Source organism: Parabacteroides bouchesdurhonensis (assembly GCF_900186615.1).
Classification (GTDB): domain Bacteria; phylum Bacteroidota; class Bacteroidia; order Bacteroidales; family Tannerellaceae; genus Parabacteroides; species Parabacteroides bouchesdurhonensis.
Map to the genome: position 1 here is coordinate 454,375 of NZ_LT896588.1, position 57,671 is coordinate 512,045.

At 40.8% G+C, this 57,671-nt stretch carries 53 protein-coding genes and 1 tRNA gene (2 of these 54 only partly in view); 9 read left to right on the forward strand and 45 right to left on the reverse strand.

Annotated elements, in window-relative coordinates; genetic code table 11:
- The 11 genes from C1721_RS02010 to ilvD form a co-directional block, all read right to left on the reverse strand.
- Positions 1-1,117, reverse strand: the 5' portion of a protein-coding gene (locus C1721_RS02010) for an ADP-ribosylglycohydrolase family protein (RefSeq protein ID WP_102406697.1). It extends 428 nt beyond the left edge of the window; only the first 1,117 of its 1,545 coding nucleotides appear in the window; its start codon is at positions 1,115-1,117; its stop codon lies off the left edge, out of view.
- A 221-nt stretch (positions 1,118-1,338) separates the two neighbouring features.
- Positions 1,339-2,697, reverse strand: a complete 1,359-nt coding sequence (locus tag C1721_RS02015) for a DUF5018 domain-containing protein (protein WP_159063522.1) — start codon at positions 2,695-2,697, stop codon at positions 1,339-1,341.
- A 13-nt stretch (positions 2,698-2,710) separates the two neighbouring features.
- Positions 2,711-4,300 (reverse strand): RagB/SusD family nutrient uptake outer membrane protein, encoded by a 1,590-nt coding sequence (locus C1721_RS02020; protein WP_102406702.1) that lies wholly within the window; start codon positions 4,298-4,300, stop codon positions 2,711-2,713.
- A 12-nt stretch (positions 4,301-4,312) separates the two neighbouring features.
- Positions 4,313-7,753 (reverse strand): TonB-dependent receptor, encoded by a 3,441-nt coding sequence (locus C1721_RS02025; protein WP_102406704.1) that lies wholly within the window; start codon positions 7,751-7,753, stop codon positions 4,313-4,315.
- Positions 7,754-7,899: 146 nt separating this feature from the next.
- Positions 7,900-8,862, reverse strand: coding sequence for a FecR family protein (locus C1721_RS02030; RefSeq protein WP_102406706.1), 963 nt, complete (start codon positions 8,860-8,862; stop codon positions 7,900-7,902).
- Between the two features lie 78 nt (positions 8,863-8,940).
- The gene (locus C1721_RS02035; RefSeq protein WP_102406709.1) at positions 8,941-9,492 is read right to left on the reverse strand and encodes an RNA polymerase sigma-70 factor; all 552 of its coding nucleotides are present in this window, start codon (positions 9,490-9,492) and stop codon (positions 8,941-8,943) included.
- Positions 9,493-9,755: 263 nt separating this feature from the next.
- Complete coding sequence (ilvC, locus tag C1721_RS02040) at positions 9,756-10,802, reverse strand: ketol-acid reductoisomerase (RefSeq protein ID WP_102406712.1); 1,047 nt, start codon at positions 10,800-10,802, stop codon at positions 9,756-9,758.
- A 66-nt stretch (positions 10,803-10,868) separates the two neighbouring features.
- Positions 10,869-11,594: an acyl-[acyl-carrier-protein] thioesterase gene (locus C1721_RS02045; protein ID WP_102406714.1), complete on the reverse strand. Its 726-nt coding sequence runs from the start codon at positions 11,592-11,594 to the stop codon at positions 10,869-10,871.
- 9 nt (positions 11,595-11,603) lie between these two features.
- Positions 11,604-12,161, reverse strand: coding sequence for an acetolactate synthase small subunit (gene ilvN, locus C1721_RS02050; protein WP_102406716.1), 558 nt, complete (start codon positions 12,159-12,161; stop codon positions 11,604-11,606).
- 12 nt (positions 12,162-12,173) lie between these two features.
- Complete coding sequence (gene ilvB / locus C1721_RS02055) at positions 12,174-13,874, reverse strand: biosynthetic-type acetolactate synthase large subunit (protein ID WP_102406718.1); 1,701 nt, start codon at positions 13,872-13,874, stop codon at positions 12,174-12,176.
- Between the two features lie 82 nt (positions 13,875-13,956).
- Entirely contained in the window at positions 13,957-15,792 is a 1,836-nt protein-coding gene (ilvD, locus tag C1721_RS02060; RefSeq protein ID WP_102409195.1) for a dihydroxy-acid dehydratase, read from the reverse strand.
- Between the two features lie 502 nt (positions 15,793-16,294).
- Between ilvD and C1721_RS02065 the strand changes: the two genes are divergently transcribed.
- From C1721_RS02065 to aroC, 3 genes are all read left to right on the forward strand, one after another.
- Complete coding sequence (locus tag C1721_RS02065; protein WP_102406720.1) at positions 16,295-17,470, forward strand: MalY/PatB family protein; 1,176 nt, start codon at positions 16,295-16,297, stop codon at positions 17,468-17,470.
- Positions 17,471-17,650: 180 nt separating this feature from the next.
- Positions 17,651-18,214: an FKBP-type peptidyl-prolyl cis-trans isomerase gene (locus C1721_RS02070; RefSeq protein ID WP_102406722.1), complete on the forward strand. Its 564-nt coding sequence runs from the start codon at positions 17,651-17,653 to the stop codon at positions 18,212-18,214.
- 97 nt (positions 18,215-18,311) lie between these two features.
- Positions 18,312-19,388: a chorismate synthase gene (gene aroC, locus C1721_RS02075; protein ID WP_102406725.1), complete on the forward strand. Its 1,077-nt coding sequence runs from the start codon at positions 18,312-18,314 to the stop codon at positions 19,386-19,388.
- 173 nt (positions 19,389-19,561) lie between these two features.
- On the opposite strand, the gene rlmH is transcribed toward aroC, so the two are convergent.
- A complete protein-coding gene (gene rlmH / locus C1721_RS02080; protein WP_102406727.1) occupies positions 19,562-20,035 on the reverse strand; it encodes a 23S rRNA (pseudouridine(1915)-N(3))-methyltransferase RlmH in 474 nt (157 codons plus the stop codon).
- An 88-nt stretch (positions 20,036-20,123) separates the two neighbouring features.
- On the opposite strand from rlmH, the gene C1721_RS02085 reads away from it, so the two are divergent.
- Positions 20,124-20,495: a DUF4783 domain-containing protein gene (locus C1721_RS02085; protein ID WP_102406729.1), complete on the forward strand. Its 372-nt coding sequence runs from the start codon at positions 20,124-20,126 to the stop codon at positions 20,493-20,495.
- Between the two features lies 1 nt (position 20,496).
- On the forward strand, positions 20,497-21,336 hold the full coding sequence (gene nadC / locus C1721_RS02090; protein WP_102406732.1) for a carboxylating nicotinate-nucleotide diphosphorylase: 840 nt from the start codon (positions 20,497-20,499) through the stop codon (positions 21,334-21,336).
- 154 nt (positions 21,337-21,490) lie between these two features.
- Here the strand turns inward: nadC and C1721_RS02095 are convergent, their stop codons facing one another.
- Both C1721_RS02095 and C1721_RS02100 read right to left on the reverse strand, forming a co-directional pair.
- Entirely contained in the window at positions 21,491-22,066 is a 576-nt protein-coding gene (locus C1721_RS02095) for an acyltransferase (protein WP_102406734.1), read from the reverse strand.
- A gap of 10 nt (positions 22,067-22,076) precedes the next feature.
- Positions 22,077-22,781: an SAM-dependent methyltransferase gene (locus C1721_RS02100; RefSeq protein WP_102406736.1), complete on the reverse strand. Its 705-nt coding sequence runs from the start codon at positions 22,779-22,781 to the stop codon at positions 22,077-22,079.
- A 52-nt stretch (positions 22,782-22,833) separates the two neighbouring features.
- Here C1721_RS02100 and C1721_RS02105 point away from each other — a divergent pair, with 52 nt between their 5' ends.
- Complete coding sequence (locus C1721_RS02105) at positions 22,834-24,222, forward strand: methyltransferase RsmF C-terminal domain-like protein (RefSeq protein ID WP_102406739.1); 1,389 nt, start codon at positions 22,834-22,836, stop codon at positions 24,220-24,222.
- A gap of 58 nt (positions 24,223-24,280) precedes the next feature.
- Here C1721_RS02105 and C1721_RS02110 read toward each other — a convergent pair whose 3' ends face one another.
- On the reverse strand, positions 24,281-26,353 hold the full coding sequence (locus C1721_RS02110; RefSeq protein ID WP_102406741.1) for an RNA degradosome polyphosphate kinase: 2,073 nt from the start codon (positions 26,351-26,353) through the stop codon (positions 24,281-24,283).
- A gap of 58 nt (positions 26,354-26,411) precedes the next feature.
- Between C1721_RS02110 and C1721_RS02115 the strand changes: the two genes are divergently transcribed.
- Entirely contained in the window at positions 26,412-26,906 is a 495-nt protein-coding gene (locus C1721_RS02115; protein WP_102406743.1) for a metallophosphoesterase family protein, read from the forward strand.
- A 15-nt stretch (positions 26,907-26,921) separates the two neighbouring features.
- On the opposite strand, the gene C1721_RS02120 is transcribed toward C1721_RS02115, so the two are convergent.
- Genes C1721_RS02120 through C1721_RS02130 form a run of 3 tightly spaced genes read right to left on the reverse strand, consistent with a single transcriptional unit; the run spans position 26,922 to position 31,126 of the window.
- Positions 26,922-28,049 (reverse strand): NUDIX hydrolase, encoded by a 1,128-nt coding sequence (locus C1721_RS02120; protein WP_102406746.1) that lies wholly within the window; start codon positions 28,047-28,049, stop codon positions 26,922-26,924.
- Between the two features lie 57 nt (positions 28,050-28,106).
- Entirely contained in the window at positions 28,107-28,952 is an 846-nt protein-coding gene (gene lipA, locus C1721_RS02125) for a lipoyl synthase (protein WP_102406748.1), read from the reverse strand.
- On the reverse strand, positions 28,952-31,126 hold the full coding sequence (locus tag C1721_RS02130; RefSeq protein WP_102406750.1) for a S9 family peptidase: 2,175 nt from the start codon (positions 31,124-31,126) through the stop codon (positions 28,952-28,954). Before C1721_RS02130 ends, lipA begins: the two co-directional genes overlap by 1 nt.
- A gap of 81 nt (positions 31,127-31,207) precedes the next feature.
- On the opposite strand from C1721_RS02130, the gene mnmL reads away from it, so the two are divergent.
- Positions 31,208-32,143 (forward strand): tRNA modification radical SAM protein MnmL/YtqA, encoded by a 936-nt coding sequence (gene mnmL, locus C1721_RS02135; RefSeq protein WP_102406752.1) that lies wholly within the window; start codon positions 31,208-31,210, stop codon positions 32,141-32,143.
- On the opposite strand, the gene C1721_RS02140 is transcribed toward mnmL, so the two are convergent.
- A complete protein-coding gene (locus C1721_RS02140; RefSeq protein WP_102406754.1) occupies positions 32,124-32,621 on the reverse strand; it encodes a DUF4251 domain-containing protein in 498 nt (165 codons plus the stop codon). The genes mnmL and C1721_RS02140 overlap by 20 nt on opposite strands.
- 467 nt (positions 32,622-33,088) lie before the next feature.
- On the opposite strand from C1721_RS02140, the gene C1721_RS02145 reads away from it, so the two are divergent.
- The gene (locus C1721_RS02145; protein ID WP_102406755.1) at positions 33,089-35,779 is read left to right on the forward strand and encodes a calcium-translocating P-type ATPase, PMCA-type; all 2,691 of its coding nucleotides are present in this window, start codon (positions 33,089-33,091) and stop codon (positions 35,777-35,779) included.
- A 44-nt stretch (positions 35,780-35,823) separates the two neighbouring features.
- Here C1721_RS02145 and C1721_RS02150 read toward each other — a convergent pair whose 3' ends face one another.
- From C1721_RS02150 to C1721_RS02275, 26 genes are all read right to left on the reverse strand, one after another.
- On the reverse strand, positions 35,824-36,678 hold the full coding sequence (locus tag C1721_RS02150) for a F0F1 ATP synthase subunit gamma (RefSeq protein WP_102406757.1): 855 nt from the start codon (positions 36,676-36,678) through the stop codon (positions 35,824-35,826).
- A gap of 2 nt (positions 36,679-36,680) precedes the next feature.
- The gene (gene atpA / locus C1721_RS02155; RefSeq protein ID WP_102406759.1) at positions 36,681-38,270 is read right to left on the reverse strand and encodes a F0F1 ATP synthase subunit alpha; all 1,590 of its coding nucleotides are present in this window, start codon (positions 38,268-38,270) and stop codon (positions 36,681-36,683) included.
- A 4-nt stretch (positions 38,271-38,274) separates the two neighbouring features.
- The gene (locus tag C1721_RS02160; protein WP_102406761.1) at positions 38,275-38,832 is read right to left on the reverse strand and encodes a F0F1 ATP synthase subunit delta; all 558 of its coding nucleotides are present in this window, start codon (positions 38,830-38,832) and stop codon (positions 38,275-38,277) included.
- A 1-nt stretch (position 38,833) separates the two neighbouring features.
- On the reverse strand, positions 38,834-39,334 hold the full coding sequence (gene atpF, locus C1721_RS02165; RefSeq protein ID WP_102406763.1) for a F0F1 ATP synthase subunit B: 501 nt from the start codon (positions 39,332-39,334) through the stop codon (positions 38,834-38,836).
- Between the two features lie 19 nt (positions 39,335-39,353).
- Complete coding sequence (gene atpE / locus C1721_RS02170; protein ID WP_102409196.1) at positions 39,354-39,608, reverse strand: ATP synthase F0 subunit C; 255 nt, start codon at positions 39,606-39,608, stop codon at positions 39,354-39,356.
- Positions 39,609-39,655: 47 nt separating this feature from the next.
- Positions 39,656-40,693, reverse strand: a complete 1,038-nt coding sequence (gene atpB / locus C1721_RS02175) for a F0F1 ATP synthase subunit A (RefSeq protein WP_102406765.1) — start codon at positions 40,691-40,693, stop codon at positions 39,656-39,658.
- A complete protein-coding gene (locus tag C1721_RS02180; RefSeq protein ID WP_102406767.1) occupies positions 40,677-41,090 on the reverse strand; it encodes a hypothetical protein in 414 nt (137 codons plus the stop codon). Before C1721_RS02180 ends, atpB begins: the two co-directional genes overlap by 17 nt.
- Positions 41,091-41,097: 7 nt before the next feature.
- The gene (locus C1721_RS02185; protein WP_102406769.1) at positions 41,098-41,331 is read right to left on the reverse strand and encodes a F0F1 ATP synthase subunit delta/epsilon; all 234 of its coding nucleotides are present in this window, start codon (positions 41,329-41,331) and stop codon (positions 41,098-41,100) included.
- A gap of 1 nt (position 41,332) precedes the next feature.
- Positions 41,333-42,853 carry a F0F1 ATP synthase subunit beta gene (atpD, locus tag C1721_RS02190; protein WP_102406771.1) on the reverse strand — a complete coding sequence of 507 codons (1,521 nt, stop codon included), beginning with the start codon at positions 42,851-42,853 and terminating at the stop codon, positions 41,333-41,335.
- A 130-nt stretch (positions 42,854-42,983) separates the two neighbouring features.
- Positions 42,984-45,542 carry a DUF5686 and carboxypeptidase-like regulatory domain-containing protein gene (locus C1721_RS02195; RefSeq protein WP_102406773.1) on the reverse strand — a complete coding sequence of 853 codons (2,559 nt, stop codon included), beginning with the start codon at positions 45,540-45,542 and terminating at the stop codon, positions 42,984-42,986.
- Positions 45,543-45,568: 26 nt separating this feature from the next.
- Positions 45,569-46,555, reverse strand: coding sequence for a CDP-alcohol phosphatidyltransferase family protein (locus C1721_RS02200; RefSeq protein WP_102406775.1), 987 nt, complete (start codon positions 46,553-46,555; stop codon positions 45,569-45,571).
- Between the two features lie 12 nt (positions 46,556-46,567).
- Positions 46,568-46,984 carry an acyl-CoA thioesterase gene (locus C1721_RS02205; RefSeq protein ID WP_102406777.1) on the reverse strand — a complete coding sequence of 139 codons (417 nt, stop codon included), beginning with the start codon at positions 46,982-46,984 and terminating at the stop codon, positions 46,568-46,570.
- Complete coding sequence (locus C1721_RS02210) at positions 46,981-47,613, reverse strand: LolA family protein (RefSeq protein WP_102406779.1); 633 nt, start codon at positions 47,611-47,613, stop codon at positions 46,981-46,983. The genes C1721_RS02205 and C1721_RS02210 overlap by 4 nt, the downstream gene beginning before the upstream one ends.
- Before the next feature lie 12 nt (positions 47,614-47,625).
- Positions 47,626-48,360, reverse strand: a complete 735-nt coding sequence (gene flxB / locus C1721_RS02215; protein ID WP_102406781.1) for a flexirubin biosynthesis SDR family reductase FlxB — start codon at positions 48,358-48,360, stop codon at positions 47,626-47,628.
- Between the two features lie 7 nt (positions 48,361-48,367).
- Positions 48,368-49,849, reverse strand: a complete 1,482-nt coding sequence (locus C1721_RS02220; protein ID WP_102406783.1) for a phytoene desaturase family protein — start codon at positions 49,847-49,849, stop codon at positions 48,368-48,370.
- Positions 49,850-49,852: 3 nt separating this feature from the next.
- Entirely contained in the window at positions 49,853-50,686 is an 834-nt protein-coding gene (locus tag C1721_RS02225) for an MMPL family transporter (protein WP_102406785.1), read from the reverse strand.
- The gene (locus tag C1721_RS02230; protein WP_102406787.1) at positions 50,683-51,048 is read right to left on the reverse strand and encodes an ApeI family dehydratase; all 366 of its coding nucleotides are present in this window, start codon (positions 51,046-51,048) and stop codon (positions 50,683-50,685) included. Before C1721_RS02230 ends, C1721_RS02225 begins: the two co-directional genes overlap by 4 nt.
- A 44-nt stretch (positions 51,049-51,092) precedes the next feature.
- Positions 51,093-51,512, reverse strand: a complete 420-nt coding sequence (locus C1721_RS02235) for a hotdog family protein (RefSeq protein WP_102406789.1) — start codon at positions 51,510-51,512, stop codon at positions 51,093-51,095.
- Complete coding sequence (locus C1721_RS02240) at positions 51,509-51,757, reverse strand: acyl carrier protein (protein ID WP_102406791.1); 249 nt, start codon at positions 51,755-51,757, stop codon at positions 51,509-51,511. Before C1721_RS02240 ends, C1721_RS02235 begins: the two co-directional genes overlap by 4 nt.
- A 29-nt stretch (positions 51,758-51,786) precedes the next feature.
- Positions 51,787-53,007 carry a beta-ketoacyl-[acyl-carrier-protein] synthase family protein gene (locus C1721_RS02245; RefSeq protein ID WP_102409197.1) on the reverse strand — a complete coding sequence of 407 codons (1,221 nt, stop codon included), beginning with the start codon at positions 53,005-53,007 and terminating at the stop codon, positions 51,787-51,789.
- A gap of 13 nt (positions 53,008-53,020) precedes the next feature.
- The gene (locus C1721_RS02250; RefSeq protein WP_102406793.1) at positions 53,021-54,154 is read right to left on the reverse strand and encodes an N-acetyltransferase; all 1,134 of its coding nucleotides are present in this window, start codon (positions 54,152-54,154) and stop codon (positions 53,021-53,023) included.
- A gap of 27 nt (positions 54,155-54,181) precedes the next feature.
- Positions 54,182-55,051 (reverse strand): helix-turn-helix domain-containing protein, encoded by an 870-nt coding sequence (locus C1721_RS02255; RefSeq protein WP_234347255.1) that lies wholly within the window; start codon positions 55,049-55,051, stop codon positions 54,182-54,184.
- Positions 55,052-55,366: 315 nt separating this feature from the next.
- A tRNA-Thr gene (locus tag C1721_RS02260) sits at positions 55,367-55,439 on the reverse strand.
- 38 nt (positions 55,440-55,477) lie between these two features.
- Positions 55,478-55,939 carry a hypothetical protein gene (locus tag C1721_RS02265; RefSeq protein ID WP_102406798.1) on the reverse strand — a complete coding sequence of 154 codons (462 nt, stop codon included), beginning with the start codon at positions 55,937-55,939 and terminating at the stop codon, positions 55,478-55,480.
- Between the two features lie 59 nt (positions 55,940-55,998).
- A complete protein-coding gene (locus C1721_RS02270) occupies positions 55,999-56,970 on the reverse strand; it encodes a DUF6340 family protein (RefSeq protein WP_234347258.1) in 972 nt (323 codons plus the stop codon).
- 77 nt (positions 56,971-57,047) lie between these two features.
- Positions 57,048-57,671 carry the 3' portion of a sugar phosphate isomerase/epimerase family protein gene (locus C1721_RS02275; protein ID WP_102409198.1) on the reverse strand. It continues 228 nt past the right edge of the window, so only the last 624 of its 852 coding nucleotides appear in the window; its start codon lies off the right edge, out of view — the gene reads right to left on this strand; it ends in the stop codon at positions 57,048-57,050.

Genomic DNA, 57,671 nt, shown 5'->3' on the forward strand with positions numbered 1-57,671 from the left:
CGTTCTTCTCTATCTCGGCAAGGGCATGCTTCATGCTCAGTTCATAAGCTTTGTTCAATGAAATTGTGGTATGCGAGAAAGGCGTATCGGCAACAGGGTCTAATGCCTCTGTCCAGCAGGCCGGAATATTACTGTAGCCCAACATTGTCCCCAAGATACCGGCTGCCGTAGAAGGGTTGCAGTCCGAATCCTGACCGGCACGAGTTGATATATCCATCGTCTTAAAGAAGTCGCCTTCGCCATACAATAAACCTAATGCAACATAGGCCGAGTTCATTTTTGCCTCTATATCAAAAGGAACTTGAATGCCGTCCGGGCAGGAGATCTCTTCGCTCCACTTCTTCTCTATCTCAAACCAGGTTTGCTTCCAGTCATCCGGATATTGCTTGTGCCAATTAATGACATCACTCACGCATTTATAGAAGTCGCTTTCGGCAGGAATCGTCTTCAAGGCTTCGCTCACAATATAGTTAACATCGTTACTCACGTAGGCCAACGAATACATGGCAGCCACGTAAACACCGCCATACCAGCCATTGCCGTATGACATGATATGTCCGGCACGGTCGCAAATGTCGGATGCGGTATTTGGCATACCGGGCGTCATTACGCCGGCAAAGTCCGCTTCAATCTGGAAGTCTATACAGTCGGCATGTGGATTATTCTTCCAATATCCACAGGCCGGAGGCATCAGTCCGTTCAATAAGTTATACCTTGCGATTTGATTAGCATGATCCAGTGGGTAGCCGGCACGAAGAAAGGCCATGGCAAACGAGTCGGCCGGAGCGTCCGAGCCGTATTTATCAATCACATCTACAAACGTAAGGTCTACATAAACATCGTCATAAAGGCCGGGAGCGGTATCGTACCACTTTTTCACCTCGCCCTTACTCCATGGGATAGGAATATAATCCTGGATAATAGTTCCCACATAACGGAACTCGGTAGGGCCGCCATACGTGCAACCAATCGTCTTCCCGGCCCAGCTTCCCTTCACCTTGTCCAGCAATTGTTCTTTGGAAAGGGTCAAGTTCAACTCCGTTTGTTTCTCCGCGTCCCCGCATCCAAGCAGTGTGAGCGCCAGGCATCCGGCAACAGTAAGCAATTGTGTCTTCATAATTATATTGATTTAAAATAGAATGAGCTAAATACGCCATTTTTTACCAATACTCCGAATATCTTCTCTGCGAAATTCACTGATTATTCCCGATAAAAGATAAACCCAAATTGGTTGTAACCTCATCTATTTTTTATTCTACAATAAAAGTTGTTTTACTGATTCTTTATCCGATCATATCATGAAATAATAAATTATACTCAAATATAAACACAAAGAATTTATTGTGCTGTGTATTTCAACTGATAAGCCAAAACACCGCCGCCAGATGTGCCATTTGCTGCCGTTGTAAATAAATACAAATAGGCCAAATTTCCATCAACCTGTACAGCAACATCAGCATTACGGGTATATCCCCCGGAGAGAATTTGTTCTGAAGTGAAACACATTAAATTACTATATTCGGAGTCACCTGGGACTAACTCCATATATTCATCTTTAGTAATATTATAAACTCGCATTTCCACAGGAGTTCCATTTCCACTCTGAACAGCCATAGCAACAAACTCCTCCTCTCCCATTTTAAAATAATCATAATCGAGAATGGAAGATGGAAAGTTTAGAGGATCCATCTCTTTAAACTCAAACTGATTCTTAATAACGACAAAACGAGAATGCTCTCCGTCAAGAGTGTGCAAAGTACTAATCAATAACTCCGATTCGTCATCTGTCGTCTTTCGTTTTACAGTAGCCCGTTCCCAGTTCTCACTAATTGGAGTAGAATATTTTATAGCACTCCCTGATACTTTTTGTCCATCTTTCAATTCTAACATATAGTATCCATTATCCCCACGACCGGTAGCATAAATAAATGCAGTTCCTTTGTCTATATTTCCAGTTAAAGTCACACGATCTCCGACAAAATCAGGAACTTCATCAGAAGTATAATACCCCAACAACGTTTCAGAACCCGCATCAATATCAATTTTTTTGCACTCGAAATAAGATCCGTAAATACGCCAACTAGTAGCTAAAACATTTCCTGTATCATCTGTATTAATTTGAGAAATCCAAGGATGACTTAAAGGAATATCTTTAATAAAATCACCAGTTGCCTTATCCAAGACTTTCAGTATGGTCGGATTATACGCACAAACAACTAATTCATCTCTAGAAACCGCAATGGAATTCACATTATCAAAATTAACAAACCCCATATCCAATAAATTCTTATACCACAACTTTTTCAATACCATTTTAGGTGGTATGGGAACGACTTTAATAACGTAGTGAGTAGAGACATTCGCTCCATCTGTTACATAAATATCTACCGGCTCAGAAAAATCCATCATCCCCGCCAGAGCCGGTGTAAGTACAGCATTATGTCCAAGACTTGCACGGGCAAATAAAGCTGAAATATCAACCGGGGCTTCTTCAGAAGAAGGAACTTTAATTAATAAAGTATCTCCATCTTCATATGGTCCTTGATTTGAAATACCATATTCCGTCGCAAAACCAGGAACCGTTATATACAAACCATTTAAGCCCTCTATCCGCAATAAAGATTTATCAATTTCCGGTTCCATGCAGCTGATGCACAACAGGCAGAATATTAATGGATAAATATGTATTTTTCTCATAACTCTAAATGTTTTACTTCCATTCATCAAATTGTTCACATTTCAAATTCCTATCCAATTCTAATTTAGGAATCGGAAAACGATTATACTTAGGATCATAATATCGCTTAGCACCTTCATCACAATCGACCAACTCATAAATAAAATCACCATTTTCAGTCTTCACGATTCTGCATCCATGAAAGTTCACCCCGTTCAACACACTTTTAGCTAAATCCCAACGACGCAAATCCCAGTATCTATGTCCTTCAAATGCCAATTCTACAACCCTTTCATGGCGTAGCAATTTCATAAATTCATTCAAATTAGTAGCAGTTACATTCTTCATTTTAGCTCTTTCACGCACTTTATTTAATGAAAACAATGCACCTTGTATATCTCCCTGCCTTGCCAATGCTTCCGCATGAATTAACAGAACTTCAGCATAACGCATGTAATAATATGTTTGCTCACCGGTATTTGCATATCCCGTCAGGCTCTCATCCAATAGTTTTCTGATATAATAACCTGTAACCGTACCCAAATTTCCACTGGCGGTAAATCCATCTTTCCCCCCTACAAACGTTTCTATAGTCGGATTATTCGGCTTTTGCGAAGCTTTCCACGTTGCACCATTGTACAATATCGAAGCATAAAAGCGAGGTTCGCGGTTCTCATATGGAGCAGCAGCCATTTCCGGATCATTCCAATCAAAATCCCGCCCATCAGCCATTTGAAATTCAGAAACACATTCTTCTGTAGGATTAGCTTCTCCCCGACTATTATCAGGATCACTAGGAGGAGCGTAAACTTTATCAAAACTATGCGTCAACTCCGGCGCATGATAGGCATATTCTATAATCGCTTCGTCATTTCTCTTTTCTTTAAAAACATCTTCATAATTGGGTAACAAACGATAAATACCTTTATCTGCCAAAGCAATAACTTTTGCAGCAGCATCCGAAGCCTCTTTCCATCGCTGAGCATATAACATCGCTTTTGCCTTTAAGCCATAGGCTCCACCTTTAGTTATACGGCCACGTTTTGAATCGATCCATTTCTCCGGCAAATTTTCTCCGGCAAAATCAAGATCTTCTGCGATAAAATCCCAGCATTCCTGAGGTTCGCAAATCGGTAGACTTTCCGATGTGATTTCTTTTATTAAAACTACACTACCTTGATGATTTCTTGCCAAATCAAAATACATCATTGCACGAAAGAAACGGACTTCTGCTTCTCCTCTTTTTCGTATCTCATCAGGTAGTTTATCCCCATATTTTTCCGTATCACGTAAAAATTCATTGCAAAAACGAATATGGTTATATCTATTATCCCAAATATTCAATAAATTAGCACTACTAGTTATACGCGTCAGACCTAAAGCCAGATAGTTATAATCGTTGTATCGTTGATTAATCTTAACCAGATCTGATAGCACATCTGTTGCTAACCCAGAACCATACCCATTCAATATTTCATAGAAAGTATAAATACGCATATCGAAATTCTCTTCATTCTCATAAACGATCTCTTCTGAATACCGATCTACCAATACAGGATCAACATTACAAGCCATAAAACAAAATAGCGATAGCACCACAAATATATACTTACAATTTTTCATAATCCTTCAAATTTAAAATATAATATTCAGCCCAAACTCATAAATACGCTGCTGAGGATAATACCCCTGATTTACATCTGGCATTTCAGGATCAAGCCCTTCCAAATGATCTAATGTAAACAAGTTACTACCTGCAACATAGAAACGAATCTTTTCAAGCCCCAAATTATTTACAACTTTTCGAGGTAAGGAATAACCTATTTGCATATTCTTCAAGCGCAGATAGGCCCCATTTCGAATAAAAAGAGAAGACATCCAAGAACCACTTTCTCGACTTTTCGTGCTTAACCGCTCATATTTTGCATCTGTATTGTCGGGAGTCCAAGCTCCTTCCAATAAATAACGAGGAGCATTTCCTCCTGCAAAAAACGGACGTGTATAGAAAGTATGGGCAGGGAAACCTCTATCGGAATAATATCCACAAAGAGCAACATCACAAAGGGCTGCTCCTTGAAAAAAGACATTTACGTCAAATCCTTTATAAGCAGCATTCAAATTTAATCCAAAAGTTAATTCCGGTACATTGCTTCGTCCTATAATAGTCCAATCCTGGTCCATTGTAATACGTCCATCCCCATTCAGGTCTCTCATTTTTGCATCTCCAACTAAAGTTTCCTCACGTGAACCTCCTTCATAAATGGCACTAGCATCAATTTCTTCTTGACTTTGGAATAATCCATCACAAATAAAGCCATATTTTAAACCTGTTGAATGTCCGGTTTTTCTTAACTGTTCAGGAACATTCGGGTCCTCTGATGTCTTTATTACTTTATTTCTTGCAAACGACATATTCCCACGAATTCCATAAGAAACATTCCCCACTGTATTCCGATGAGTCAATGTTACCTCAACACCTCTGTTTTTAACAACCCCATAATTAATTGCCGATGGATAATATCCACCAATTGAAGGAGGAAAGACAGCACTTTGCGATTGAAGAATATCTTTTGTCAACATATAAAACACATCAATTTCAACCCCTAATTGATAATTAAAGAGAGAAGCATCAAGCCCAACATTATAAGAAGTTGATTTTTCCCAAGTTATATCGCTGGGAATACCCGACATTGTCAACTTCCTTACTAATTCATTTCCAATAAAAGCAGAAGGATTAACAGATAACTGAGCCGTTTTCAAATAAGGATAAGCTCCAATATTATCATTTCCTAATTGCCCAACCGAACCACGTATCTTCAAATCATTCAGAAAATCTGCTTTACCTTTCAAAAACTCTTCTTCAGAAATACGCCAGCCAGCAGAAACGCCGGGAAATATACCCCATCTTCTACCCGGGGCAAAATTAGGAGTACCATCTAAACGTCCCGTCACTTCCAACAGATATTTATTATCATAATTATAATTTAAACGCATCACGTATCCGGCACGGTGGAAAAAGGAATGACTCCCCTTCACCATATCATCCAATACAGTTTCTCCATAATTCAAATCCATAATATCCCGGATGGGAAAATCTTTTGCACCAGCAGACATTCCATTTCCCTTATCTCTCACATATTCATATAAAAATAACGCTCCGATTGTATGCTTTCCAAACGTATTGTTATAGTCTAATGAAGTTTGTACTGTTTGTCGTTCTGTATCTGCATACCATTCATTCAAAGAAGCAACTCCTTCACTTGCATATCCGGCAGCCTTCTTTGAATAAGTACCAGACTGTAAATCAAATTCATTAACATAGGCAGATAATAATGAAGATTTTTTTAGTGTAAAGGTTCTGTCATAGGCCATATTCAACTTCGCTTCCAATCCCTTTATAAATGGCAATTTATAACGTAATACAAGATTTCCTTGAAACACAGTACTATTTACTTTCTGGCGGCCAGACTGATCTCGACTGACAATCGGGCATTGATTTTTAGCATTCAAAAAAGTAGCGGTTGGCAATCCATCATACATCTCCGGAAGAAATGGATAAGACAATAGTGCTTGACTAAATAAGGAACTCGACTCGTTCACGCGCCCTTGACCAGCATCTAATGCCGGAGATTTTGTTCTGCTTTCATTTCCATAAGCATTCATCTCCACATAAAAATTTTCTGTAATTTTTGCATCCATATTCATTCTGAAAGTATAACGGTCAAATGTGGTCGATTTTATGATACCTCGTTGATTATACGTTCCCAACGACGCATAATAACGAATACGTTCATTACCGCCATTCACCGATAAATTATTTGAATAAGTAGGAGCAACGTTTTCAAAGAGCAAATCAAACCAATCTGTATTTCCATAAATTCCTTGTGGATCTCCATTTGTTACACGATTAATCACATCTTGTGAAAATGTACGTTTATCTAATGGTATCCCATCCATTTCTTCTGCTTTATTAAACCAATAAACATATTCTGGCCCATCTAGAAATTTAGGAAATTCCGCATTCTGACTTAATGATACAGAAGAATTTAATGTAACAGTAGGTTTCTGCATACTCCCCCTTTTTGTTGTTATCAAAATAACACCGGCAGCTCCACGTACACCATAAACAGCTGAAGCTGTTGCATCTTTCAATACTGTAATATCTTCTATATCATCGCTACTAATATTCGGAAAGTAATCACGAACAACACCATCTACAACAATTAAAGGGTTATTGTCATTTAAAGAAGCATATCCTCGGACAATAATTGCAGCACCGTCATTTCCCGGAGCACCACTCTGCTGCTTGACAGTTAAACCAGGTAAACGTCCGGCCAAAGTTGAAGATAAATTAGTACTTGTCGTTGTCTCCAATTCTTTAGAATCAATATGTACTATAGCACTAGTCAAATTCTTTTTTTTCTGTGTACCATAACCAACAACGACTACTTCATCTAAATTTTGCGTATCTTCTTTTAATTTGATTTCCAATCTATTTTTATTACCTACCGATATTTCTTGATCGACAAAACCGATATAAGTAATACGAAGAATATCGCCTTCTGATACGTCTAATTCAAAACGTCCATCAATATCTGTAATTACTCCTTTATTTGTCCCTTTTATCACAACATTTGCTCCAATAATAGGTTCTTCATGCTGATCTTTCACAATACCCACTATTTTTCGGGACTTAGTAGAAATATTAACTTGATTTTCAATTAATGCCTTTTTCTGAGCAACGATAATCTGATTTCCACTGATTTCAAAACCGATTCCTGTACCTTCAAACAATTGTTTTAAAACATTTTCTACTGTTTGATTTGTCACTTTAATAGAAACAATTCTATTTAAATTCAGAGAAGCGGCATCATACATAAAAGTAAGACCAGATTCTTTTTCTATAATACGAAATGCCTCCTTTAAGGTTACACGACTCAGATTTAAGGTAATGTCTTGTCTTAAGAAACTATTTTCATTTGCATAAGACACCGGTTTAATCAAAATTAAACTAAAAAACAACAAAATGATTTTGAAAAAACACTTTTTAAAATAATAATTCGTTCGTTTATTCATAACTTTGCAAAAATCAAAGAGGAAACTTGCATAATACACAACTGCAAATCCTGTATTATGCGTTAACTTCTCAAGGAAGGGTCGTTGTTATGCGACCCTTTTTTAATTAATCATTTCTATATTATTTCATAGGCTAACATTTTTATCTATTTAATATTCACGTTCTTTTTGTCATACGTTATTTCCATTGGATTTATACGTGACATCATTCTCAATACTTCATCTAGTTGCTCTGTTGTAATAGTAAACGTATACTTATACTTATTTTTTAAATTCCCGTCTAGTGTAATATTCACATCATACCATTGACTTAAATACTTTACAACTTCACCCAAATTTTTTTCTTCTATCTTAAGCTTTTCATGCGCCCATAAAGCATTAAAATATGCATCTACATTTTCTATAAAAGTATCACCCGTATTTTTATTTAGAACTGCTGCTTCACCAGGTTTTATCCATAACGGACTATCTACTGATGTTTTCTGAAATGATATTTTACCAGATAAAAGACTAACCATCAATTTTTCCTTCGTCGAGTTTATACTAAATGAGGTACCATATACTTTTACCAATGATTGATCAATATTGACAAAGAACGGATGTATAGAATCCTTCTTAACCTCAAGATAAGCTTTACCTTTTATCTGTATTTTACGATTCTCCGGAGAAAAGTTACTAGCATATATAATCTCAGAATTAGGAGCTAACCAAACCTGAGTTCCATCAGGAAGATCTATTTTACTTTTGCCATTTAACGTTGCATATTGAAATGTAACAGGAAGTTCTCTGCCCGAATGTTTTATTATATATAATGACGAAATGGCAATTAATAGGATAATAACCGCCACTGATCTATAAATCAATTTAAATGGGATAGTTACAGTTTTAACGCTTTTCGAGATACGACTATTTATTAGTTTCCAGGCCCTAGCTTTATCAGGATTAAAAAATGAAGCTTGATATTGAATCGTATTCCATATTTTCTCTACATCACTTTGTAAATCCGATGAAGAAATATCTTTCTCATCCGTTGAAAGTTTAGAGGAATCCAAAGATTCTCCTCTCTTTAACTTATTTACTATATATATCCAAAAATCGTGTTTCATCATAATAGGCTCTTTATATAAAAGTCACCCAATGAAAACAGAACACGTAATCCTATTTGTGTATTTAACAATAACTAACAATCACCAAAGATAGGTATAGTTATTTCCCAGATATTGACGAATACGTGATAAAGCATTGGATATATGGGTTTCTACTGTTCGCAAAGACAAATTTTTGAGATCTGCAATTTCTGCATTTGTAAGGTTCTGTTCACGACTCATACGAAAAATTTCACTACATTTTTCAGGTAAAGATAATATTGCTTCTTGTATTAGATTTTGTAGTTCATGTAATTCAATATCTTCATTTTCACATGATATATCATAAGGTATTTCATCACAGAATACAATACGCCGATTATCCCTATAATAATTTAATGTTCTATTCTTTACTGCTTGAAATAAATAAGATTTTAAGGTTAGTTGTATATTCAGTTGTTCACGCTTATCCCATAAATAAACAAATAAGTCTTGAACAATCTCTTCTGAAGCAAATGTATCATTCAAGCTTATATTAACAAAACGGCACAACGGCACATAATACTTATCAAAGATAAGTTTAAAAGCCTCTTTATTCCCTACCCGTAACTGGTTTAAGAAAGCGATATCATCTATTAATGTACTGTCGCCCATGATATCCTTTAAATATATTTACACAACAAAGCTTATAAGACAGAACTGTGGGTATCCAATGAATCATAATAGTAAAAATCTTCTTATTAAAAGTTCCATTAATGGCACTTCTCTTATAATTATACTGCAATAATAACAAAAATATTTAAAGTAAAACCCATATTTACTAATATACTTACCTATGAATTAAAGGGTCTTCGCTTTGGACATTAACAAAAAAGGCGAGGAATACACCTCGCCTTTCAATATCTATATTGAAAATATTAATTGTTCTCCGGACGCAATTTGCGAACAACAGCACCTGCACGCCACATTTCGCTTTCGCGCAAGGCTTTCAGTTCCTTTTCAAGGCCTTCACGATAGTTAGGTTTGCTGTTTGTATCAATAGAACGCTGAGCTTCGTTGCCGCAAGCCACTTCGCTGTACAGTTTCTCAAATACCGGCTTTGTTGCATCATGGAACGGGCCCATCCAATCCAAAGCACCACGTTGAGCAGTGGTAGAACAGTTTGCATACATCCAGTCCATGCCGTTTTCTGCAAACAATGGCATCAAAGACTGAGTCAGCTCTTCAACGGTTTCGTTGAATGCTTCCGATGGTTCGTGTCCATGCTCGCGCAATGTTTCATACTGTGCCAGCAGCAAGCCTTGAATAGCACCCATCAAAGTACCGCGTTCGCCTGTTAAGTCAGAATATACTTCCTTTTTAAAGGTGGTTTCAAACAAATAGCCTGAACCAACGCCAATACCTAATGCGATTACACGATCCCAAGCCTTGCCTGTAGCATCCTGAAAGATTGCATAGCTGGAATTCAACCCGCGTCCCTGCAGGAACATACGGCGCAAAGAAGTACCCGAGCCTTTCGGTGCAACCAGGATAACATCTATATCCGCAGGAGGAATGATATTTGTACGTTCTTTGTATGTAATACCGAAACCATGAGAGAAATACAGGGCCTTACCCGGAGTCAGGTATTTCTTAATACGAGGCCATACTTCAATCTGTGCCGCATCCGAAAGCAAATACTGGATAATTGTACCTCTTTCGCAGGCTTCTTCAATATCAAATAAAGTTTCGCCGGGTACCCAACCGTCTGCTACTGCCTTATCCCATGTTTTACCTCCTTTACGTTGTCCAACGATGACATTGAATCCGTTGTCACGCAGGTTCAAACTCTGCCCCGGTCCTTGAACGCCGTAGCCGATAACTGCGATAACTTCATCTTTCAACACCTCTCTTGCCTTTTCCAACGGAAACTCTTCGCGGGTAACTACGTTCTCGTCTACACCGCCAAAATTCATTACTGCCATTTTCTTATTACTATTAAAATGTATATATAAATAATTTGTTCTACTATAAATTCTCGTTATAACGTGCTATTTCCATGTAACCGCCGCACGGCAGATGGCTTTCTCTTCATGGCAAATAGCCATGTCGTACTTTCCGGGAGCTGCTTCCGCCAAATGCAGTCCAAGCATCATGCCGTATTTGCCTTCTGCCTGATAAGCTATTTCAAAACGGCTTATCTCCTTCTCACGAAACATCCCTATATCGAATAAATCCAGCAGATGTTCCATGTATTTGATGCTATTCAGATGTCCGTTTATATCTAAATCGCTATATTTTACCTTATAAGGAACACCTTCCGTTTTCGCTTCGACGGGAACAATCTTGCCGGGCTTTTCTATCGGACAGGGGCGGTCTGATATATAGGAACTCAACCCTTCCACATCCAATAATGTAGGACGCCTCGTCTCCATATCGATAGCAGCCCATATAGAACGGGCAAACCCGAAAGTCTTTCCTTCTCCATTTGCCAACTCAAAGCAGCGGCTGGTAAAAAGACGTCCTACTTCGTCTACCCATGTATAGACAGTTATAGACTCTGAACTCTTAGGATAATCCATTATCTCGATGGCCAAACGGGATAAAACCCACGCTGTATGCTTTTCGGTCATATCACTATATCCGAATCCCCGATTCGCGGCATGTATGGATGCGGCATGTATCAGGTAGTTTCCTATCATCGGAATCGTAACACGACCACGAAAGTCCATCTGGTACGATTCGGTATCGAAATGAAATTCTCCTATCTTATTCATATCTATTTATTATTCTTGTTGCCTGTCATGTAATTTACGTTCCATCTCCGCCAACATATCACTAAGACGTTCCACCTTACTTTTAGTAATAGCAATACGCCCTGAACGGATAAATTGAAGAACGCCTATACTCTCACTCAACTCTTTGAAAAGAGCTTGTGTTTCATCGTAATGCCCGCTTTTCTCCAATACTACACACGTTTCATTCATTTCCAGGATACGGGCATTATACTTGCGGATCAGGTCTTCAACCGTCCCCATCTTGATAAACAGTTCGGTACTCAGTTTATAAAGAGCTATTTCCTGATAAACCAGATCTTCATCCGTATTATAATAAGCTTTCAGAATGTCTACTCGCTTATCAATCTGCTTTACAACCTTATCAATCGTATCCTCGTCGGCAAAGGTAGTGATCGTAAACTTATGGATACCTTTGATTGCGGAAGGAGAAACCGAAAGTGTTTCAATATTCAACTGCCGGCGCGTAAAGATAACTGTAATCTGATTCAGTAGACCTACAATATTCTCTGAAAAGATAATAACGGTATATAAATTCTTTGTTGTCATAACTTGCCCTCCTTACTTATCACCCATAATAATATTGGTTACTGTAGCGCCAGCGGGAACCATCGGATAAACCATTCCTTGCTCTTCTACATCTACGACTAACAGATAGCCACCATCATGTTCCAACATTTCACGAATAGCACCATCCAGTTCTTCACGTTTCTGAACTTCACGGGAAGCAATATGATAAGCCTTCGCAATAGCTACGAAATCCGGATTCTCCATAATTGTAGAAGAATAACGCTTATGATAAAACAACTCCTGCCACTGACGAACCATTCCAAGGAAGTTATTATTCAGTAAGATAATCTTTACATCCAGGTTCTCCTGCATAATTGTCCCTAATTCCTGAATAGTCATCTGCAAGCCTCCATCACCGGTAAAGAAACAGACTGTACGGTTAGGAGCACCTACTTTAGCGCCAATAGCAGCCGGAAGGCCAAAGCCCATTGTACCCAAACCTCCGGAAGTCACAACACTACGGGTTTGCTTATATTTAAAGTAACGTACGCCCATCATCTGGTTCTGACCAACGTCCGTAACCAATACGGCATCGTTGCCTGTGGCTTCGGATACTTTACGTATCACTTCACCCATCTTCAGATAACCTTGTTCAGGATGCAGTTCTTTAGCGATTACTTTGTCATATTCTTCTTTTTCATCCGGATCGAACTCGGCATTCCATTCAGTACGTTTGCGTTCTTTCAATAAAGCGGTAATCAACGGAATTGTTTGCTTCGCGTCTCCCAGCACCTTTACATCAACCAGAACGTTTTTCCCTATTTCAGAATTATCAATATCCAGATGGATAATTTTAGCCTGCTTTGCATACGTCTTTAAATCGCCCGTTACACGGTCATCAAAGCGCATGCCTATAGCTATCAGTACATCACATTCATTCGTCTTACGATTCGGCCCTACATTTCCATGCATGCCCAGCATACCTTTATTCAAGGGAAAATCGGAGGGCATAGCAGATAAGCCCAAAGTTGTAGAGCCTGCCGGTATATCATTCTTTTGCAAGAATTCCATCAGTTCCTTTTCCGCGCCACCTAAAATAACACCTTGCCCAACCAGGCAAAACGGTTTATCGGCAGCATTTATTAAATCCGCAGCTTCTTTAATACGTTCCGGCTTAACATCGGGTTGCGGTTGATAACTGCGTATAAAATCAATTTTTCTATACGCATACTCCACCAATCCGACTTGCGCATCTTTCGCAAAGTCGAGGACAACCGGACCTGGCCGCCCTGTCGATGCTATATAAAAAGCACGTGAAACAGCCCATGCAATATCTTCCGGTTTACGTATCTGATACGCCCACTTTGTAATAGGTTGCGTAATGCCAATCACGTCTATTTCCTGGAAAGCATCCGTTCCCAACAAAGGAGAAGCCACTTGCCCTGTGATTACAACCAACGGAGTACTGTCCATCATTGCATCGGCAATACCGGTCAATGTATTCGTTGCTCCCGGACCGGAAGTAACCAATGCTACGCCTACTTTTCCGGAGACTCGTGCATATCCTTGTGCAGCATGGGTTGCCCCTTGCTCATGACGTACCAATATGTGTCTTAACTGATCTTCATAATCATACAGACAATCATACACAGGAATAACAGCTCCACCCGGATAACCGAAGATTGTATCTACTCCTTCTGCTATCAGCGATTTCAGCAAAGCTTCCGAACCGGTAATCTTTTGTTTCTCCATAAAAACAATGTGTTTAGTGTGTCAATTTGCCAACATGCCAACCATAAAACAGTCATTCTTTCATTGGCATATCGGAACATTATTAATCTTCTACTATACGAACTCCGCCTTTATCGGCAGACGCAACCATCTTGCCATATGCTTTCAATGCTTTTGAAACTTCACGTTGACGGAAAGGAGGTGTAAACGCTTTCTTTCCACGAGCTTCTTCCGCTTTCCTGCGTTCAGCCAATTCTGCATCGCTTAATTTTACATTTATAGAACGATCCGGTATATTTATTTCGATAATATCCCCATCTTTAACCAAACCAATAGCACCACCAGAAGCAGCTTCCGGTGATATATGTCCAATAGACAGGCCGGATGTACCGCCACTAAAACGTCCATCGGTAATCAAAGCACATTCTTTTCCCAAATGACGACTTTTAATATAAGAAGTAGGATAAAGCATTTCTTGCATACCCGGTCCGCCTTTTGGCCCTTCATAAGCAATAACTACGACATCACCGGAAACGACTTTTCCACCCAAGATGCCCTCACAGGCAGCATCCTGCGAATCAAAAACTTTGGCAGGTCCGGAGAATTTCCAGATGCTTTCATCTACACCGGCAGTCTTTACAACGCAACCATCAATAGCGATATTCCCTCTCAATACAGCCAAGCCGCCATCTTTGGAATAAGCATGTTCCACATCACGGATACAGCCTTCCGCACGATCCGTATCCAATTCTTTATAATATGTCTCCTGCGATCCCATCTGAATACTGAACTTATGGGCCGGAGCGCTCTTATATTTCTTTACAGCTTCTTCGGTTACATTAGGGGATGTAACAGCAAATTTGTCTACAGCTTCTGCTAAAGTCAGTCCGTCCACGCGTTTTGTACTTCCGTCCGCCAGTCCGGCTTTTATTAACTCTTTCATAATACCTATAATACCACCGGCACGGTTTACATCCTGCACATGATACTTATGGGTATTTGGAGCAACCTTGCACAAACAAGGTGTTTTACGCGATAACATATCAATATCATCCATATGGAAATCGGCGCCTGCTTCCTGAGCAACAGCCAACAAGTGAAGAACCGTATTTGTCGATCCACCCATTGCAATATCCAGAGACATCGCATTTAAAAATGCCTGCCGGGTAGCGATATTACGAGGTAAAATCGAATCATCACCATCACGGTAATATTTATAAGCATTCTCTACAATTTGTTTAGCCGCATCCCGAAATAACTGTATACGGTTTTTATGAGTGGCAACTATCGTTCCGTTTCCGGGCAAAGCCAAACCTATAGCTTCATTCAAACAGTTCATGGAATTTGCGGTAAACATACCGGAACAACATCCGCAGCCAGGGCAAGCATGGCGTTCTACCTGGGCAATACGTTCATCGCTAACAGACGTGTCGGCAGCTTCAATCATAGCATCTATCAAATCCAGATGACGATCATCCAGTTCGCCGGCTTCCATAGGGCCACCGGAAACAAATACGGTTGGTATATTCAATCGCATGGCAGCCATCAACATTCCCGGAGTAATCTTATCACAATTGCTGATACAAACCATTGCATCTGCCTTATGGGCATTTACCATATACTCTACGCTGTCTGCTATAATATCGCGGGAAGGAAGAGAATAGAGCATTCCGTCGTGCCCCATAGCAATACCATCATCAATGGCAATCGTATTAAATTCGGCTGCAAAACATCCCAGTTTTTCTATCTCCGCTTTTACCTGCTGTCCTATCTCATGCAAATGTACATGCCCGGGAACAAACTGAGTGAATGAATTGACAATAGCAATAATCGGCTTACCGAATTGCTCTTCTTTCATGCCGTTGGCACGCCACAAAGCACGTGCACCTGCCATTCTGCGGCCTTCTGTGCTATATGAACTTCTTAACGGATTCTTCATCATCTTTCTTTCTATTTAATGCGGCGAATATTTCCGCCATAACCTGTTATACATAAAATAAAAAAGCCCTTCTCTATAAGGAGAAAGGCTTAAGAATATCTTTACGACTTCACAACATCTTACACACCTTTCTCCTTACCTACTAATGACTAGAAGGACCACCACGAGAATAATATGCAATACATTGTTCATCATTTCATGTCTTTATTTCGTTAGACGCTGCAAATGTAGAACAATAATCGTAACAAGCAAAGGATTTAAAAGAAATTTCTTTCTTTTTCTTTCAATTATTAATAAAAACGACATATTACGATTGCATTTTAATATGAATCAATACCCATTTATACTAATTCAACATAGAACAAGCGAATAAAGCATCATCCGACAGACACGAATATACAATATGTGTAAAAAATATTAAGCAGATAAAACATTATCAAGAATTTGTATCTTTGCCCCGTTTACGGACAGATACAGAATAAACAGACAGAATTAAGGATAAATGAAACATTACAACTTTGACGAAGTCATTGAACGCCACGGAACAAATTGTATCAAATTTGACCAATTAAAAGAGCGTTTCGGCAGTGAGAATTTAACACCTTTATGGGTTGCGGATATGGATTTCCGCACCCCCGACTTCATTGTGGAAGCCATCAAGAAACGTTGCGAGCACGAAATATTCGGTTACACATACGGTTCAGATGCTTATTACGAAAGCATTATCAACTGGGTACATTATAAATACAACTGGAAAATCCAAAAGGAATGGATCAGCTATATTCCGGGAATCGTAAAAGGAATAGCTTTCTCCCTGCAATGTTTCACCCAGCCGGGAGATAAAGTGATTATACAACCTCCGGTATATCATCCGTTCCGCATTGTACCTGAAAGCATGAAACGGGAAGTAGTTTACAACCCGTTAAAGCTAACAAATGGCAGCTATGAAATGGATTTTGAACATTTAGAATCTATCATCGACAACAAATGCAAACTGCTTATCCTGTGTAATCCTCATAATCCGGGAGGTATCGTATGGAAAAAAGAGACGTTAATAGAGCTGGCTGAAATATGCGCCAAACATCACATTCTTGTTATCTCCGACGAGATCCATGCGGAAATGGCTTATCCCCAATACCGGCATTATCCATTTGCTTCGGTATCCGACACTGCCGCTTCATGCAGCATTACTTTTATGGCTCCCAGCAAAACCTTTAATATTGCAGGTATCGTTACCTCATACGCCATCGTACCGGACGAACATATACGGAAAGTATTTTATTCCTTCCTCGAAGCCGGAGAATTCGGAGACGGAACAATCTTCGCCTATGAAGCAACCACCGCCGCATACACCTACGGCGCGGAATGGCTACAACAAATGCGTATGTACATCATGGAAAATGTCCGGTTTGTAGACGATTTCATCAAAACCAACCTGCCTCAAATAAAAGTATATATGCCGCAAGCCTCTTTCCTTGTGTGGTTAGATTGCAAAGATTTGAAACTTAGTCAGGAGGAACTGGTCGATTTATTTACCAACAAAGCAGGTTTAGCTTTAAACGACGGTAGCATATTCGGCCCGGGCGGAGAAGGACACATGCGCCTGAATATCGGTTGCCCCCGTTTTGTCTTGGTTTCAGCACTTGAGGCATTAAAGAAAGCTATCAATAAAAAATAAGATATTCAATCTCACAACAATAAGCAGACATTTATAATCACATATTTCATTCAGGCCGGTAAAAGCAAGTATATTTCGCCTTAAAACATTACATATCTTTATTTTTCAAAGATTAAGATGCAGAATCGGAAATTATACGTAAATTTGTCATCGTTTTATTTATTATAAATCCAATTACAAATGAAAATTACAGCAAACAAGTTCGTTGCAGTTACTTACGACTTAAACGTCGGCGAAGGCGAAGAACGCGAACTAATGGAAAGAGCTACAGCTGAAGTTCCATTGAAGTTTATTTACGGAACAGGCATGATGCTCCCCGCTTTCGAAGATGCTTTGAAAGGATTGGAAGTAGGTGACAGCTTCAACTTCTCTATAGCTCCGGCCAATGCATACGGTGAATATGTAGAAGAACACGTAATAGATCTTCCTAAAAACATCTTTGAGGTAGAAGGTAAATTCGACGCCGAGATGATTAAAGAAGGCAATACCGTTCCAATGATGGATTCCAATGGTAACCGCATGAACGGTTCTGTACTGGAAATAAAAGAAGATATCGTTGTGATGGACTTTAATCACCCATTGGCAGGCGAAACCCTTCATTTCAACGGAAAAGTTATTGACGTACACGAAGCGACTGCGGAAGAAATTGCAGCAATGACAGCCTCGGCAGACGGATGTGGATGTGGCTGTGACGACTGCGGAGAGCACGGTCACGACAGTTGCGGTTGCGGTGGTTGCCACTAATAATTAGAGAATTAGTTTATAATAGAATGGTTAATAGTTAATTGGCACACCAACAATTAGCTGTTAACCATTTTCATTTTATAACAACACAAAGCTTATGTTTAACACCTTTGGAAATATATACAGATTAACGTCGTTCGGCGAATCGCATGGCCCGGGAATAGGCGGTGTAATAGATGGCTGTCCTGCCGGGATAGAACTGGATACCGAATTTATCCAACAGGAACTGAATCGGCGTAAGCCTGGCCAGTCTCGCATAACAACCCCACGCAAAGAAGACGATGAAGTGCAATTCCTTTCCGGGATATATGAAGGAAAAACAACAGGAACTCCAATCGGATTCATCATCTGGAATAAAAACCAACACTCATCCGATTACGATAACATGAAGACCGTATATCGCCCGTCACATGCCGATTACACCTACGAAACCAAATACGGTATCCGTGATCCGCGTGGAGGAGGACGTTCGTCTGCTCGTGAAACCATCGCGCGTTGCGTTGCCGGAGCGATTGCAAAACTAGCGTTGAGGCAGTACGGTATTCAGATACAAGCTTACACTTCGCAGGTAGGTTCTATTAAACTGGAAGGTACGTATAAGGAATACGATCTGAGCCTGACGGAAAAGAGTGCCGTGCGTTGTCCCGATCCGGACAAGGCTGCAGAAATGGAAACGCTTATCGCAGAAGTGAAATCAAAAGGCGACACAATCGGCGGAGTTATCACCTGCGTAGCAAAAGGTGTACCGGTAGGACTTGGAGAACCTGTTTTTGGAAAACTGCATGCAGCTTTGGGACATGCAATGCTCACTATTAACGCCGTAAAAGGCTTTGAGTATGGCGATGGATTCGAAGCCGCTTTTTATAGAGGTTCCGAGCGAAACGACCGCTTCTATAATGATAACGGCCACATCAACACCCGGACAAACCATTCGGGAGGTATACAAGGAGGCATTTCAAACGGACAGGATATTTACTTCCGTGTTGCATTCAAATCTGTGGCAACCATATTAATGGAGCAGGAAACCGTAACAAAGGAATGCGAAGACACGATATTAAAAGCCCGCGGGCGTCATGATCCGTGCGTACTTCCACGTGCAGTTCCAATAGTAGAATCAATGGCTGCAATGACATTACTGGACTATGTATTATTGCAAAAGACGCATCATTTTTAAATCAAATACGGCAACTTTTATTCCTTTCATGCCGAACAACTAAATAAATCACAAGAGTGATCCACATAGATCACCCTTGTGATCCAAACAGTTCACGGCTGTGATTTATATAGATCACAAGTGTGATCTAATTACTTTCTCCTTATTCCTTCATTAAAAATACATCATCCGGCTTACTCATGATGATAAGGTTCATTATTAAGAATCGTCATTGCCCTGTAAATCTGTTCGATAAAAATCAGCCGGATCATCTGATGTGAAAAGGTCATTTTACTCAAAGAAATCTTTTCCGATGCTATCTTATAAACAGCTTCGCTAAATCCATAAGGGCCTCCAACAACGAACACCAGTCGTTTAGGAACCGTATGCATCTTCTTTTCAAGGTAAGCAGAAAATTGCATAGAAGTAAACTCTTTCCCTTTTTCATCCAATAAAACCGGATAATCACCCGGCTGAAGAGCTTTCAGGATTAATTCGCCTTCTTTCTCTTTCTGCTGATACTCAGACAGGTTCTTTACGTTCTTTATATCCGGAATTACTTCCATCTCAAAAGGAATATAATGTACCAAACGACTTTTATACTCGTTGATAGCTTCAACAAAATAGCCGGCATCCGTCTTGCCTATTACAATAAGAGCAATCTTCATCAACTTACAATTAACACATTTAGAGGGGCTAAATTACAAGAAAAATACATACCTTTGTGCTCAGGTATTCACAAAAAACAAGAAAGCTATGAAACGATTTTTACTCATGCTGACCTTGATAATCTCCGCACTGAGCCTTCAAGCAGCCGATATAACGAATATATCCAGTGCTTTCAAAGGAGGAAATGCCTCATCCCTTACCCCTTTTATGGACAAAGAGGTAGATATGGCCTTACCTAAATCGACAAAGAAATGTAACGGAAGCGAAGCCGTTACGATGTTGAACACATTTTTCAGCACAAACAAACCGTCCGGATTTACAATAGTTCACCATGCCGACAAGAAAGAAAGCGGCTTCTTTGTTGGCAAACTGCCTACTGCAACAGGTGAATATCGGGTAAATATTACGTACCGTTCGGAAGGCGACAAAGCGATTATACAATCAATCAGAATAGAATAAGATGGATCAATTAATTGACGAACTAATTAAATTATCTTTCGCCGAAGATATTGGCGATGGCGATCATACAACTTTATGCTGCATCCCTGAAACTGCAATGGGAAAAAGCCAGCTTATCATTAAAGAAGATGGTGTACTTGCCGGCGTGGAAATGGCCAAACGTATTTTTCACGACTTCGATCCGGAATTGAAAATGACCATCTATATTAAAGACGGAACAGAAGTAAAAAAAGGAGATATTGCATTTATTGTAGAAGGAAAAGTACAGTCTTTACTACAGACTGAACGTTTGGTTTTAAACGTAATGCAGCGCATGAGCGGTATTGCCACTACTACACGCAAATATGTAAAAGCATTGGAAGGAACAAAAACCCGCGTATTAGACACCCGCAAAACCACTCCGGGAATGCGTATGATGGAAAAGGAAGCCGTTAAAATAGGCGGTGGAGTAAACCATCGTATCGGTCTGTTTGATATGATCCTCTTGAAAGATAACCATGTAGACTTTGCCGGAGGCATTGAAAAAGCCATCACCCGGGCACAGAATTATCTAAAAGAAAAAGGAAAGAAGCTGAAAATAGAAATTGAAGTCCGTAACTTTGATGAACTGGAACAAGCAATGAAAGTAGGCGGTATAGACCGTATTATGTTAGATAACTTCAACATCGAAAACACGAAAGAAGCTGTTCGTCGTGTAGCCGGCCGCTATGAACTGGAATCTTCCGGAGGCATTACTTTCGATACATTACGCGACTATGCGGAATGTGGCGTAGATTATATTTCGGTAGGAGCTCTTACCCATTCCGTTAAAAGTTTGGATATGAGTTTGAAGGCTTGCTAAATATTCATTTAAATATCAAGTATAAATGTGTCTGTGTCTTGGCGGGCTCGACCCGCCATCCCATACTAATTGCTGTAATTTTGTTTAGTATGAGGTTGCGGGTCAAGCCCGCAATGACACGCTATGGTGTTGATTATTACTTTTGACACATTTATTATTTAACCCGTTTCACTTTTCCGTCCTGTAGCTGATACTTCTCTCCGCTTTCAGGGCAGAAAGCAATACCTTCTTTATCGAAATCCAAACGATGTCCATATTCACTCACCCAACCAACTTGCTTGGAAGGATTGCCAACGACCAATGCGTAAGGAAGCACATCACCGGTTACCACCGCTCCGGCACCAACCAAAGCATACGCTCCTATTGTATATCCGCAAACAATCGTAGCATTTGCTCCTATTGTTGCTCCTTTACAAACCGTTATTTTCTTATATTGATCCTTGCGGCTTACCGCACTACGAGGGTTCAGTACATTTGTAAATACACAGCTCGGACCTAAAAACACATCATCTTCACAAATAACTCCGGTATAAACAGATACATTATTTTGCACTTTCACATTGTTTCCCAATACAACATCAGGAGATATAACCACATTCTGCCCGATATTGCAATTCTTCCCAATCTTGCATCCCGGCATGATATGGGAAAAATGCCAGATACGCGTTCCTTCGCCAATCGTACAACCGGGATCGATTACTGCTGTTTCGTGTGCTTGATATGTAGCCATGGCATCAAAATTATTTATATATAAGGAATATTGTTGGTTTCTTACTTAAATCGGGAACTTTACCCGCCCAGTCTTTCACCGGACGCGTATGTATATACTCGTCTTCACAAGTTATATCGGAAGCTATACATAATTTAGTAGAAGGACGGCAAGTGCGGATAAATTCCTCCGCCAACTTATTATTACGGTAAGGAGTTTCTATAAACAATTGCGTTTGGTTTTCCGAATAGATACGGCCTTCCAGTTTCTTTATCATATTAGTACGTTCCAAAGCATCAATAGGCAGATACCCATGAAAAGCAAAACTCTGGCCGTTAAAGCCGGACGCCATAACCGACATTAATATGGAAGACGGCCCTACCAAAGGGACTACCGGATAGTTTTTACGCTGGGCAATAGCAACAACATCCGCACCGGGATCGGCTACGGCCGGACAGCCTGCCTCCGAAATAACACCGATATGCTCTCCCTTTGTCAAAGGAGCCAAATAACCTGTTACCTGTTCCGGAGAAGTATGCTTATTCAATTCATAAAAGGTAAGATCATCTATCACAATAGAAGGTTCTACCTTTTTAAGGAAACGACGTGCCGTACGTACGTTCTCCACTATAAAATGCCTTATCTGCAGAATAATATCCCGGTTATATTCCGGTAAGACACGGCGATGGTCCGTTTCTCCCAATGTAACCGGTATAAGGAAAAGAGATGCTTGCATACTGTTAGTTTTCTGCAAATGTAGTACTTTTGCACCAAACAAACAGAATAAGATGGCACTTCCTATAGATTTTATCACTCGTACCCGTAAGCTATTAGGCGAAGAATTTAATGAACTGGAAGCCGCATTGCAGACAGAAGCTCCTGTAAGCATCCGAATCAATGAGAAGAAAGGAGCGTTAGCTCCAATAAACGGTACGCCTGTTGCCTGGAGCCAAAGCGGTTATTATTTGCCGGAACGTTTATCGTTCACTTTCGACCCGTTATTCCATGCCGGAGCTTATTATGTACAGGAAGCGTCCTCCATGTTCATCGAACAAGCCATCAAACAATATGTAAAGACTTCTGTAAAATGTCTGGATTTATGTGCTGCGCCAGGCGGTAAGTCTACGCATCTTCTTAGTCTTTTACCGGAAGGCAGCTTGCTTGTCAGCAATGAAGTGATCCGGAGCCGCAGCAATATATTAGCGGAGAATATTGCTAAATGGGGAAATCCAAACAGCATTGTAATAAACAATGATCCGGAAGAAATCGGCTCTCTTACTCATTTGTTTGACGTCATTATGACGGATGTTCCCTGTTCGGGCGAAGGCATGTTCCGTAAAGATACGGACAGTACCGGAGAATGGAGTATTGCCAATGTCAACCTGTGCGCAAGCCGCAGCCGGCGTATTATTCACGATATATGGAATGCCTTAAAACCAGGAGGTATCCTTATTTATAGCACTTGTACATATAATACGGAAGAAGACGAAGATAATATACATTATATAATAGAAGAACTAGGAGCAGAAGCCTTATCCGTCCCGACTAAAAACGAATGGCAAATAACCGGCGCACTGAAATACAATAATCCGGTCTATCGTTTCTTTCCCCATAAAACGAAAGGTGAAGGATTCTTCCTTGCGGTTCTGCGCAAAGCAGATGGAGACATGGAAGAAATCCGTATCAGGAACAAAAACAAGAAAGAAAAGGGGAAAGCAACGCCAATCATTCCGTCAACGGTAAAAACATTCCTCTCGGATGAAATTTTATTTTCTTCCGAATGGAACGGAAATTTCCTCCGGATGCAACCAAAATCTGTTACGGAAATATATCCGATCCTCAAGGAAAGATTACATCTGTTATCAGCCGGCGTATGTATTGGAGAATTAAAAGGAAAAGATTTCATTCCTTCGCAAGAATTAGCTCTTAGCACAGCTTTAAACGCCAAAGCGTTTCCTTCTGTAGAATTAAACTGGGAAGAGGCGATAAAGTTCCTGAAAAAAGAGACGGTTCTTTTACCGGGAAATATAGAAAAAGGGTACGTATTGGTTACCTACAAGGGTTTTCCCTTAGGATTTGTAAAACACCTGGGCAATCGTACCAATAACCTTTATCCGCAAGAATGGAGAATACGAACCGGTTATTTACCGGAAAGAATAATAACCTATTCCTATTAAATACGAAACTTCATTTATCAAAATATCCATGAAAAAGAAACGTCCATACGCTAACTTACTATGATTTCTTCTTTAAATATTCATATATAGCCAACTGGGCACGGACTTTAACCGGATTATTATCTCTTTTACAGTTATTATGCAAGTTCTCATCTATTTCGCAAGCCTTTACATTATCGCTCAATTGTATCTTCAGGATGTCTATTATTTCTTGTTTTATCTCAGGAACCAATATGGGAAATGCTGTTTCGATCCGGCGATTCAGATTACGACGCATCCAGTCTGCTGATGTCAGAAACAGGTTTTCTTCTCCATCATTATAAAAATACCATACACGGGAATGCTCCAGAAACATATCTACAATACGGGTAACGCGTATATTCTTGCTATATGGCTGGCCTGGAACCAGGCAACAAATGCCTCGCACAATCAAATCTATCTCCACTCCATTCTCACTGGCTTTATATAATTCATTTATCATATTCTGATCATGCAGACCATTCATCTTTAATATGATACGGCCTTTCCGACCCTGCTTTACATGTTCTATTTCCTGCCGGATCATACGGGTTAATTCAGGAACCATATTGAAACGGGCCACCAATAAATGCCGGAAGACCGGTTCTGATATATTTCCTTCCAATATGGCAAAGACATTTTTGATATCTTCTATCATTTCAGACTTGGAAGTCAACAAGGCCATATCAGAATAGATTTTAGCCGTCTTTTCATTGAAATTGCCGGTACTCAGGTAAGCGAAGTCCTTCCGTTTCCCTCCGTCTTCATTATCTTTCCGCAGGATAACTGCGACTTTTGCATGAACTTTAAGTCCGGGAATACTATAAATAATCCGTATGCCGGCTTGTTCCATACGTTCAGCCGTACTCATATTATTCTCTTCATCGAAACGGGCTTTCAACTCCACAAAGACCGTGACTTTCTTTCCGTTTTGTGCAGCACTTACCAATGTATTGATAACAGCAGAGTTCTCGGCTACACGGTATTGAGTAATCTTTATTTCTTCCACCTTGGGATCGAATGCGGCCTCCATCAAGAAACGTATCAGGTAATCAAATGACTGGTATGGAAAATGCAGCAAAACATCTCTCTTCTTTACTACCTTAAAGACCGACTCCATCTCATCCAGGAAGGAAACACGCATAGGAACCGGTATTTGTTGTTCCAGTTCTTTGCCCTTAGGATTAGGCAATTTCACCAAATCCTGTAAGTTCAGATAACGTCCTCCAACCACCAAATCGTCCGGAGTAATACCAAAAGCTTCACAAATAAAAGCCAGAAAGTCATCAGGCATGGCACGGTCATACATAAAACGGCTAAGCGCTCCGATCTTACGTTTCTTCACCTTTTTACGTATGCTTTCTACTATATTCTCATTCTTTTCATCTTCCAGATAGATATCAGCATCCCTTGAAATCTTAATGCTATAGCAACTGTCTATTACGTAGCCGGGGAATATATTGGATAAATTCGCTTTAATTATATCATCTATGAACATAATGAAGAACTTCCCATCGTATGCAGGTAACTCGATGAAGCGTGGAACTTTTGCATAGGGAATTTTCATTAAGGCATAATGATATTCGGGTACATAGTCGGGGTTAGATAAGCGTTTGCTTTTCTTTACCATACGTATCACTAAATAAAGACGACGGTCTCTAATAAAAGTACGGATATCTCCAGCCTGAATCATCACTGGCGACAAGAAAGGGAAAACCTCTTCATTAAAGAAATTATGCACAAATTCTTCATGGAATGGTTCGGGAGTACTGTCTTGATAAAGATATATGTTTTGACGATTCAACTCCGGTAATATCTTATCATAAAAGATACGGTAATATTCCCTTTGTTGTCGGTTTACTTCTTTCGTTATAGCAGCTAAAGTTTCTTCGGCCTCAGCACCGCTTTCTTCCGTATAATTCTTTTTCATAATTACACCTCGGTGTTCGGCTACACGTATCTCATAAAATTCCTCCAGATTGGACGAGTAAATAGAAAGGAATTTAATACGTTCATAGATAGGAAGAGTATCATCCTCCGCTTCCAACAAGACACGATAATTGAACGATAGCCAACTGATATCCCGTTTAAAGTATTTATATGAATTCTCCATAATATTCTTATCTTAGGTCCGTAAATATATATACTTTTGACGGATAAAAGAAATTGTTATGCTTAAAGTTGGACTTCTTTCAGACACGCATGGTTACTGGGATGACAAGTATGCAGAGTACTTTAATGACTGCGATGAAATATGGCATGCCGGGGATATCGGATCAGATATGTTAGCCGCCAGACTTGCCTTACTAAAACCATTCAGAGCCGTGTATGGAAATATCGACGGACAATCAACGCGTTTGCAATATCCAAAGGTAGCCCATTTTAAAGCAGAACAAATGAATATTATGATGACACATATCGGAGGTTATCCCGGACGCTATAATCCGGAAATACGTAAAGAGCTATATGATACACGCCCCAATATGTTTATCGCCGGACATTCACATATATTGAAAGTCGTATTTGATAAGAATCTGAATTGTTTATACATCAATCCGGGGGCAGCAGGAAAAAGCGGGTTTCACCAAGTCCGGACACTCGTTCGTTTTATAATAGAAGGAAAAACCGTCAGAGATCTTGAAGTAATTGAACTAGGACAAAGATAAGAACAAAAGGAGAGTTTATTGCTGTTTCACCGATTTCCCGCAACAAAAGCTCTCCGCTAACAACACGGTGTTTTGCAAATAAGGAAATTCTTTCTCAAAAGCTTCCCCAAAAACGCCTTTACCCAAATTCTCTTCAATTTGTTTGATTGTCCACAATTTCCCTTTTTTACACATCTTCAATTGTTCCTCTTTCCGAAGACAAACTACATAAAGCGAAACAAGGTGTTTCGCTTTAGAATTCTCAAATGTGTATCGGATTAAGAAACGAGGAGTCACTCCCGGTTCTCTTCCCAAATCACCCAATGTCTCTTTGACAGTATTTTCTATACTATGGCGAAATAACACATAGCTATAAAACGGGTAATCAATAGTACCCGGTGAAATAAAAGCATCTCCACTTCTTTTAGACAAATAAAGCATTCCGTCATAAACAACGGCAATACGCACTACGGGATGACAATATTTCTTAGGTAACATGCGACTTACAGAACGGGCAATACAGCCAATGACTTTTCCATTGTCATTTAGAACAGGCAACCACATTTCTTTTCTCAGGCTTCCACGCATCAACGACAAACGTATCTGTTCGTACGCAATAATAAGGACCCCGATAATCAAACCTACTTCCCGATACAAAATGCGTTCAGCCCGAACACTTTGCATTGAATCAGGAAGAATAGTATATAAAAGAATCACAAAAAGATGTAAAGTATAAATATTTTGTACTATCTGGGCCACAAAATAAGATTCATTCAGTGATGTCCGGAGCATAGTTTTCTTATAGGCTGGTTGCGACGAATTGCGAATCTTCTGTAAAATAGTACGTTTAGAAAAACCTATTACTGCTAAAACCACAACCAGTAAGACCTCTGTAATAAGAGGTGAATAGATGAATAACACCGGCTCAAGCTTCAAACAAAGAAAAACCGAAAAAAGCACAAGTGTTATTGCAGAAGGCAGTAATAAAAATTGATATACCTTATCCTTTATCAAAACCTGAAAAAGAAAAATACATACAAAACAAAAGGTCACACCAATTATAAAGGATAATAAATAAGAAAAATAATTATCCAAAAACATAAATAACAACAGGGGTAAAAGCCCTATTGCCTGGTTATCCAACCTTTTCTTCACTTTATTCATTCATCCCCCTTTTTTCCCTTTATATTAAAACAAGCAACATTCACAAATGTTCATTAGTTAAATATGCTTTTCTGCATGATAAGAAGAACGGACAAGAGGTGCGCTTTCCACCTTTTTAAAGCCTTTTTCCAGCGCTCTTAATCTATAAAATTCAAAGCGTTCAGGGGGAACATATTCAGAAACAGGAATATTCTTTCTCGATGGTTGAAGATACTGTCCTATAGTTAATATGGAGACTCCCGCATTCAATGCGTCATCCATTAATTCACATACCTCCTCGTCTGTTTCTCCCAGCCCTACCATAATACCGGTTTTAGCTATTATTCCACTTTTTGCGATATGAGACAATACTGATAAACTAATATCATATTTAGCGGCACTGCGTACTAACGGAGATATGCGCCGCACAGTTTCCATATTATGAGAAATAATCTCAGGAGAAGCTTTTACAACCTTATCCACCAGTTCCAAACGACCTTGAAAGTCAGGGATCAATACTTCAATCGTAGTTTCGGGATTAACTTCTTTTATTTTAAGGATCGTATTTACCCAGTGCTCCGCTCCTAAATCAGATAAATCATCCCGGTCAACCGAAGTAATTACAGCATGCTTCAATTCCATCAAACGGATACTTTCAGCAACATTTTCCGGTTCTTTTAAGTCTAACGGCAAAGGCTTTCCCGTTTGTGTATTACAGAACTTACACGAACGGGTGCATATATCTCCACCTATCATAAATGTAGCCGTTCCCTTGCTCCAGCATTCACCCATATTAGGACATTTCCCACTGGTACAAATAGTATGTAAGCAATGTGATTCTACTATGTTTTTCGTCTTCGTAAACCGGGCGTTTCCTCCAAGCCGGATTTTTAACCAATCCGGCTTCCTTAAATGTTCTGCCATTACAAATTGTCAAGTAAGTAATTAGACATTTTAGTATATAAATGATAACGTGTATTACCTCCCATTATACTATGATTTCGATCTTTATAAACGTGCATGTCAAATTGCTTTCCGGCCTGTACCAATGCTTCGGCATATTCCATACTTTGCATAAAATGCACATTATCGTCTGCTGTACCATGGATCAGCAGTAATTTTCCTTGTAAATCTTTAACCTTACGAAGAGGGGAAGTAGCAGCATATCCTTCAAAATTTTCTTTTGGAGTACGCATAAAACGTTCCGTATAAACCGAATCATAATATTTCCAGTCGGTAGGAGGCGCTACCGCAATACCAACTTTAAACGTTCCGTCTCCGGTGCTTAATGCCATTAAAGTATTGTATCCGCCGAAGCTCCAACCCCAAATGGCAATACGGTTCTTGTCAATATAAGGAAGTTTCCCTAAGGCTTGAGCGGCCTCTACCTGGTCTTTTGATTCCAATTCTCCCATTCGCAAATAAGTACATTTCCGGAATACTTCTCCACGCGCACCTGTTCCACGACCATCTACACAAACAACAATAATACCTTTATTTGCCAGATACTGTTCCCAGTCAAAGACGTACTGATCAAGTACCTGCTGTGAATTAGGGCCACTATACTGGGTCATCATCACCGGATATTTTCTTGATTCATCAAAGTTAGCCGGTTTCACAATCCACGCATTCAACTCATAACCGGAAGCCGTCTTCACAGTAAAAAACTCCTTTCCGGCAAAAGAATACTCTGCCAATTTATTCTTCAAGGCTGCATTATCCTCCAATACACGTAATACCTTTTTACTCTTCGTATCATTTACCGTAATCTTCGCCGGAGTAGTAGCATTGGAATATGTATTTACGTAATAAGCGAAATTATCACTAAACACTGCATTATTCATGCCGTCTTCCGTAGAGAATTTTGTTTTAACCCCCTTCGCGTCAATCTTATAAACAGAACGTCGTATAGGGCTTTCCTCTGCAGACTGATAATAAACGGCTTTAGTAACTTCATCTATACCCAGGAACTTTGTAACATCCCAATTCCCTGTAGTTACCTGGCGTTGCATAACACCGGTAGGAGAATATAAATAAATATGAGCATACCCGTCCTGTTCACTTACATAGGTAAAACCATTATCCGTAAACTGGATGGAAGTCAGCCATTCGGAATCTACATAGCATTTATTATCATCACGAAGAATCAAACGGAAAACGCCGCTTTTCGGATTAGCGTAATACATATTGAATACATTCTGTTGGCGGTTCAAGGTCATCACAGCCAACTGATCCGGATTCTTTGTAAATACAATACGGGGAATATAGCTGTCTTCTTCAATCGGAACATTCAATGTTTTGATGTCTTTCGTTGCTACACTATAAGAATGAAGCGTTACCTTTGAATTCTTTTGTCCCGCTTTCGGGTATTTATAATTATAATAACCGGGATATAAATCATCACCATATATTTGCATAGAGTATTCAGGTACTTCCGATTCGTCAAAACGAACAAATGCCAGATATTCACTGTCCGGCGACCAAGCCATCAGGTTTACAACAGCAAATTCCTCTTCGTAAACCCAATCAGTAATACCATTCAATATCTTATTCAGTTCACCATCTTTGGTAACCTGCACCTCCGTATCATAATCAAACTTTTTCAACCATATATTATTATCGCGCACATAAGCACACATCCTACCATCCGGCGAAAAGGTAGGAATCATTTGTTTACTCTTCGCTTCGGTAAGAGGTTTCACATAATTACGACGTACATCATAATCATAAACAACGGCTTTCGTAGAGCGCCGATAAATAGGCTCAGTTTCGCGCCATACCAAAATACGGTGTCCTGTGCTATTTATCATATATCCGTCAAAATCATCAAACGAACATTCGCGGGCTGTGCGGGTATTGAATAACGTATCCACCGGCATACCTGTCCGGTAAGAATATTTTATAATCATATTCTTATCCCTGTTCATTGCTGTATAATGTTCTCCATCAGGCAACGAACGCATTTCACCTATGTTAGTAACTTGACGGAACTTTCCGTCTGTTATTTCTTTTAAATCTACTTGTTTACTTCCGTTTTGAGCAAAAACGCTTCCAATCGTTACTAACGAAAGTATAAAACAAAGACCTAATCCTTTCATTGTATTATAGTAGTATTTTAGAATAAGCTGCAAAGTTAGCATAAAAGCAATGAATACGAAGTTTTTATCTATCTTTGCTATGTGAAAAATACTAAACCATATAAAGAATTCGGAGACTTTTTAAAGGATATATTCCCATATAAAGTACAAAAAATATCAATTAATGCCGGATTTACTTGTCCTAACCGTGACGGTTCTAAAGGCTGGGGAGGATGTACATATTGTAATAACCAAACGTTTAGTCCGGAATATTGTGTCCAGGAAAAGAGTGTATCCGAACAATTGGAAGAAGGAATACATTTTTTCTCCCGGAAATATCCGGAGATGAAATATCTTGCATACTTCCAAGCTTATACGAATACGTATGGAGAATTAAAGTCGTTAATAAAAAAATACGAGGAAGCATTAGCTTATCCCGATGTAGCAGGAATCATTATCGGAACTCGCCCGGACTGCATGCCGGACGATCTGCTGAACTATTTTGCCAAATTATCCAAGCAAACGTTCGTAATGATAGAATACGGAGTAGAAAGCACGTCCGACAAGACCTTGCAACGCATCAACCGTGGGCACACCTATGCCGAATCTGAAACGGCAATCCGCAAAACAGCAGATAAAGGTATTTATACAGGAGTGCATTTGATATTAGGTCTGCCGGGAGAAAGCAGGGAAGAGATTTTAAACCATGCAACCATTTTATCCGGCCTTCCTGTAACTACTTTAAAACTTCATCAACTGCAATTGATACGAAATACACGAATGGCTAAAGAATATACCGAACATCCTGAGTTTTTCCATCTGTATTCGGCAGACGAATATATAGAATTAGTCATCGACTTTATGGAAAGATTAAAACCGTCCATTATAGTAGAGAGATTCGTGTCCCAGTCTCCTAAAGAATTACTTATAGCTCCCGATTGGGGATTAAAGAACTTTGAATTTACAGCGAAAGTAAATAAACGCATCGCAGAAAGAGGAACATGGCAGGGAAGGTTATTCACTCCCCTTTCCCAGTAGCAATCTCCCCATAAAATGTAATACTTTGCTTATTTACCGGCACTATACCGATGGTTGCAGAACCATTCGGGAATATCTGTACATTAAATGTATAGTTATCCTCGTTTGCACGTACGTGAAACTTAATACGCGCAACCCCTTTTTTAGTATATGAAAGATCATACTCTTTCACCGGCTCTTTAAAACGCAATCCGTTGCCTCCTCCATAAGGAACAGAATAAGCCTGCCCGAAATAAGGAAGATAAGAGAAAACAGAATCTCCGCGAAGCTCTAATGAATAAGAAGATGTAAGATTAATAGATCTCCCATTCATAGGAATGGCTCTGTTTACATCTATTGTGAACTGTCCGCTATTTACCACTTCTTTCACCTGTAACTCTTTTTGCGCTCTTTTTTCTTTCTTTGTCTGAGCAAAAAGGGACTGCCCTCCAACAAAGAGGACAATCCCCCACAAAAAAAATAACCTAATGTTCTTCATAACCTTAAATACTAAACACAACAACCTTTTTATTAATAAGACACATCTCAAGAGAAAAAGTTCACTCAAAAACCATTAAATTAACTTAAACAGGAGACGATTTTCACATATTCCATAGTGCTTTCCGATTTATACCCGCCCATTATTCTATAAACAAAGCAAAAGAAGTAATATTTTTATCCCGACAAACTAATCGGATCACAACTGTGATCTATACAGATCACCCATGTGATTTGATTGGATCACCTTTGTGATCTATATGAATCACGGCTGTGATCCAATTAGTTTGTGCCTAATTTCGCACTAATTAGTCATTAATACGAGATGAACAGGTTTGCACATTACTACTTCAATCTTATTTGAAGATATAAGCGGAATACTTGGAAAACATTAACTACCGACATTTGTGTATTTCACATAACTTTACGTTATTTGCTTTCAATTTTCTTGAAACAGATTAAAAACGTATGGAAAAAAAACATCAATATCAAGGCTTAACCAAACAAGAAGTAGAAGAAAGCAGACGTATCCATGGAGAGAACATATTAACTCCTCCTCAAAAAACATCTTTGTGGAAACTGTTTTTTGAAAAATTCGATGATCCTATTATAAAAATACTATTGGTAGCCTGGCTGCTATCTATGATTATTGCCGGAGTGCATTGCTGGGGACCGGAAGCAAAAGGTTTCACCGCGTTTTTTGAACCTATCGGAATATTCTTCGCGATTATGCTTGCCAGCTGCGTGGGATTTGCTTTTGAAGTAAAGGCCAATAAAGCTTTCGACATATTGAATACGGTAAACGATGATACGCTTGTAAAAGTAATCAGAGACGGCAATATTTGTCAAGTTCCTAAGAAAGAAGTAGTAGTTGGAGATATTGTTGTATTAGAAACAGGAGAAGAAGTCCCGGCAGACGGTCATCTCATTGAGGCTATTTCTTTACAGATTAACGAATCTACACTGACCGGAGAACCAATCATCAGCAAAACCACCAATGAAGCCGATTTCGATACCGAAGCAACTTATCCGTCTAATGTTGTAATGCGTGGCACTACAGTTGTTGACGGACACGGAATAATGCAAGTAGAAAAAGTAGGAGACGCAACCGGATATGGCAAAGTATATGAAGGCTCTCAGATAGAAAGCGGTGTAGAAACTCCTCTGCAAGTTCAGTTGGCAGGACTAGCCAAAGTAATCAGTAAAGCCGGATATTCTATTGCCGCGCTTACTTTCATTGCTTTATTAGTAAAATTGCTCCTTTCATCTTCGGGTATGCCTATTATGGATTTAATTGCGCATATACTGAATATCTTTATGGTTGCTGTTACATTAATTGTTGTTTCAGTACCCGAAGGGTTGCCTATGAGTGTCACTCTTAGCCTGGCGCTAAGTATGAACCGTATGCTAAAAACAAACAATCTTGTTCGTAAGATGCACGCCTGCGAGACAATGGGAGCTACTACCGTTATTTGTACGGATAAGACCGGCACATTAACGCAAAACCAAATGCAGGTACACGAAACTAAGTTTTATAATTTAAAAGACCAGAGACTGGAAGACGATGAATTAAGCAATCTGATAAAAGAAGGCATATCCGTCAACTCTACGGCATATCTGGATTTCTCGGAAGACAAAGTAAAGACGCTGGGAAATCCTACCGAAGCGGCCTTGCTGTTATGGCTGAACAGCCAACATCAGAATTACCTGGAACTAAGAGAGAACGCGAAGATATTAGACCAACTAACCTTCTCGACAGAGCGTAAATATATGGCCACTATTGTACAATCGCCTTTATTAGGAAAAAAAGTATTATATGTGAAAGGAGCGCCCGAGATTGTACTGACAAACAGCCAACGTGTTGCTATAGACAGAACATACAAACCGGTTGAAGCGTGCAAGGCAGAAATAGAGAAGCAATTGCTGGATTATCAGAATCAGGCAATGCGCACTTTAGGATTTGCCTGCCAAATATTTGAAGAAGGACAAGACATTACCTCCTTTGTAAATGGCAAGCTTCATGCGGCCGACCTTACTTATTTAGGAATCGTAGCTATTTCCGATCCGGTTCGGGCAGATGTCCCTGCTGCTGTTCAGAGCTGTCTGGATGCAGGCATTGACATCAAAATTGTAACCGGAGATACACCGGGTACAGCCAAAGAAATAGGCCGTCAAATCGGGATATGGAAACCCAACGATACAGACCTGAATATTATTACAGGACCTGGATTTGAAGCATTAAGCGACGAAGATGCGCTAAACCGGGTATTGGATCTAAAGATTATGTGCAGGGCACGTCCTACCGACAAGCAACGCCTGGTGCAACTATTACAACAAAAAGAAGCCGTAGTAGCCGTTACCGGAGACGGAACAAACGATGCGCCGGCACTCAAGGCTGCACAAGTAGGTTTATCTATGGGAGACGGAACTTCCGTAGCCAAAGAAGCAAGCGATATTACTATTTTGGATAATTCTTTCAGTAGCATTACACGTGCGGTAATGTGGGGACGTTCTTTATATCGTAATATACAGAAGTTTTTACTCTTCCAGTTAACCATTAACGTAGCAGCCTGTTTAATAGTTCTGTTAGGTTCATTATTGGGCACGGAGTCTCCTTTAACTATTACACAAATGCTTTGGGTAAACCTGATCATGGATACGTTTGCCGCAGGAGCATTAGCCTCTCTCCCGCCTAACGAACGGGTAATGAAAGATAAACCTCGCCGTAACGGGAAGAATGGAGATTTTATTATTACCCGCCCAATGGCCTATAATATTTTCGGCGTAGGTATCTTCTTTGTTATCATTTTAATGGGATTACTTCTATATTTCCATGCGGAAGACGGATTAACTCCGCACGATCTGTCTTGGTTCTTTAGCTTTTTCGTTATGTTACAGTTTTGGAATATGTTCAATGCTAAAGCATTTATGGAAGGTCGTTCTGCTTTTGCAAATCTGGGAAACAGCAAAAGTTTCTTATTAGTAGCTCTGATTATTCTTATCGGGCAATATCTGATTGTTACATTTGGCGGTGAAATGTTCAATGTGATTCCTCTCTCCTGGAAAGACTGGGGAATTATTATAGGTTCCAGCTCTTTTGTTCTGTGGATAGGAGAATTAGCTCGGTTTATCGGTCGATTCAGATCGGTGCATAAATAGTAGTCTGACAAGGTAACATTAACAGGAAAACAACCATAGGAGAGCTAACGCCCTCCTATGATATCCAGCAGCTCATTAGTGATAGCCTGCTGGCGTGATTTATTATATTGCAAAGTTAGTTCTTGAAGTAATTCATTTGCATTGTCACTTGCTGTTTGCATAGCCAGTACACGGGCAGCATGTTCCGATGTAACCGTATCCAGCAAAACGGCATAAATACTAAGGCGTAATACTTTCGGTAATAGTTCATTCAACATTGTTTCAGGAGAAGGTTCAATGATGTAATTATCAGCATCGGTCTCGCTTTCTCCATCTTGAGATAAATTGGCAGGCAGCCAGTCTCGCCATAGAAGTTGTTGTATGGCTGAACTTTTAAAATGATGATAAAGAAGTTCTACTTTATCTACCTCTTCGGATTCAAATAGAGCCATAAGTTCTGTAGCGAGATTAACAGCGCCTTTATAATCAGGTTTATCTATCAGTTGCTGAAAATCTTTTTCTATTATATAGCCTTCCTTTTTCAATGCCTCAGCTACTTTTTTCCCAATCGGATAAAGAAGAACGTCTATCTGTTCTTCTTTGTATTTCTGAATACGGACTGCCAGTTCTTTAATTACATTGGCATTGAAAGTTCCACAAAGTCCGCTATTGGATGAAAAAGCAACGATGGCAACTTTCCGGACAGGGCGTGGCTGCGCAAAAGGCGTTTCCAAGTCTGCGTTTGCTGCCAAAAAGTTATGTAAGATACCACGTAGCTGCTGTTCGTAAGGCAGCAAGTTTTCAATTACACCTTGCGAATGATGAAGTTTGGCGGATGAAACCATCTTCATAGCCGACGTAATCTTTTTCGTACTATTAACAGAAGCGATCCGAATTTTTATCTCTTTTAATGAAGACATGATTATACTTCTTTAAATGTAGCGGATAATGACGCCGCAGTCTCTTCAATCTTCTTACTTACCTCTTCATTGATAACACCTTGGCGAAGAATGTCCAGCACGTCTTGTTGGTGGGTCTCTGCTAATGTCTGCAGAAAGACCTTCTCAAACTCATGAACTTTATCTATCGGAACATCTTTCAACAATCCATGTGTTCCACAATATAGAATCGCTATCTGCTGTTCTACAGGCATTGGGCTATATTGGGACTGAACCAACAGACGCGCATTCTTGCGTCCCTTGTCAATAGTGAATGCGGTTACGGGGTCAATATCTCCTCCGAACTTTGTAAATGATTCCAATTCACGGAACTGTGCCTGGTCTATTTTTAATGTACCGGCTACTTTCTTCATCGCTTTGATCTGTGCATTACCACCTACACGGGATACGGAAATACCAACGTTAATAGCCGGACGGTTACCTTGGTTAAACAAATCGGTTTCCAAAAATATCTGTCCGTCGGTAATAGAGATCACATTCGTCGGGATATAAGCAGAAACGTCTCCTGCCTGCGTCTCAATAATAGGGAGAGCCGTTAATGAACCACCACCTTTGACTTTTCCTTTCAAGCTTTCAGGCAAGTCATTCATTTGAGCAGCAACTTCCGGCTGATTGATGATTTTTGCCGCACGTTCCAATAAGCGGGAGTGAAGGTAGAAAATATCACCCGGATAAGCTTCACGTCCGGAAGGACGGCGTAGAATCAAGGATACTTCACGGTAAGCAACCGCTTGTTTAGACAAATCGTCGTAAACAACTAAAGCATGTCTTCCGGTATCCCGGAAATATTCGCCGATAGCAGCCCCTGCAAAGGGAGCGAAATATTGCATGGCAGCAGGATCGGAAGCAGTGGCACTCACTACAATTGTATAATCCATAGCGCCTTTTTCCCGTAATGTATTGACCAATGCGGCAACTGTTGAACCTTTTTGTCCGATAGCCACATAAATACAATAAACAGGATTTCCCGCCTCATAATTACTCCGCTGGTTAATGATCGTATCAATGGCAATAGAAGTCTTTCCGGTCTGACGGTCACCAATAATCAACTCACGTTGTCCACGCCCTATCGGGATCATGGCATCAACTGCTTTCAATCCGGTTTGCAACGGTTCATTAACCGGTTGGCGGAAGATAACTCCCGGTGCCTTTCTTTCCAATGGCATCTCACAATCGGCTTGGACTATTTCACCCTTTCCATCAACGGGTATTCCAGAAGGATTGATAACCCTGCCTATTAATCCTTCACCAACCTGGATAGATGCAATACGCCCGGTACGTTTAACCGTATCTCCTTCTTCTACCTGATCGGTAGGCCCCATCAAGACCGCGCCAACATTGTCTTCTTCCAGATTCATGACGATTGCCTGCAATCCGTTGTCAAATTCCAAAAGCTCGTTGGCTTCAGCATTGTTTAGTCCGTAAATACGAGCTACACCGTCGCTTACTTGCAATACTGTTCCGACTTCTTCCAACTGGATACTGGTATTGATATCTTCCAGCTGTTGTCGCAGAATAGCCGAAACTTCACTTACTTTTATACTATCTGTCATAATTCTATTCCTCTGTTTGTCTGTTTTTTTCCATCAATTGCTTCTTAACCCGTTTGAGTTGGGAAGCAACACTGGCATCCATCTGATAATTGTTCATTCGTATAATCAAACCTCCAATCAATTCAGGGTTGATATGTTCTGAAAACTCGATGGTTCCACCCGTTTTCTGTTGGATATCATTAGTAAGCTTGTCTTTCAAATCTTTTGCAAGAGGAACTGCTGTGTATAAATAGATCCGGTTTATATTCTTTTCTTTTCGATAGAGAGATATATAAATCAGACACATGATTTGCAACAGACTCTCACGTTTATACTGTAAAACCAACTGGATAAAACGTTCGAATTCAGGGCAGACCTCGATGCCAGCCGCACTTCTGATCAATCGCTTCTTATCCGTTTCCGGCAATACAGGATTATCAAGCACCTCCTTTAAAGCTGCTTCCTTTTCGAAACTAGTGGCTAGCATTTTTATATCGTTATACACTCGTGTTTCTGTACCTCTATCTTTTGCAAAAGCAAACAAGGCACGAGCATAACGGGCTGAGATAATACCTATATCCATTTTATGATTTATATAATGTTATCTCATTCAGTAGTCGATTAATAACGGCTTGCTGTTCTTCATTCTTTTCGATCTTCTGGCGGATTATCTTTTCGGCAATGTTTACAGAAAGATCGGCTATTTCGGAGCGTATCTCCAAGATTGCTTTCTCTTTTTCTTCTTGTATTTGTTGAGTAACTTTCTCCATTTGTCGTTGGCCTTCTGTTATGGCTTGGTCACGAGCTTCACTGATGATCCGCTCTTTGGCCTGCATCGCCTCTTTCAAGATTGCAGTCTGTTGTTCTTTGGCTTGAGCTAAGATAGCTGCACTTTCCGCCTGTATATTGGCCAATTGTTCATTTGCCTGCTTTGCCGCATTGAGAGATTGATCGATAAATTCTTTACGCTGTTCTACCATATTAATAATAACGGGAAAGCCAAATTTGCAAAGAATAAATACGACAATTCCAAATGACAAAAACATCCAGAACAAAAGACCACTATCAGGAGTTAATAATGACATAATTTACTTTTTAAGATACTTATTGAAACAATGCCAAGAAACAAACAACAATAGCAAACAAGGCTACACCTTCCACTAAAGCGGCCATAATAATCATAGACGTACGAATATCTCCCGCAGCCGACGGTTGACGGCCGATAGATTCCATAGCCCCTTGACCGATCTTACCAATACCTAAACCCGCACCAATTACAGCCAATCCCGCACCAATTGTTGCGCCTAACTTACCAAGACTTAAACCTGCTGCTACTTGCAATAAAATTGTTGATAACATATTATTCTCTAATTTAAAATTTGTAATATTTGTTTTATACTTCACTTTTACTCTTTAGCCAATCCGATATAAACGGCGGATAAGAGTGTAAATATGTAAGCCTGAATACAGGCAACCAATATTTCTATACAGTTCATGAATACACAGAATACAACAGAAACGATCGACATAGCCCCATTCACTATTGCTCCCATAGAAACCGATATAAACACCAGGCATGTCAGTCCCAATATAATAGTATGTCCGGCCATGATATTTGCAAATAGACGAATCATTAATGCAAAAGGTTTTGTGAACACACCAAAAAATTCAACAAACGGCATAAGAGGAAATGGAAGTTTCAAGAAGAGAGGTGTCTCCGGCCAAAAAATCCCCTTCCAATATGCTTTAGTACCCGACACATTGACAATAATAAAAGTAATGGCAGACAACACAAGTGTGATCGCAATATTTCCCGTCACATTTGCTCCTCCGGGGAAAACCGGGATTAGTCCCATTAAATTATTAAGTAGAATAAAGAAAAACACAGTTAATAAATAGGGAGCATATTTCCTGTAATCTTTGCCTATATTATCTTTAATGACACCATCATGAATGAAGAAAATGCAAGCTTCAATCATTCCTACAAATCCACCAGGAGCTTCCATCGGATGTTTCTTATACCAACGTGCAACTCCTAAGATAACACTCGTCAGGATAATGCAGCTAAGCAATAGAGCCAGCACATTTTTGGTAATAGAAATATCTAATGGTCTGACCTCTTCTCCTGTACTTTTCTTTTCCACTACTTTTCCGGCATGTTCTCCTTCCTTCGCAATGTAGAAACCATGATGCATATTCCCTTCATGGAGACGGGATGCAATAAAGAAATTCCAACCACGCTCTTCACTCTTTACAATAATCGGCAGAGGAATGCTAATTTCCTGCTGGTTCCAGGAAGTAATATGCCAGGTATAATTATCCTGTATATGGGAAAATACAATCTCCTGTACATTAATTTCTTCTGCAGAAACATCATTAACCCCTATCCACCCAAAAGCAAGCCATATTATTAGTAAGAGTTTGTATTTATCTAATGTCCTCATCTTTGTGTATTATTCTTCTCTTTTCATATAAATAAAATGTATAGGTCTCCAATACTAAATAAATGAAATAGAAAAGCATCAATGTCAACCCGAAACTTTTAACATGTTCTTCAACCAGTGTCGCATAAAGCCATAAAAAGGTCAATGCAATTATGAATTTACATAAGCGGACGATCATATAAATTGTAACAATCATATCTCCATGTTTCTTCTTTACCCGATCCAGGAAAAAAGCCATTGCTAATCCCATTATCCAATAAAACACAGGAATAGATGGATACCATCTAAAATAATGATTAGGCCAAATAGTATACAATAAACCACCTAATGTCACCCCCAAAGCGACATTAATAAATGTGATCAAGCCCATTAACCGCCACTTTAATCTACTGCTCATGATTTTTTTATTCAATACAAACAGAGAGATGATCGTCTTTTATCTCAACGAAACCACCCTCGACTTCTTTTTTCTGTTCAATTCCTTTTACGCTATATACAATGACACCTTTCGTTAGAGCGGCTATCAGCGGAGCATGTTTAGGCAATACATCAAATTGTCCTTCTACTCCGGGAAAGGAAACGGACTCAGCGTTTCCTTGATAGACAACACCTTCCGGTGACAGAATCTCTAAATTCATTTTATTTATTTACTTGTTCTTGTAAAAGTTTAGCTTTTTCTATTGCATCCTCAATAGTACCGACATTTAGAAATGCAGGTTCAGGAAGATCATCAACCTCTCCATCCATAATCATCTTAAATCCACGGATTGTATCATCAATAGAAACCATAGCTCCCGGAACTCCTGTAAACTGCTCGGCAACAGCAAATGGCTGAGAAAGGAAACGTTGTACACGACGAGCTCTGTTTACGATTGTTCGATCTTCATCCGAGAGTTCTTCCATTCCCAAAATTGAAATAATATCCTGTAATTCTTTATTACGTTGCAAAATCTGTTTTACTCGCTGAGCTGTTTCATAATGTTCATTCCCAACAATCAACGGATCCAATATACGCGATGTTGATTCCAAAGGATCAACAGCTGGATAAATACCTTGTTCGGCAATCTTACGACTTAAAACGGTAGTTGCATCCAAATGGGTGAAAGTCGTAGCCGGTGCCGGATCTGTTAAGTCATCGGCCGGAACATATACAGCCTGAACAGAAGTAATAGAACCATCTTTTGTAGATGTAATACGTTCCTGCATCGCTCCCATTTCCGTAGCAAGTGTCGGTTGATAACCTACAGCAGAAGGCAGACGTCCCAACAAAGCAGAAACCTCTGAACCGGCTTGGGTAAACCGAAATATATTATCAATAAAAAACAAAATATCCTTCGGTCCATTACCTTCCGTATCACGGAACGACTCAGCAACGGTAAGTCCGGAAAGCGCAACTGAAGCACGTGCTCCCGGAGGCTCATTCATTTGCCCGAAGACAAGAGTCGCTTGAGATTTCTCAAGTTCTTCAGGATCTACTTTGGTAAGATCCCATTCGCCAGCTTCCATACTTTTCTTGAAAGCTTCTCCATAACGGATCACACCGGATTCAATCATTTCTCTCAATAAATCATTCCCTTCACGGGTACGTTCTCCAACTCCGGCAAAAACAGAAAAACCATTGTTCTTTTTGGCTATATTATTTATAAGCTCCATTATAAGAACAGTTTTACCAACGCCGGCACCTCCAAAAAGCCCGATTTTACCCCCTTTACTGTAAGGCTCCAATAAGTCAATCACCTTAATACCGGTATAAAGAACCTCCTGTGTCGTTGTTAAGTCTTCAAACTTCGGAGGTTCACGATGGATTGGAAATGCCCCTTCTTTATCTAGAGGAGTCATTCCATCAATCGGATCACCCACGACATTCATCAAACGTCCTTTTACTTGTTTACCAATAGGCATCGTAATAGGAGTACCTAAGGAGAGTGCTTTCATACCTCTTCTCAATCCGTCCGTTGTATCCATTGCGACAGTACGAACTGTATTTTCCCCAATGTGTTGTTGCACTTCTACGATCAGTGTTTTTCCATCTTGGCGGGTAATTTCCATTGCATCATGAATACGCGGTAAGGTCGTAGTTTGTTGGTCGTCATCATTTTCAAAGTGAACATCTACCACTGGACCAATAATCTGAGAGATGTAACCTGTTCTTTTTACCATACAATCTTTCTTTTATCACCGTCAAAGATACAAACAATAAAATAATAAAAAATGTCCCATATGTCTATAAAAATAGTTCAAATACATATTCAATCATAATACATTTCTTTCCCATTACTCTCTTTCAGCATCAAAACGACAATGCCATAGTCATACGCACTCCACTTTTTTGTATATCCGGATGATCGAGATAGTTCAAACGCCATACATAGTCTATACGCAGGAATTTAAATATATTTTCGATCCCCACACTTGCTTCCATATAGGGAGTATCACTCATTTTGTAGGTAGTCTTTGGAAAGGCATAAAGCCCTTCACCCCCCATTGCCGGATTATTCTTATCCGTTAAGTTGCCCCATAGGCCACGGAAACCGAACACTTCACGCCATTTCAGTTTTTTAATAAAAGGCAAACGATTCAGCAAGTTCCCGTTCATATAGTAGGTTACATCCCACGAAACATATTCGTCGTTGATGAACTCCAAAGCGTTCATATTCGTGTATGTCTCCGGCTGGATAGTATATGTGAGGTTTGCATTGGGCAATATCAGTAACGGGTAAGGAACCTTGGTCCATACCTTACCTGCTTTGGTAATAATATCTATGTAGCCGAAAGCAGAGAACCAGAAACGTTTCTGAAGGCCGATGTCCGTACGCTGGTAGTTGTAGTCCGAACCAAGAAATCCTTTCCGTGCCATAATATGGTTAGCATTGACTATCAGGGCATCGAAAGTGATGGGGATACGAAGGTTGCGCGTTTGGTAGAACTTCTCGTTCTTGCCATAGCGAAAGCGCAGTTCCAATGCGGTCATATCGTAATGATTAACCGAAGTAAACGTACGATCCTGTCCGATACGATCGAAAGCGGCATAAGGCGTGGAATACTCGCGCCAGTTACGGACAATCGCATTATAAGATATACCACTATAAAGCTCGCGCGTATAGGTCAGTTCGGCATTACGCAGATAGGTGACATAGGGATCTCTCATGCGGCGTATCATCAACATCATGTTATCTTTGCTGGTGTACATATAGTCCTGCCCCAGTTTATTGACATCATACATATATTCCATGCGGAGCGAGTGAACAGGATATTCCTTGCGGAACTCTCTACGGTCGTTGAACGAATATTCCACCAGGGCGTCATACTTCAGCTTTTCATCTTTTATGCCGTATGCCATGTAGCCGTCCATAAACAAGTGTTTGCTGAATGCTGTGGTCGTAGTCCCTCCTACACGGAAACGCGTTCCTTCAAGAATATCATTATTGACGGTTGAGTTGATGGGGCCAAACTCGAACTTACTCTTTTCCGGCTCCCTATTGGTGGGAATATAGCCCGATACAATAGTAGTGAGCACCTTCATCGTAATCCTGTAAGCCGGCACAGCGTTCAGCCTTGCCATCAGCTTATCCGTGGAATTGGGATTGCGGGGGACGGCTTCTTGCGGACGATGTAATTCCCAGAAATCATCCGTCTGCCGATGCGAGCCTTGCATAGTGATGACAGGAGCACTTTCCTTGAAGATACGCATCCGTTCGGTATCCGGTTCTTCAAAGGAGTGGTTGGTGTAGATATTCAGCCGCCGGGCATACATGCCTCTGGTACGCTCGGTCAGTTTGAAGTTGACACTAATGTCATCTTTAGTCGTGATACGGGTGCTGTCCGACGTGCGCTCAAACTCTTGTTCGATAGTCAACCGGGAGACAAAGTTCAGGTTGATATCTTTGGGAACGTTAAGCACAGCCCGTTGTACAAAATAGGTAGAGTCGAGCGTAACGTAAAGATGTCCGGTAAAACCGAATGTCTCCGAGTTGAAAGGTACGAAACCTAAATCTACGCACTGGCTGCCGTTCACCCAAAGTGTGTCCAACAGATAGTATTTGTAGTAGTTCGGTCCGATGGAAGAGAGCGGGCTGACGAAACGTTGCAGAAACAGAGGAATGTCGTTCTGGAAGATATCCACCTCGCGGAACACTTCTTCCAAAAACTGCCGTACACCATCACTGGAGAATATTTCGTCAATACCCGAGGATTTATAACCCTTCACGACCTGCTTTTCCGATTTTGGATATTTGCGGTAATAAACCGTCTGCACTTTCTCTTTCTCCGATACGGGAAGAATAGTGATGCCGCTTTCCAAAGTATCAACATACTCACTCAAAAAATCGAACTTACTTGTCTTACCTTCTTTTAGAGGTTTAGGGGTATAATCATTTTTAGCAAAGAATATCTTTTCATATTGGTCGTAACTGAAGTAATCATGATTCCGGGGAGAATTACTCTTCCGCAAAGAAATAACGTGACGCACAAACTCTACGGCAGGATTTTCCCTCTTCCTATATCTCTCCCGTTGGGCCTTCACAGTTATTTCACTCAGCGCGATGCCTTCCGGAGAGAGGTTTATTTTCAAGTCTATGGGATTCCCTTTCGGAGCAAGGTGTATCTCCCGCGTCTCATACCCCAAATAGAATATTCGCAGGACGGCAGGTGCATTCGGAACGGAGAATGAAAAATGTCCGTTATCATCAGTGGCACCGCCTATGCTCGTTCCTTCCAATATCAGCGAGGCATAGGGCAATCCTTCACCCGTAATCGAGTCGGTTACAATGCCGTTCACTACCGTATGTTGCGCATGGGCTGCACATATGATAAACAAGAATGCCAGCCAAAGGTATATCTTCTTTCTCATTACAATCTTTTACTTTTATTATTCTCCTATATTTCCGTGTCGCACAATTGTTTGCAAATATTCTCATGTTTCCGTCGCATGTACAGGCAGAGAGCTGTCATGATGAATACTTCAAAAAAGAAGTACAGCCATGGTAAATCCACCAGGCAGACAGCATAGAGAACGATCGCGCGAGTGTTAAACGTCAGGATGTTCGCCCACTTCATCAGAGGCAGTGAGAGCACACGGAAACGGTCACGAAATGCCTGCGGAATATTCTCCGTTGCACCATAGCGTTTACGCAGCTTTTTCATCAATCGCTGGAACTCCGGAGTCTGAACCTCCTGTCCACGAGTATAGTTTACATAGGTTTTCAGAAAAGCTTTCCACAGGAAATTGCCTTTCCACGGCGTTTCATCATACAACCTTTGCTGTTGCACGGAATTATCCAGCTCACTACCGGCCTCGCCTTTTAGGAAGAAGAGGTGGATTTGGCGGTAATAGTCGGCCAGACCGCATTGACGGCTGTGACAGCCGAAACCGGAGTAGAGTGCAATGATAAGCAGTACCAGTGTAGCAATCCACATATTCTGTACATTGTTTTCGATACCTAGATATTGAAATTCCATGTCATGGTGGACGTAAAACCGATAAACCAAACTTAGATAGATCGGTATAAACCAGACTTCACTGGCTGCACCATCAAGGATACGCCCCAGTTGGGTCTTCTTTCCCGTCATGCGTGCCAGTTGGCCATCAGCGCTATCATAGAAGTTTGCCCATGCCAGCAAAAGAATAGCAACAGCGTTCAGTAACAGCCCGTTCATGCCTTCCGTGCGGTAGGAACCATGTGCAAAGAAGAATGCCGAGCTTGCTCCGATAATCATAGAGAGAATGGTCACGGTATTGGGGTGTACGTTCAGCCGTTGGAACAGTAATGCCCAATGGTAACCGATTGGTCGTGTCCACACCCGGTCCAGCCATTCCTCCGTGTCATTGGACTTATAAGTGGATTGAATATTTTCTTTTGACATAAATCTATTTTATTAAAAAAACTTTTCCTGCCACTCCCTATAGTAGTCAGGTACATCTATCATGAGTATCCCTTCCGCGTCGATGAATAATTGAGTGGTAGCTCCTTCAGCGCATAATGTGAGGTCACGTTCCCTGTATATTTTATATACATAGTCGAGTCGTGCTCCGGGATGATGTACATACTGTGTATGCACTACCGCCACATCGTTCAGCATAAGCGGTGCCAGGTAACGGATGTTGATGTCATAGATAGGTGCATAAATACCCACCCGTTGCATGTCGGCATAACCTATGCCGGGATAGTGCCGTCCAAACGACTCTCGTCCGTCCTCCAGATAAGTAACGAACGAACCGTGCCACACACGTTGCATGGAGTCTATCTCATTGAATCTTACCGGTATGTAGCAAATGTCTTTAAGTTCCTTCATTGTACGGCATTGACATCGAAGACACTGTCGCTGACTTCTGCATTGAACAAATAGTTGGAAAAATCGTATTGTGTATAATTCCCACCCTGCTCGTTGATACGTAGACGGTGCAATTCGGCGACTTTTAAGTCAATAGTAGCAACACAGGAAGTGAACATCATCCGACGTTTTACTTTAGAATCCGTTACGGTAGGAGTAATAATAATCGTGCAAATGTCGCCCTGCTTCGTCAATTTCACATCTGCCAGTTCAGAAAGGGAAGTTTCATCGTCTGCGGAAAGCAGGTTACGGAATACGGATTGCAAAACTTCAAACGGGTTATTGCCTTTCCCTTTAGCCCGTGCCGTTCGTTGTTTGCCATCCTTTACCATGACGAATGTATTGTCTACGGCCAGCAGCATTTCTTTCACATCTTTAAATATCATGCTTTGGCAATTTGGCTTCTTGTAATAGAAGTGCCCTTGGGCTATCATGTCCTGCGCAATAGCTGTATTGTGCCGGGTTTGCGTCACGTTGGTTATCACTGTATTTGCGTTTTTGTATCGCTCTGCCGCTTTGCGGATGTCCGCCCGCTGTGCTGAAAGTCCAGTGCAGATAAGGAGAGCGGAAATGATAAATATTTTTTTCATATCAGATGTGTTTTATGTATAAAGTCCTCCATTAATGGAGATCACTTCTCCGGTAATATATCCGGCTTGCGGTGAGGCAAGAAAACCCACCAGTTCCGCGACTTCGGCAGAAGTTCCGAAACGTTGGGCAGGAATGGTTTTCTTCAATGCAGCCACATCCAGACCTTCCGTCATGTCTGTTTCTATGAAACCGGGGGCCACAGCGTTAACGGTCACCTGTTTTCGTGCAACCTCTTGTGCCAATGCCTTCGTAGCAGCTATGATACCTCCCTTTGCGGCAGAATAATTGGTCTGCCCCGGTTGCCCTTTCAGTCCGCTGACACTTGCCAAATTGATAATACGCCCATATTTATGCGCCAACATAGGTTGCAGCAAGGCTTGCGTCATATTATAAAAGCCATTAAGAGTAATATCAATTACACGATGCCAATCTTCTTCCGGCATAAACACCAAGACATTGTCACTACGGATACCGGCGTTATTCACCAAGACCTCGATGTATTCTTCCGGATGACTTTTTTCCCATGCATCGATGGCTTTGACCACTTGTTCGCGCTTGCTGACATCAAACATCAATATTTCCCCGTCACCTCCTGTCTGGTGTACCAGTTCAAGTGTTTTCCGGGCTTCTATGGAGTTATCCACGTAGTTAATTAAAATATTGTAACCCATTTGAGCCAGTTTTACACAGATAGCACTTCCTATGCCACGACTGCCTCCGGTTACTAATGCGTACTTCTTTGTCATATATTTTTTATTTGTTTGGTTCTATTATCTTCCATACCGCCTCTTTTCCCATAACCTCGGCACAAGTATAAAATGCAGTCATGGTCACGCCATGTAACCCATGCAGCATCAGGTTCTGTCCTGTAAGGAGCAGGTTGGGTACAGGTGTGCGTGGCGAAAGCATGGTCATCAGTGGATCGCGGAAATCCTTACGTATGCCGTAAGCACTTCCGTTAGGCGTAAACGTATAATCATGCCAAGTCAGCGGAGTGCTGGTATAACATTCTGACATGTTACGAAGTCCGGGCAAGAAATGTTCGGCCAAGATGATGCACTCATCTGCCATGCGCTCCTTCATCGTATTGTACTCGCTACCACGCCGACCTACCTGTGTATCGTTCCAAATCTTGCATTTGTCCCACGTCATAGGTGTGAGCAAATCCACTTGCCGGGTATAGTCACTGTCATCTTCCGGTTTCCGGCAACTGACCAGTATGCCGCCAACAGGTGTATTATCCTGATAGAATGTCCACACGTTCGGTTGGCGATATATATATTGATTCCAGTTGAAATAACGCAAGCTATTCGGCCGGATACTAAGCGATACGGTGAACATTCCGAAAGTATTCTCCAGACCAGCCAGCCGATTGCGATAGACTGGCTTCATCCGACTGTTTTGTTTCACCAATTGACAGGTAAGAGCAGGATGAATGTCACTAATGAAAAACCGGCCTTCATATGTTTCTCCATTGGAACAAACCACATGGGTCAGTTGCCCGTTCCGATCCACTAACTCCTGTGCTTTAGCGTTGCAAATGATTTCTCCACCCTGTGCTCGGATGCCTTCTGCCAAAGCCTTCACAATTAATGAACCATCGCCCCTCAACCGCCAACTACTTTCGATGAAACTGCTGTTTCCATGCAGAAAGGTAAATAAAGGAAGTGATTCCTGCCGAAGTTCCATCTTCAATGATGTTCCGCTAAGTACATTTATCAGTAATGGATCACGGAAGTTTCCCGTCAGGTATTGCCAGGCACTTGCTCCCATAAGTTCGTATAAAAAGGAGAAGCCATCAGTATCGGTATTCAGTACTGCAAACTGCTGGCTTGCGGAGCGTTTCAATAAATCCGTATAGCGTTGCAGGGCAGCTCGTTCGGCAGGAAAGTCTTCTGCTAACCGTTGTACAAAGGCATCGTAACCTTGTGCAAAGGCAAAGGTACGTTCTCCGACAGTTACACGATCGAAGCCATCAGCATCCAACCGGTGCCAGGGTAAATCCAGCAATCCTAAGTAATGGAAAGCAGCATGTAATGACTGTCCTTCGTCCAGACCGCCCACGTAATGGAAACCGGTATCGAAAGTCAGTTCACGTCGCCGATAACTTTGGAGGCAACCGCCAAGTTGGGATTCCTTCTCTAATACAAGAACTCTCCGTCCTGTACGGGAAAGGATATATCCACACTCCAGGCCACCCAATCCGCTACCTATGATGATTATATCATATTTCATTTCTTATTCTGTTTTTTTATTCATCAACCTGTACATCGCCGGTTGCACTACATACGAAAGGACAATCGCCGAAACCAGTCCTACTAATGTAGAGAAGCCTACGGACTTAATAGCCGGATGTCCGGCAAACAACATCGAACTAACGGTGACTATCAATATGACCGCACTGAAAAAGATGGCCGTTTTGTGATAACCCAACAGGTGCTCATCTTTGCCGCTTTCAGTAAGTCCGCTCATCACGAAGATACTGTAATCCACACCGATACCAAAGATGAAGGTCGAGATGATAATGTTGACAAGATTAAACCTTACGCCGAAGATTGCCATAGTCCCCAGGACAATCAACCAGCTCAATAATATCGGCAGGAAGCCAAGCAGTGCGTACCGCAGATTGAAACGGAAGCTGAACAGCAATACCACAAACACAAAGAGCATAGACACCCATTGCAGCACATTGAAATCCTCATTCATCCCATTCAGCGTATCGATAGTATAATAATAGGTATCGAGCACTAGTAAATTAGGCGATTGCGCTATGGCATCACAGATACGGTGATAGTCGCTTTCCTTACTGCGCACTGTATCGTTAGCACAACGCACGGAGGTGAAGCAAAGGTACTCACCATTATAAGACTGCTCCATCAGAGTAGATTGATAACCTTCCGGAATAATATTTGCCTCATAAAGAGCATCTGGGCAATAATTTGCCGTGGCATAGTCGAAGAATGGTTCGAAGGCTTCGGGACGCAGTTGGGCTTTAGGTGCTGTTTCGTTAATCAAACGACGGATTCGTTGCAAACGTTCTCCTGTCCAGAAACGAATGCAAAGTGCTGTCATACGGTCATCTCTCCTTTATATTCCATATATGTTTTTTCAGCATCAATGATACGTGCCGTTACCGCATACCCCTGTTCAAGAGATTGCAGGTTAATGATAACGTCCAGTTCAGGACAGACCACAGGTGTAACAACTGCCGTTAACCGGCATTGGCGGATAGTACTTATACGCAATTCCTTGCCCGTCAACTGTTCGGCGCACTCCTTGATAGTTTGTATATTGCAAGCACCGGGACTAACCGGATCTCCGGGAAAATGACCGATATAGACATCGCATTCTTTCCTCAAAGCAATATGAAATCTGCTGCTCAATCCTTCGTGATGCATACTGATTAGTTTGTAGTAATTATTTTCAAGTTTCATGATTCCAATGTTACATATATAGTAAAGTTCATTCCGGATTCCTGTTATGGACGGATATATATCTTCATCTGCGTTTCTGCCATAAGTTTACCTTGAACACGACTTTCTCCATTGATAGACGTCACGCCACCAACTTCTGCACCTATAATAATAGTCGTGACCAGCTCATCTCCCACCCGTGGACGATGGTAGCAGCAGAACTTCCTGATCTCGCCGATATAACCCACAGGAGGTTCTGTTGCTCCTTTCTCGACTGCCATATATCCGGCAAAAGCCGATGCTGACTGGGCGATGTGCTCTATCAACCCGGACTCTTCCAACTTTCCATCCTCACCAATAAAGTAATTATCGGCACGAACAGTGAGGCTGGTCAGGGACTTGCTACTGTCCGCTTCCAGCAACTTGTCTACCATCAGGATTGGGTCGCGCTGAGGAATCAGCTTTTTAATATCCTCGTTTTTCATTCATTCGGAAGATGCGACTCGATGTAGTCATAAAGATTGTTGAAGGTCTGAATGCTGCGCAATTCTTCTACGGGAATCTTTATCTTGTATGTTTGTTGTACAAGCGCTACCAGGTCCACAAGGCTCAGACTATCCAGATTGAGCGTTTCCTTTACGTTCGCCTCTGGGGTAAAAGTGGCTGCATCTACTTCAAATTCTTCTGCTAACAGATCGTTTACTTGTGTTACAATTTCTTCTCGTGTCATAATCTTTTTTCCTTTTAGTTGTTAATTACTTATAAGTTCTTTACTATTAAAGTTGAGTTTGTACCTCCGAATCCGAACGAGTTGGAGAGGAACATGTCGAAATGAGTTTCCTGGCGTTCCGGCACGACATTGATGCAAGCCGTCTCCTCGTCAGGATTCTCGAAATTGAGGTTTCCCGCAATAAAATCGTTTTTCATCATCAGCATCGAATAGATGATTTCACTGGCACCTGCCATCCACATCTCATGCCCCGTCTGGCTCTTGGTGGAGGTAACGGGTACGTTTCTATCGCCGAAGATACGGGCAATGGCCTGCGCTTCGCGGATATCACCGATGTGCGTAGAAGTAGCGTGTGCATTGATATATTCAATTTGGCTGGACGTAATACCACCGTTTTTCAGACAGAGTTCTAACGAACGGACGGGCCCTTCCACATTAGGCGTGGAGATGTGGTCACCGTTGCTAGAGAAACCCCAACTGACAATTTCACCTAGTATAGGAGCACCACGCCGCACAGCATGTTCATAACTCTCCAGAATCACTGTCGCTGCACCACCACCCGGAACCAGTCCGTCACGATCGCGATCAAACGGGCGGCTAGCCCGTGCAGGGTCGTCTTCGCGGACAGAAAACGACTGGATACCGTCGAATGCCGCCACACTGTACATGTTTGCCTCCTGCGCACCACCGCACACCACACATTCCTGTAATCCATTACGTATCAACAGGCTCGCCAATCCGATGGACTGTGAGCCGGAGGCACAGGCTGCCGATGCCGTCAGATTGATACCCCGCAGCCGGAACAAGCAGGCGAGGTTCATCGTCACAGTAGAGTTCATCGACTGGAAGATAGCACCACTGCCGCAGGCCGCCGTATCCTGAAACTCGCGGAATTTATCGAGTGCATGCATCGTAGCTTCTGCCACTGAATCGTTGCCGTAAATGATGCCCACTTCATGCTTTTCTATGTAATCCAAATCCAATTGGGCATTCTCAAGGGCTTGTCGTGTAGCCATATAGGCATACTGTGCTTCTTCGGGCATAAATTGCCGCATATTCCGAGGTATGAACGGTTTCAAATCCGGAAGAGCAACATCTGCACACAAAGCTGAACGAAATCCCGCCTGCTTGCGTTCCGGGTTGAAAACAATGCCGCTTTTACCCGTATAGAGTGAATCACGCACCTCATCCAAAGAAGTGCCCAGGCATGACCAGATACCCATACCGGTTATTACTACTCTGTTTTTCATATTGTCCTGTTTTTTATAATTTTTTCTTGTAACATCTTCTCCGGTTGGCAATTGTCGGATTCAACGGTTTCCACTGAGATAACTCGCGTACGTTGTCCTCCAATTGCGGGCCTGTCTCTGCCCACTTAATACCGCACTTGTTATAGACGGGTATCAGGTCGTCAAAGAACAGTGCATTCACACCCAAACCTTGATAGTCGGGATGGACAGCATTCAACAGCAACTCAGCCTTATCTTCTCGCTTCCAAGTCAAAGCGCGGAGCAAGTAGAACCAGCCGAAAGGCAGTAACCGACCTTTCGACTTCCGCAAGGCATGCGAAAGACTGTTCATGGTGATTGCCACTCCCACAATCTCGCCTTTCTCGTTCTCGATAATGGGAATCATGCGCTTGTCTATTAACGGCAGGTAGCGGTCCAAGTAAAGGTCTATCTGCTTTTCCGATAACTCCGTATAGCCGAAAAGGGGCGCATAGGCAAGGTTAATCAGATCGAATACTTTTTTTCCATACCCGGCAGATATATCTTTGCCGGTCAGCTTTCGGGTATGCAGTCCGAACATTTCTTTTGAAAGCCGTGCCACACGTGCATATTTGGCAGGCACTTCACGTGGCACATCGAAACACATCTGCACCCAGTCTACATCTTTCTCGTAGCCCAAAGCTTCCATGTGTCGTGGATAATAAGGAGGATTGTATATCGTGATCATCGACCCCATCCTGTCATAATCTTCAATAAGCATGCCCTCTTTGTCGAAATCGAAAATGCCCATCGGTCCTTGAATATGACTCATGTTCTGTTCTTTCCCCCATTGTTCTACAGCCTCTAACAAGGCGGCAGACACTTCCATATTGTCAATGAATTCGATAAATCCGAACCGCACATTTTTGGTTCCCCATTTTTCATTGGCACGGCGGTTAATAATACCGGCAATACGGCCAACCGGTTTCCCTGCATCATCATAAGCAATAAAAGGTTGTACAACGGAACACTCCAGTCCTGCATTTTTGTGAGGATTGAATGTATCGCGTACGTCCATCTCCAAATCAGGAACATAGTATGGGCAGTCAGCATATATGGATTCTGCCAATTTCACGAAATCGTCCATTTCGCGCTTCATCGTGACACGTTTTATACTAATTTTTTTCATATGAAGTAAAATTCATTGTTCTGTATATCATCCTCTCCCTATCTGTCTTCTGAACTCCGTTGGCGACATCCCCAAATGTGTCCTGACATACTTCCCGAAAAAGGAGATATTGGGAAACAGGAGATAATCGGCCACCTCTTTGATAGACTTGTTCGAAAAAGAAAGTTGACGTTTGACATCTTCTATGACAAATTCGTTGATCCATTCAAAAGCCGTCTTGCCACTAACTTTCTTCACAGTACTTGAGAGGTATTTAGGTGTAATACACAACTGCTCGGCATAGTATGACACCGAACGTTCTTTCGGTTCGCTCTTGGAGAGCAGTTCGATGAATCTCTTGAACAAGATGTCACCTTGAGAAATTTGTATGTTATTGTTTATTATTTCCGTATTCCCCAACTTCGCCAAGAGGTCATAGAGAAGAGCACTGACGAGGGAATACATTGCTTCCTTATTATATACCTGTTGAGGAAATTTTATGTGATGTACCAGTAATTGACAATAATACTTAAACAAGCATAAACCCTCTTCTCCGATATTCAAAACCGGATTCTGACTGATATTGAAATAATGGTTCCAGATATTCCTATTGGTATAAAGGATACTCTGTACGATATGAGGAGACATACACAGAATTATAGCATCGAAATCGGGACTTATCATATAGTCGTTGATGACAGTGCTAGGATCGCAGTATAGTACTTCACAGGGATGTATCACCACTGTTTTGGACATGATCCTCACCTGAAGTTTTCCCTGTGTACAAATCACGAACGAGAAAACATTTAATGCTTGAGATTTACTCACAAACCAATATCCCGGTATGTTTTGGATGTTGTTGATGATGATAATGTCACCATCCATATAATCCGCTTGCATGGTTTCCTTTATATTCATAATGAATACCTGGTCCCTCTTTTCTTCTCCCCTCATCATGTCTCCCTGGTCTAAAATTGACGTAAAAATAGGAATAAGATACTGTAAATGAGTGTTCTATTTTTCTCACATAGCGTTTTATTTTTCTCCCAGGGAGTCATACATGGACAAATAGACCCATCTTACCAACTTTTAGAACAGGCGGTTTTTACTTTTACTATAGAAACATCTTGACAGAAATGAGTTGTTGAATGTACAAATCAAACAAACCATGAAAAACACAGAAAAGTCCATAAAAAAAGCAGCTATCTAAAAAGACAACTGCTTTCTTTTGAGAGCCGAAAGCCGGACTCGAACCGGCGACCTACGCATTACGAATGCGTTGCTCTACCAACTGAGCTATTTCGGCAAAGCTCTTTTTTTATTTCGCGCACAAAGGTAAAAAGTCTATTTCACATCTGAAAGAAGATTTGCTAAAAATTCATCCAAATCTGCATCTAAATCCTTTAATAAAGGATCATCCAAACGCAACATATCATCATCAAGAAATAACAATTCATCTATTACAACAAAATCTTCATCTGTCAAACTGATAGACAGAGGTTTCATAAAACGTAGATGATTAAAAGCATCCTTTGTAGACAATATAGACAATACCGCCTTTACAGAAGCTGCTACGCGTTCATTAAAGATATTCTCTTCTTCGGTATTATTTACCCAATCGAAAATAATTGTCTTTTCTATCAATTGTTCTTCCTCATCATATATTTGCAACTCACCACTTTCCTGATCAGCTTGCACATATAGATCACTTATAAAATTTCCCGATTCATCTTTCGCGAGCTTCCCGATTGCCGAAGTAAAAGCAACCTCTATAACCGATTGTACCTTTGCACTATTTACATTCATTTTCTTATCCTTTATTCGAATATTCCGCCAAAAGTAATAATAATTCAGATAATATCCGGTTATTCTTCTCCAAATTGCATATTTAGTTTTTGATCCGAACGAATACGATTCATTAAGGTTTCTACATATAGCTCTAAAAGCTTCGTATTATTATCTTCACCTTTTATATTCTTTTTGAACAAATCATAAGATAGAGAGGCCCATTCATAAGCTTTCTTTAAATCACCTTCCATCTCGTAACACAAAGCCAAATTAGAAGCTGATTTCGCTTTTTTCTTCCAATTACTCGTACCATTATAAATTGCAGACCAACGTTCGGAAGCCAACGTCCATTTTTCTCCGGCCGTGGCAACCGCCGCTTCTTTCCAACGGGAATCCATACCACTATAATACCATCTGGATTCATTAACCCAATGAGGTACAAAATTCACATATACTTTTGCACCTATATAATCACCGGCAGTACATAGTGCGGAATTTGCATCGGGCAAAATGTATTTTAACATGCCAGGATCATCTGCACTCTCATTCCAAAAGATACTGTCGCTCATATATACCGTTGCCAAAGGATTAGACCTTCCTGGCAAATAACAACGAACAACTCCTGCTATATCCACTTTTATATTCCCCATTACATAACCTTCCGGGAAAGTAAAAACATCCTTTTCCATCTCGAACAGTAAGCGATCAAGCGATATCACAGCTTCTGTTCCGGTTTCTTCACAAAGAGAAGTTACTTGCTCCGGAGTCAGTTTTACATCTGAAAGATACTCTTTATCTTCCCGTACTGCATCATGATAAAGAAGGACGTCATTAAAATAGTCAGCGTCGACTATTGACTTTCCTAATGAGCGGCAAGCATAAAACAAAGCACTATCAGCTACAGCCACACAGGTATCTTGCTTTACTCCCATCAATGTATATTCATATCCACTGTCGGCTGGTTGAGGCACAGCATTATTTACAATCAATACTTTACCCACACTTTCAGGGAATGTCACCTCCGAAGGGTTATATGTTTCAATCGTCATATAGCTTATTGGGCTACAGGCTGAAAGTAAACAGGAAATCAATAAACAAAACGTACTACTTCTCATCTTATATAATATCACGATAAATCACACACAGCTTTAAAATATCCTATCGATTCGGCAATACCAAGAAAAGGGTCTGCCATATCTTTTTCATATTCCAAACTACACATTCCTGTATAGTTAACCTCCCGCATCATTTGTACTAATGCATTAAAGTCTATCTTTCCACGTCCTATTTCTATACCGACACCAGCTTTCGAAGCATCCGTCACATCCTTTATATGCATATCAAATACACGGGTATGATATCTTTTTAAATCCGCAACAGGATCACAACCATTCCGCAAATCATGCCCGATATCCAAACACATTCCAATACGGGAATCCAGGTCTTTCGTATGTTCCCATACATCGGTAGCATCAGGATAAGTCTTTATATCGGGACCATGTAAATGGATAGCATAGTGGAAATCATATTCCTTCACTTTTTTATCCACATAAGGAAGCAGTACATAATCGGGAACACCAACAAGCAGTTTTACCCCCACCCGTTTAGCATAATCGAAAGCCTTATCAATTTCAGCCTCGCTCTTCATATAAATAGGACCTACAGCATAACCTTCTACTTTATGAAGAGCGCATTTTTCGTGAAAAGCTTTTATTTGTTCATCGGTACTATTCAGAGGTAAATGAAAATC

Excerpts from the sequence above, each read along its gene's own strand:
- atpF (WP_102406763.1), bottom strand. The coding sequence starts at position 39,334 with ATGTCATTATTAACTCCTGATAGTGGTCTTTTGTTCTGGATGTTTTTG.
- C1721_RS02110 (WP_102406741.1), bottom strand. The coding sequence starts at position 26,353 with ATGGAGAATTCATATAAATACTTTAAACGGGATATCAGTTGGCTATCG.
- C1721_RS02025 (WP_102406704.1), bottom strand. The coding sequence starts at position 7,753 with ATGAATAAACGAACGAATTATTATTTTAAAAAGTGTTTTTTCAAAATC.
- C1721_RS02195 (WP_102406773.1), bottom strand. The coding sequence starts at position 45,542 with ATGAGAAAGAAGATATACCTTTGGCTGGCATTCTTGTTTATCATATGT.
- C1721_RS02225 (WP_102406785.1), bottom strand. The coding sequence starts at position 50,686 with ATGACAGCACTTTGCATTCGTTTCTGGACAGGAGAACGTTTGCAACGA.
- C1721_RS02265 (WP_102406798.1), bottom strand. The coding sequence starts at position 55,939 with ATGAATGTAAATAGTGCAAAGGTACAATCGGTTATAGAGGTTGCTTTT.
- C1721_RS02185 (WP_102406769.1), bottom strand. The coding sequence starts at position 41,331 with ATGAATTTAGAGATTCTGTCACCGGAAGGTGTTGTCTATCAAGGAAAC.
- C1721_RS02270 (WP_234347258.1), bottom strand. The coding sequence starts at position 56,970 with ATGACGATTGAAACATATAACCCTTCGGAGGTGACATTCCCTGAAAGT.
- ilvC (WP_102406712.1), bottom strand. The coding sequence starts at position 10,802 with ATGGCAGTAATGAATTTTGGCGGTGTAGACGAGAACGTAGTTACCCGC.
- C1721_RS02235 (WP_102406789.1), bottom strand. The coding sequence starts at position 51,512 with ATGAAAAACGAGGATATTAAAAAGCTGATTCCTCAGCGCGACCCAATC.
- C1721_RS02115 (WP_102406743.1), top strand. The coding sequence starts at position 26,412 with ATGCTTAAAGTTGGACTTCTTTCAGACACGCATGGTTACTGGGATGAC.
- ilvB (WP_102406718.1), bottom strand. The coding sequence starts at position 13,874 with ATGGAGAAACAAAAGATTACCGGTTCGGAAGCTTTGCTGAAATCGCTG.
- C1721_RS02015 (WP_159063522.1), bottom strand. The coding sequence starts at position 2,697 with ATGAGAAAAATACATATTTATCCATTAATATTCTGCCTGTTGTGCATC.
- C1721_RS02045 (WP_102406714.1), bottom strand. The coding sequence starts at position 11,594 with ATGAATAAGATAGGAGAATTTCATTTCGATACCGAATCGTACCAGATG.
- C1721_RS02230 (WP_102406787.1), bottom strand. The coding sequence starts at position 51,048 with ATGAAACTTGAAAATAATTACTACAAACTAATCAGTATGCATCACGAA.
- lipA (WP_102406748.1), bottom strand. The coding sequence starts at position 28,952 with ATGGCAGAACATTTAAGGAAGCCGGATTGGTTAAAAATCCGGCTTGGA.
- C1721_RS02180 (WP_102406767.1), bottom strand. The coding sequence starts at position 41,090 with ATGAGCAGTAGATTAAAGTGGCGGTTAATGGGCTTGATCACATTTATT.
- rlmH (WP_102406727.1), bottom strand. The coding sequence starts at position 20,035 with ATGAAGATTGCTCTTATTGTAATAGGCAAGACGGATGCCGGCTATTTT.
- C1721_RS02250 (WP_102406793.1), bottom strand. The coding sequence starts at position 54,154 with ATGAAAAAAATTAGTATAAAACGTGTCACGATGAAGCGCGAAATGGAC.
- C1721_RS02065 (WP_102406720.1), top strand. The coding sequence starts at position 16,295 with ATGAAACATTACAACTTTGACGAAGTCATTGAACGCCACGGAACAAAT.
- C1721_RS02070 (WP_102406722.1), top strand. The coding sequence starts at position 17,651 with ATGAAAATTACAGCAAACAAGTTCGTTGCAGTTACTTACGACTTAAAC.
- C1721_RS02200 (WP_102406775.1), bottom strand. The coding sequence starts at position 46,555 with ATGTCAAAAGAAAATATTCAATCCACTTATAAGTCCAATGACACGGAG.
- C1721_RS02035 (WP_102406709.1), bottom strand. The coding sequence starts at position 9,492 with ATGGGCGACAGTACATTAATAGATGATATCGCTTTCTTAAACCAGTTA.
- aroC (WP_102406725.1), top strand. The coding sequence starts at position 18,312 with ATGTTTAACACCTTTGGAAATATATACAGATTAACGTCGTTCGGCGAA.
- C1721_RS02255 (WP_234347255.1), bottom strand. The coding sequence starts at position 55,051 with ATGAATATAAAGGAAACCATGCAAGCGGATTATATGGATGGTGACATT.
- C1721_RS02220 (WP_102406783.1), bottom strand. The coding sequence starts at position 49,849 with ATGAAATATGATATAATCATCATAGGTAGCGGATTGGGTGGCCTGGAG.
- C1721_RS02030 (WP_102406706.1), bottom strand. The coding sequence starts at position 8,862 with ATGATGAAACACGATTTTTGGATATATATAGTAAATAAGTTAAAGAGA.
- C1721_RS02205 (WP_102406777.1), bottom strand. The coding sequence starts at position 46,984 with ATGAAGGAACTTAAAGACATTTGCTACATACCGGTAAGATTCAATGAG.
- atpA (WP_102406759.1), bottom strand. The coding sequence starts at position 38,270 with ATGACAGATAGTATAAAAGTAAGTGAAGTTTCGGCTATTCTGCGACAA.
- nadC (WP_102406732.1), top strand. The coding sequence starts at position 20,497 with ATGGATCAATTAATTGACGAACTAATTAAATTATCTTTCGCCGAAGAT.
- C1721_RS02130 (WP_102406750.1), bottom strand. The coding sequence starts at position 31,126 with ATGAAAGGATTAGGTCTTTGTTTTATACTTTCGTTAGTAACGATTGGA.
- atpD (WP_102406771.1), bottom strand. The coding sequence starts at position 42,853 with ATGGTAAAAAGAACAGGTTACATCTCTCAGATTATTGGTCCAGTGGTA.
- C1721_RS02240 (WP_102406791.1), bottom strand. The coding sequence starts at position 51,757 with ATGACACGAGAAGAAATTGTAACACAAGTAAACGATCTGTTAGCAGAA.
- C1721_RS02120 (WP_102406746.1), bottom strand. The coding sequence starts at position 28,049 with ATGAATAAAGTGAAGAAAAGGTTGGATAACCAGGCAATAGGGCTTTTA.
- C1721_RS02210 (WP_102406779.1), bottom strand. The coding sequence starts at position 47,613 with ATGAAAAAAATATTTATCATTTCCGCTCTCCTTATCTGCACTGGACTT.
- C1721_RS02020 (WP_102406702.1), bottom strand. The coding sequence starts at position 4,300 with ATGAAAAATTGTAAGTATATATTTGTGGTGCTATCGCTATTTTGTTTT.
- C1721_RS02145 (WP_102406755.1), top strand. The coding sequence starts at position 33,089 with ATGGAAAAAAAACATCAATATCAAGGCTTAACCAAACAAGAAGTAGAA.
- flxB (WP_102406781.1), bottom strand. The coding sequence starts at position 48,360 with ATGACAAAGAAGTACGCATTAGTAACCGGAGGCAGTCGTGGCATAGGA.
- C1721_RS02160 (WP_102406761.1), bottom strand. The coding sequence starts at position 38,832 with ATGGATATAGGTATTATCTCAGCCCGTTATGCTCGTGCCTTGTTTGCT.
- C1721_RS02140 (WP_102406754.1), bottom strand. The coding sequence starts at position 32,621 with ATGAAGAACATTAGGTTATTTTTTTTGTGGGGGATTGTCCTCTTTGTT.
- atpB (WP_102406765.1), bottom strand. The coding sequence starts at position 40,693 with ATGAGGACATTAGATAAATACAAACTCTTACTAATAATATGGCTTGCT.
- ilvD (WP_102409195.1), bottom strand. The coding sequence starts at position 15,792 with ATGAAGAATCCGTTAAGAAGTTCATATAGCACAGAAGGCCGCAGAATG.
- C1721_RS02105 (WP_102406739.1), top strand. The coding sequence starts at position 22,834 with ATGGCACTTCCTATAGATTTTATCACTCGTACCCGTAAGCTATTAGGC.
- C1721_RS02245 (WP_102409197.1), bottom strand. The coding sequence starts at position 53,007 with ATGAAAAACAGAGTAGTAATAACCGGTATGGGTATCTGGTCATGCCTG.
- C1721_RS02100 (WP_102406736.1), bottom strand. The coding sequence starts at position 22,781 with ATGCAAGCATCTCTTTTCCTTATACCGGTTACATTGGGAGAAACGGAC.
- atpE (WP_102409196.1), bottom strand. The coding sequence starts at position 39,608 with ATGTTATCAACAATTTTATTGCAAGTAGCAGCAGGTTTAAGTCTTGGT.
- ilvN (WP_102406716.1), bottom strand. The coding sequence starts at position 12,161 with ATGACAACAAAGAATTTATATACCGTTATTATCTTTTCAGAGAATATT.
- C1721_RS02085 (WP_102406729.1), top strand. The coding sequence starts at position 20,124 with ATGAAACGATTTTTACTCATGCTGACCTTGATAATCTCCGCACTGAGC.
- C1721_RS02095 (WP_102406734.1), bottom strand. The coding sequence starts at position 22,066 with ATGGCTACATATCAAGCACACGAAACAGCAGTAATCGATCCCGGTTGT.
- C1721_RS02150 (WP_102406757.1), bottom strand. The coding sequence starts at position 36,678 with ATGTCTTCATTAAAAGAGATAAAAATTCGGATCGCTTCTGTTAATAGT.